The 56,360-nt window shown below is 62.5% G+C and carries 49 protein-coding genes (1 of these 49 running past the window's edge); 19 read left to right on the top strand and 30 right to left on the bottom strand.

Translation table 11 applies throughout. The features are described 5' to 3' along the window. On the bottom strand, window positions 1-358 hold the 5' portion of the coding sequence (locus CLV45_RS08140) for an SET domain-containing protein (RefSeq protein ID WP_100335865.1). It extends 248 nt beyond the left edge of the window; only the first 358 of its 606 coding nucleotides appear in the window; it begins with the start codon at window positions 356-358; its stop codon lies beyond the left edge, outside the window. Between the two features lie 365 nt (window positions 359-723). On the opposite strand from CLV45_RS08140, the gene CLV45_RS08135 reads away from it, so the two are divergent. Both CLV45_RS08135 and CLV45_RS08130 read left to right on the top strand, forming a co-directional pair. Beyond that, entirely contained in the window at window positions 724-1,863 is a 1,140-nt protein-coding gene (locus CLV45_RS08135; RefSeq protein WP_100335864.1) for a zinc-dependent alcohol dehydrogenase, read from the top strand. 27 nt (window positions 1,864-1,890) lie between these two features. Further along, complete coding sequence (locus CLV45_RS08130; protein ID WP_100335863.1) at window positions 1,891-2,427, top strand: hypothetical protein; 537 nt, start codon at window positions 1,891-1,893, stop codon at window positions 2,425-2,427. Between the two features lie 77 nt (window positions 2,428-2,504). Here the strand turns inward: CLV45_RS08130 and cobC are convergent, their stop codons facing one another. From cobC to CLV45_RS08100, 6 genes are all read right to left on the bottom strand, one after another. Next, window positions 2,505-3,092 carry an alpha-ribazole phosphatase family protein gene (gene cobC, locus CLV45_RS08125; protein ID WP_100335862.1) on the bottom strand — a complete coding sequence of 196 codons (588 nt, stop codon included), beginning with the start codon at window positions 3,090-3,092 and terminating at the stop codon, window positions 2,505-2,507. 178 nt (window positions 3,093-3,270) lie between these two features. Then, window positions 3,271-5,187 carry an acetate--CoA ligase gene (gene acs, locus CLV45_RS08120; protein ID WP_100335861.1) on the bottom strand — a complete coding sequence of 639 codons (1,917 nt, stop codon included), beginning with the start codon at window positions 5,185-5,187 and terminating at the stop codon, window positions 3,271-3,273. A gap of 132 nt (window positions 5,188-5,319) precedes the next feature. Continuing rightward, window positions 5,320-6,483, bottom strand: coding sequence for an FAD-dependent oxidoreductase (locus tag CLV45_RS08115; protein WP_100335860.1), 1,164 nt, complete (start codon window positions 6,481-6,483; stop codon window positions 5,320-5,322). A gap of 34 nt (window positions 6,484-6,517) precedes the next feature. Then, entirely contained in the window at window positions 6,518-7,270 is a 753-nt protein-coding gene (locus tag CLV45_RS08110; protein ID WP_100335859.1) for a helix-turn-helix domain-containing protein, read from the bottom strand. A gap of 394 nt (window positions 7,271-7,664) precedes the next feature. Continuing rightward, window positions 7,665-9,152 carry an MFS transporter gene (locus CLV45_RS08105; protein WP_100335858.1) on the bottom strand — a complete coding sequence of 496 codons (1,488 nt, stop codon included), beginning with the start codon at window positions 9,150-9,152 and terminating at the stop codon, window positions 7,665-7,667. 146 nt (window positions 9,153-9,298) lie between these two features. Beyond that, on the bottom strand, window positions 9,299-9,727 hold the full coding sequence (locus CLV45_RS08100; RefSeq protein ID WP_100335857.1) for an IS1/IS1595 family N-terminal zinc-binding domain-containing protein: 429 nt from the start codon (window positions 9,725-9,727) through the stop codon (window positions 9,299-9,301). 97 nt (window positions 9,728-9,824) lie between these two features. Between CLV45_RS08100 and CLV45_RS08095 the strand changes: the two genes are divergently transcribed. Beyond that, complete coding sequence (locus CLV45_RS08095) at window positions 9,825-10,400, top strand: hypothetical protein (RefSeq protein ID WP_100335856.1); 576 nt, start codon at window positions 9,825-9,827, stop codon at window positions 10,398-10,400. 180 nt (window positions 10,401-10,580) lie between these two features. Here the strand turns inward: CLV45_RS08095 and CLV45_RS08090 are convergent, their stop codons facing one another. From CLV45_RS08090 to CLV45_RS08080, 3 genes are all read right to left on the bottom strand, one after another. Continuing rightward, window positions 10,581-11,519: a M28 family peptidase gene (locus tag CLV45_RS08090; protein ID WP_100335855.1), complete on the bottom strand. Its 939-nt coding sequence runs from the start codon at window positions 11,517-11,519 to the stop codon at window positions 10,581-10,583. Window positions 11,520-11,670: 151 nt separating this feature from the next. Next, entirely contained in the window at window positions 11,671-12,600 is a 930-nt protein-coding gene (locus tag CLV45_RS08085) for an NAD(+)/NADH kinase (RefSeq protein WP_100335854.1), read from the bottom strand. Further along, window positions 12,597-13,643, bottom strand: a complete 1,047-nt coding sequence (locus tag CLV45_RS08080) for an SPFH domain-containing protein (protein WP_100335853.1) — start codon at window positions 13,641-13,643, stop codon at window positions 12,597-12,599. Before CLV45_RS08080 ends, CLV45_RS08085 begins: the two co-directional genes overlap by 4 nt. 323 nt (window positions 13,644-13,966) lie before the next feature. Between CLV45_RS08080 and CLV45_RS08075 the strand changes: the two genes are divergently transcribed. Beyond that, window positions 13,967-14,890 carry a flavin reductase family protein gene (locus CLV45_RS08075; protein WP_100335852.1) on the top strand — a complete coding sequence of 308 codons (924 nt, stop codon included), beginning with the start codon at window positions 13,967-13,969 and terminating at the stop codon, window positions 14,888-14,890. A gap of 107 nt (window positions 14,891-14,997) precedes the next feature. On the opposite strand, the gene CLV45_RS08070 is transcribed toward CLV45_RS08075, so the two are convergent. From CLV45_RS08070 to tsaE, 3 genes are all read right to left on the bottom strand, one after another. Further along, window positions 14,998-15,846 (bottom strand): GNAT family N-acetyltransferase, encoded by an 849-nt coding sequence (locus CLV45_RS08070; protein ID WP_100335851.1) that lies wholly within the window; start codon window positions 15,844-15,846, stop codon window positions 14,998-15,000. 142 nt (window positions 15,847-15,988) lie between these two features. After that, a complete protein-coding gene (locus tag CLV45_RS08065) occupies window positions 15,989-17,215 on the bottom strand; it encodes an alanine dehydrogenase (RefSeq protein ID WP_100335850.1) in 1,227 nt (408 codons plus the stop codon). A gap of 23 nt (window positions 17,216-17,238) precedes the next feature. Then, a complete protein-coding gene (tsaE, locus tag CLV45_RS08060) occupies window positions 17,239-17,673 on the bottom strand; it encodes a tRNA (adenosine(37)-N6)-threonylcarbamoyltransferase complex ATPase subunit type 1 TsaE (protein WP_100335849.1) in 435 nt (144 codons plus the stop codon). A 97-nt stretch (window positions 17,674-17,770) separates the two neighbouring features. On the opposite strand from tsaE, the gene CLV45_RS08055 reads away from it, so the two are divergent. From CLV45_RS08055 to CLV45_RS08035, 5 genes are all read left to right on the top strand, one after another. Next, window positions 17,771-18,943 (top strand): serine hydrolase domain-containing protein, encoded by a 1,173-nt coding sequence (locus tag CLV45_RS08055; RefSeq protein ID WP_100335848.1) that lies wholly within the window; start codon window positions 17,771-17,773, stop codon window positions 18,941-18,943. Between the two features lie 122 nt (window positions 18,944-19,065). After that, window positions 19,066-19,497, top strand: a complete 432-nt coding sequence (locus CLV45_RS08050) for a MarR family winged helix-turn-helix transcriptional regulator (RefSeq protein ID WP_100335847.1) — start codon at window positions 19,066-19,068, stop codon at window positions 19,495-19,497. A gap of 251 nt (window positions 19,498-19,748) precedes the next feature. After that, on the top strand, window positions 19,749-22,259 hold the full coding sequence (locus CLV45_RS08045) for a TonB-dependent receptor domain-containing protein (RefSeq protein WP_100335846.1): 2,511 nt from the start codon (window positions 19,749-19,751) through the stop codon (window positions 22,257-22,259). A gap of 317 nt (window positions 22,260-22,576) precedes the next feature. Next, the gene (locus CLV45_RS08040; RefSeq protein WP_157807364.1) at window positions 22,577-23,947 is read left to right on the top strand and encodes a sigma 54-interacting transcriptional regulator; all 1,371 of its coding nucleotides are present in this window, start codon (window positions 22,577-22,579) and stop codon (window positions 23,945-23,947) included. A gap of 112 nt (window positions 23,948-24,059) precedes the next feature. Further along, window positions 24,060-24,392, top strand: coding sequence for a hypothetical protein (locus tag CLV45_RS08035; protein ID WP_100335844.1), 333 nt, complete (start codon window positions 24,060-24,062; stop codon window positions 24,390-24,392). Between the two features lie 47 nt (window positions 24,393-24,439). Here CLV45_RS08035 and CLV45_RS08030 read toward each other — a convergent pair whose 3' ends face one another. From CLV45_RS08030 to CLV45_RS08020, 3 genes are all read right to left on the bottom strand, one after another. Next, on the bottom strand, window positions 24,440-25,147 hold the full coding sequence (locus CLV45_RS08030; protein ID WP_170061829.1) for a LytR/AlgR family response regulator transcription factor: 708 nt from the start codon (window positions 25,145-25,147) through the stop codon (window positions 24,440-24,442). Window positions 25,148-25,263: 116 nt separating this feature from the next. After that, the gene (locus tag CLV45_RS08025; RefSeq protein WP_100335842.1) at window positions 25,264-26,394 is read right to left on the bottom strand and encodes a sensor histidine kinase; all 1,131 of its coding nucleotides are present in this window, start codon (window positions 26,392-26,394) and stop codon (window positions 25,264-25,266) included. Between the two features lie 2 nt (window positions 26,395-26,396). Beyond that, window positions 26,397-27,500, bottom strand: coding sequence for a sensor histidine kinase (locus CLV45_RS08020; protein ID WP_100335841.1), 1,104 nt, complete (start codon window positions 27,498-27,500; stop codon window positions 26,397-26,399). A 131-nt stretch (window positions 27,501-27,631) separates the two neighbouring features. On the opposite strand from CLV45_RS08020, the gene CLV45_RS08015 reads away from it, so the two are divergent. Then, window positions 27,632-28,897 (top strand): hypothetical protein, encoded by a 1,266-nt coding sequence (locus CLV45_RS08015; protein ID WP_100335840.1) that lies wholly within the window; start codon window positions 27,632-27,634, stop codon window positions 28,895-28,897. Between the two features lie 85 nt (window positions 28,898-28,982). Here CLV45_RS08015 and CLV45_RS08010 read toward each other — a convergent pair whose 3' ends face one another. The 10 genes from CLV45_RS08010 to CLV45_RS07965 all read right to left on the bottom strand — a co-directional run bounded on the left by CLV45_RS08010 (window position 28,983) and on the right by CLV45_RS07965 (window position 42,185). Further along, window positions 28,983-29,807: an amidohydrolase family protein gene (locus CLV45_RS08010; protein ID WP_100335839.1), complete on the bottom strand. Its 825-nt coding sequence runs from the start codon at window positions 29,805-29,807 to the stop codon at window positions 28,983-28,985. Continuing rightward, window positions 29,759-31,162: a dipeptidase gene (locus CLV45_RS08005; RefSeq protein ID WP_100335838.1), complete on the bottom strand. Its 1,404-nt coding sequence runs from the start codon at window positions 31,160-31,162 to the stop codon at window positions 29,759-29,761. The genes CLV45_RS08010 and CLV45_RS08005 overlap by 49 nt, the downstream gene beginning before the upstream one ends. Before the next feature lie 34 nt (window positions 31,163-31,196). Next, window positions 31,197-32,162 (bottom strand): polymorphic toxin type 5 domain-containing protein, encoded by a 966-nt coding sequence (locus CLV45_RS08000; protein WP_100335837.1) that lies wholly within the window; start codon window positions 32,160-32,162, stop codon window positions 31,197-31,199. Continuing rightward, window positions 32,159-33,262, bottom strand: a complete 1,104-nt coding sequence (locus CLV45_RS07995; protein WP_100335836.1) for an aminotransferase class I/II-fold pyridoxal phosphate-dependent enzyme — start codon at window positions 33,260-33,262, stop codon at window positions 32,159-32,161. The genes CLV45_RS08000 and CLV45_RS07995 overlap by 4 nt, the downstream gene beginning before the upstream one ends. A gap of 74 nt (window positions 33,263-33,336) precedes the next feature. After that, entirely contained in the window at window positions 33,337-35,313 is a 1,977-nt protein-coding gene (locus CLV45_RS07990) for a hypothetical protein (protein WP_100335835.1), read from the bottom strand. 4 nt (window positions 35,314-35,317) lie between these two features. After that, the gene (locus CLV45_RS07985; protein WP_100335834.1) at window positions 35,318-36,631 is read right to left on the bottom strand and encodes a hypothetical protein; all 1,314 of its coding nucleotides are present in this window, start codon (window positions 36,629-36,631) and stop codon (window positions 35,318-35,320) included. Between the two features lie 3 nt (window positions 36,632-36,634). After that, complete coding sequence (locus CLV45_RS07980; RefSeq protein ID WP_100335833.1) at window positions 36,635-37,600, bottom strand: hypothetical protein; 966 nt, start codon at window positions 37,598-37,600, stop codon at window positions 36,635-36,637. Window positions 37,601-37,739: 139 nt separating this feature from the next. Then, window positions 37,740-38,618, bottom strand: coding sequence for a hypothetical protein (locus CLV45_RS07975; RefSeq protein ID WP_100335832.1), 879 nt, complete (start codon window positions 38,616-38,618; stop codon window positions 37,740-37,742). A gap of 383 nt (window positions 38,619-39,001) precedes the next feature. After that, a complete protein-coding gene (locus CLV45_RS07970) occupies window positions 39,002-39,688 on the bottom strand; it encodes an HAD family hydrolase (RefSeq protein ID WP_100335831.1) in 687 nt (228 codons plus the stop codon). Between the two features lie 94 nt (window positions 39,689-39,782). Beyond that, window positions 39,783-42,185, bottom strand: coding sequence for an outer membrane beta-barrel family protein (locus tag CLV45_RS07965; RefSeq protein WP_100335830.1), 2,403 nt, complete (start codon window positions 42,183-42,185; stop codon window positions 39,783-39,785). Between the two features lie 109 nt (window positions 42,186-42,294). Here CLV45_RS07965 and CLV45_RS07960 point away from each other — a divergent pair, with 109 nt between their 5' ends. From CLV45_RS07960 to CLV45_RS07945, 3 genes are all read left to right on the top strand, one after another. Further along, window positions 42,295-43,974, top strand: coding sequence for a histidine kinase (locus CLV45_RS07960; RefSeq protein ID WP_211289915.1), 1,680 nt, complete (start codon window positions 42,295-42,297; stop codon window positions 43,972-43,974). Continuing rightward, window positions 43,971-44,669: a LytR/AlgR family response regulator transcription factor gene (locus CLV45_RS07955; RefSeq protein WP_100335828.1), complete on the top strand. Its 699-nt coding sequence runs from the start codon at window positions 43,971-43,973 to the stop codon at window positions 44,667-44,669. The genes CLV45_RS07960 and CLV45_RS07955 overlap by 4 nt, the downstream gene beginning before the upstream one ends. Before the next feature lie 645 nt (window positions 44,670-45,314). Then, window positions 45,315-45,551 carry a hypothetical protein gene (locus CLV45_RS07945; RefSeq protein WP_100335826.1) on the top strand — a complete coding sequence of 79 codons (237 nt, stop codon included), beginning with the start codon at window positions 45,315-45,317 and terminating at the stop codon, window positions 45,549-45,551. 110 nt (window positions 45,552-45,661) lie between these two features. Here the strand turns inward: CLV45_RS07945 and CLV45_RS07940 are convergent, their stop codons facing one another. Further along, window positions 45,662-46,150: a hypothetical protein gene (locus tag CLV45_RS07940; protein WP_100335825.1), complete on the bottom strand. Its 489-nt coding sequence runs from the start codon at window positions 46,148-46,150 to the stop codon at window positions 45,662-45,664. 81 nt (window positions 46,151-46,231) lie between these two features. Continuing rightward, on the bottom strand, window positions 46,232-47,797 hold the full coding sequence (gene porX, locus CLV45_RS07935; RefSeq protein ID WP_100335824.1) for a T9SS response regulator signal transducer PorX: 1,566 nt from the start codon (window positions 47,795-47,797) through the stop codon (window positions 46,232-46,234). Between the two features lie 372 nt (window positions 47,798-48,169). Here porX and CLV45_RS07930 point away from each other — a divergent pair, with 372 nt between their 5' ends. The 6 genes from CLV45_RS07930 (at window position 48,170) to CLV45_RS07905 (ending at window position 54,381) form a co-directional block, all read left to right on the top strand. After that, window positions 48,170-49,402, top strand: coding sequence for an HD domain-containing protein (locus CLV45_RS07930; RefSeq protein WP_100335823.1), 1,233 nt, complete (start codon window positions 48,170-48,172; stop codon window positions 49,400-49,402). A gap of 195 nt (window positions 49,403-49,597) precedes the next feature. Beyond that, on the top strand, window positions 49,598-50,638 hold the full coding sequence (gene lpxD / locus CLV45_RS07925; RefSeq protein ID WP_100335822.1) for a UDP-3-O-(3-hydroxymyristoyl)glucosamine N-acyltransferase: 1,041 nt from the start codon (window positions 49,598-49,600) through the stop codon (window positions 50,636-50,638). Between the two features lie 108 nt (window positions 50,639-50,746). Then, window positions 50,747-52,141 (top strand): bifunctional UDP-3-O-[3-hydroxymyristoyl] N-acetylglucosamine deacetylase/3-hydroxyacyl-ACP dehydratase, encoded by a 1,395-nt coding sequence (locus CLV45_RS07920; protein ID WP_100335821.1) that lies wholly within the window; start codon window positions 50,747-50,749, stop codon window positions 52,139-52,141. Between the two features lie 121 nt (window positions 52,142-52,262). Further along, complete coding sequence (gene lpxA / locus CLV45_RS07915) at window positions 52,263-53,060, top strand: acyl-ACP--UDP-N-acetylglucosamine O-acyltransferase (protein ID WP_100335820.1); 798 nt, start codon at window positions 52,263-52,265, stop codon at window positions 53,058-53,060. Next, window positions 53,050-53,682: an ABC transporter ATP-binding protein gene (locus CLV45_RS07910; RefSeq protein ID WP_100335819.1), complete on the top strand. Its 633-nt coding sequence runs from the start codon at window positions 53,050-53,052 to the stop codon at window positions 53,680-53,682. The genes lpxA and CLV45_RS07910 overlap by 11 nt, the downstream gene beginning before the upstream one ends. A gap of 342 nt (window positions 53,683-54,024) precedes the next feature. Beyond that, a complete protein-coding gene (locus CLV45_RS07905; protein WP_100335818.1) occupies window positions 54,025-54,381 on the top strand; it encodes a hypothetical protein in 357 nt (118 codons plus the stop codon). Window positions 54,382-54,530: 149 nt separating this feature from the next. Here the strand turns inward: CLV45_RS07905 and CLV45_RS07900 are convergent, their stop codons facing one another. Together CLV45_RS07900 and CLV45_RS07895 are read right to left on the bottom strand one after the other, a co-directional pair. Next, window positions 54,531-55,298 (bottom strand): DUF4197 domain-containing protein, encoded by a 768-nt coding sequence (locus CLV45_RS07900; RefSeq protein WP_100335817.1) that lies wholly within the window; start codon window positions 55,296-55,298, stop codon window positions 54,531-54,533. A gap of 160 nt (window positions 55,299-55,458) precedes the next feature. Then, the gene (locus CLV45_RS07895) at window positions 55,459-56,277 is read right to left on the bottom strand and encodes a DUF4197 domain-containing protein (protein WP_100335816.1); all 819 of its coding nucleotides are present in this window, start codon (window positions 56,275-56,277) and stop codon (window positions 55,459-55,461) included. Window positions 56,278-56,360: the final 83 nt, after the last annotated feature.

Raw genomic sequence — 56,360 nt, 5'->3', positions numbered from 1 at the left:
ACGGCTCCCAAACGTTGAGGTAGCCGTAGTCATCGGTCAGCTCCTGGCCGGGGTGAATGTCGCGCACGGCCAATTCGAAGTTGTAAGGCGTCGAGACCAAGCTGGAGTTGAAGGAGTGGTTTACGAAGCGGGAATTATCCCAGCACAGCACAAAATTGCCCTGGGCGTCGCGGTAGCTGTACTTGTTGAGAATGTCGCGGTGAATCTGGTCGAGCCCGCGCACCTGGGCCGGGGTGAAGACCTGGTCGAAGGCGTCGAAGATCCAGCAGATAGTGCCCTTGGGAATAAAGCAGGTGGCCACTACGCCGTAGCCGATTTCGGGGCTGATAAAGCGCAGTTCCGTGTGCGGATGAATCATAGAGTTAGAGCATGGTAGCCAAGCTGGCCCGGTGCCAGCGGCGGACTTAGCCTTGTAGCGTAAATGCCGGCAATGCGTTATAGCCGAGCTGTCTAATCCCTTGCCTGCTAACCTCTCCCAGCCCGGCCAAGCCTGAACAGGGAGGATTTGGACGGCTCACTTCTGCGGCGGAGCTTGCCATCCGTATTTTTCCCGAGGGCGCCCCGTAATAAATACGGATTTCCCGGCTGTGGTACTTAAACTTCAAACTCTATAAATTATTAAGGAGTACTAAGTAGCTCTGATTCGTGGAGCTTAAGGCTAGTACCTGCTGCCCAAAGCCCCGCCCGTCAGCTCACTCCTCCACTAACCAAACCAAGATTCCTATGTTAGCAATGGAATATCGGGGCCCCAAAAGGGTCCGTGCCGTGCAAAAGCCCATGCCGGAAATCAAGCATCCCCAGGATGCCATTGTGCGGGTGCTGCGCACCTGCATCTGCGGCTCCGACCTACACCTATACAACGGCAACGTGCCCGACACCCGCGTGGGCTCCACTTTCGGCCACGAGTTTATCGGGGAAGTAGTAGAAATCGGCTCGGAAGTAACCAAGCTTAAGACCGGTGACCGGGTGATTGTGCCCTTCAATATTGCCTGCGGCGAGTGTCACTTCTGCCGGCAGGGTATGTTTGGCAACTGCCACGAATCGAACACCGAAGCTACGGCTGTAGGCGGTATTTTTGGCTATTCCCACACAGCCGGCGGCTACGACGGCGGGCAGGCCGAGTTTGCCCGGGTGCCCTACGCCAACGTGGGCCCCACCATCATTCCCGAGGGCATGGACCTGGACGATGCCGTGCTGCTCACCGACGTGGTGCCCACCGGCTACCAAGCCGCCGAAATGGCTGGCATTCAACCCAATGACACGGTCGTCGTCTTTGGGGCCGGTCCGGTTGGTATTATGGCCGCCCGCTGCGCCTGGCTGTTCGGCGCCGGCCGGGTCATCATTATCGACAAGGAAGACTACCGCCTCGAATTTGCCCGCAACTACTCCTACTGCGAGGCTTACAACTTCGAGGAAATCGGGGACCCGGTGGTATTTATCAAGAAAACCACTGACTGGATTGGGGCCGACGTAGTCATCGACGCCGTGGGCGCCGAGGCTGCCGGCAACGCCATGCAAACCATTACGGGCCGCAAGCTGCTGTTGCAGGCCGGCTCGGCCACGGCCGTGCACTGGGCCATCAACTCGGTCAAGAAAGGCGGCGTGGTGTCGATTGTGGGCGTGTATGGGCCTACCGACAACCTCATTCCGATTGGCAACGTGCTCAACAAGGGCCTGACCATCCGGGCCAACCAGGCTTCGGTGAAGCGCCTGCTCCCGCGCCTGATTGAGCACGTGCAGAACGGCACGCTCAACCCCAAAGGGCTCATTACTCACCGCATTCCGCTGGCCGAAGTGGCCGACGGCTACCGCATGTTCTCGGCCAAGCTCGACAACTGCATCAAGCCGGTGATGATTCCCTAACCTGCCCATTTGAAACGCCGACTGACCATGGAAACTAACGTAATCAATACGCCCATCGACCCCAAGCAGATTCCGGGCTGGGGCGTGGACGCCGACCCCAAGAACGACCCGACCTACCCCATGCGGGCCCGCATGAACGTAACGCAGGACCCCGACAGCAAGCACCGGCCCACGCTGCAGCCGCTGGAAGTGGAGAAGCTGCGCTCCATTGAGCGGCCCAACGTATCGGCCGTGTACGGCACTACCGTGCCGCCCATGGGTCTGAGCGGCGCCATCCGCCGCTTGGCCTTCAAGTACAGCGAAAACCGCTACCGCCACTGGCTGCCCCTGATTGTAGCCGACCGGGTACAGGTGGTAGAAGGTATTCTGGACGACCTGGTGCACGGCACGGTGCCCAACATCTGGGCCGAGAAGGGCTACGACGTGGAGTGGAAACACAACCGCACCGCCTTCATTACCAAGATGGCCACCATTGCTGCCCTCACGGCCGGCACGATTGTCTGGCTCAGCTCGGGCAACAAGGAAAAAGGCTTCCGCCGCCGCGACAACCAGCGGCGCTACTAGCCGCCTCCAGGCAGGTAAGCCAAGCAAAAAGCCCGTTCGGAACTGCTCCGGACGGGCTTTTTCGGGTTTCAACAGCGTTACCGGTTCACGTAGTCGAGCAGGAACTGCCCAGCCTGGTAGCGGATTTTGGTGACCGAGCCGTAGTCTACGTTGAGGCGAAAGGCGTTGGCCAGGGGCAGGTCGAGGCAGTGGCAAAGCAGGGTCCGAATCAGGGCGGCGTGGGCGAAGACCAGCACGTCGGCTTCGGACTCGGGCTCGGCGGGCTCGGTGAGAATATCGGTCAGGAAGGCCACGGCCCGCTGTTGCACTTCGGTGAAGGTTTCGCCCTCAGGGGCGCGTTGGGTCACGAAATCAGCTTTCCAGGGTTCCAGCTCGTGGCTCGGCAGCTCGGCCCAGGCCTGCATTTCCCAGCGGCCGAAGTGATATTCCTTCAGGCGCTCATCCAGGCACACGGGGCCCTCCACCACGTCTTCGGCCAGGCGGCGGCAGCGCGACAAGGGGCTGGCGTAAGCCCGCACGGCACCCGCACCCAGCCCGGCGGCCAGCACCCGGCAGAGCCGGGCTTTTTCCTGCTCGTAGCGCTGGCTCAGGCCCACGTCGGTTTGCCCGTAGCAGATGCCGGCCGCCGTTGCCACGCTCGTATGTCGAATCAGGTAGATATCCATGCTGTCCACTGGTGTCCGAACGAGGTAGAGACGCAACCTTGCGTCTCGTCGTTGAACGACACGTCCTCACGCCGCCTGAGTAAACAACGATTGAGACGCAAATATGCGTCTCTACCCCCAGTCGCACGAAAAAGCCCGGCTGGTAGAACGACCAGCCGGGCTTTTAGTTTACGCGAGCCTACTTCCGGCCGTTGATAATCTCGTCGACTACGGCCGGGTCGAGCAGGGTCGTCACGTCGCCGATGTTGCTGGTTTCGCCCTCGGCTACTTTACGCAGGATGCGGCGCATGATTTTGCCCGAGCGGGTTTTGGGCAGCCCCGACACCAGCTGAATCTTGTCGGGCTTGGCGATTTTACCGATTTCAGCCACCACGGTTTCGATAATGCTGGCCTCGACGTGGGGCTTGTCGGTGGCCGTGTCGCAGGCGCCTTCCCGGCAGATAACGAAGGCGTAAATGCCCTGGCCCTTCACGTCGTGGGGGTAGCCCACCACGGCGCTTTCCACCACGTTGGGGTTCTGGTTGATGGCGTTTTCGATTTCGGCCGTGCCAAAGCGGTGCCCGCTCACGTTGATGACGTCGTCCACGCGCCCGATGATGCGGTAAAGGCCGTTTTCGTCGCGCCGGGCCCCGTCACCGGTGAAGTAGTAGCCCGGATAGGGTCCGAAGTAGGTTTGCTTGGCCCGCTCATGGTCGCCGTAGGTGGTGCGGATGATGCCCGGCCAAGGCGCCTTGATAGCCAGATAGCCTTCCTGGTCGTTGCCCTCAATTTCCTGGCCTTCCTGGCTGAGCAGTACCGGCTGCACGCCCGGCAGCGGCTGGCCCGCGTGGGCCGGCTTGGTGGGCGACACGCCCGCCAGGGCCGAAATCATGATGCCGCCGGTTTCGGTCTGCCACCAGGTGTCGATGACCGGGCAGCGCTCCTTGCCCACGTGGGTGTGGTACCAGTGCCAGGCTTCCTCGTTGATGGGCTCCCCCACCGAGCCCAGGATGCGCAGCGAGTCCAGGGAGTAGCTGAGCACATTGTCCAGGGGCGTGGCCATCAGGCTGCGAATAGCGGTGGGCGCGGTGTAGAACACCGTCACGCCGTGCTTGTCAATCACCTCCCAGAAGCGGCCCGCGTCGGGGTAGGTTGGCACACCTTCGAACATGAGCGTGGTAGCACCGTTGAGCAGCGGGCCGTAGAGCAGGTACGAGTGGCCCGTGACCCAGCCAATGTCGGCGGTGCACCAGTAGATGTCGTTTTCCTCGACCTGGAACACGTTACGGAAGGTGTAGTCGGCCCAGACCATGTAGCCGGCCGTGGTGTGGACCACGCCCTTGGGCTTGCCGGTGCTGCCCGAGGTGTAGAGGATGAAGAGCATGTCTTCGGCGTCCATTTCCTCGGCGGGGCAGGTTTTGGCGGCTTCCAGGGCTTCTTCGTGGTACCAGACGTCGCGGCCTTCCTGCATGTGTACGGGCCAGCCCAGGTGTTCCACCACAATCACGCGGCGCACCGAGGGGCAGCTTTCCAGAGCCTCATCCACCACCCGCTTCACCGGAATCTGCTTGGGCCCGCGGTTCAGGCCGTCGGAAGTCAGCACCACCGAGGCTTGGGCATCGTTGACCCGGTCGGCAATGGCGGTGCTGCTGAAGCCGGCGAAGATGACCGAGTGCACCGCTCCGATTCGGGCGCAGGCCAGCACGGCAATGGCCAGCTGCGGAATCATGGGCATGTAGAGGCACACCCGGTCCCCTTTTTCCACGCCGTTATTGAGCAGCACGTTGGCAAACTGGCACACCTGCTGGTGCAGCTCCCGGTAGGTGTAGCGAATCTGCCGGGTTTTGGGGTCGTTGGGCTCCCAGATCAGGGCCAGCTTGTTGCCGCGCGAGGCCAGGTGGCGGTCCAGGCAGTTCTCGGTGATGTTGAGCTTGGCGCCGCCGTACCATTCGTTGCGACCTACCACGAGGTCGGCTTTGAGGACCGAGCTCCACTTGCGGCGCCAGGTAAAGGGCTCGGCCACGTCGGCCCAGAACTGCTCGGGGTTTTCAACGCTGCGGCGGTAGGCATCCTGGTAGTCTTCGAAAGTGCGGATGCGAGAGTGTTCGAGGGGCATAGTTCGGTGCATGGAAGTCTGGGCGGCAGTTTACGAAAAAGTTAGGCCCCATCCCTCCCGTATTGTCGCAGTTTACTTAGCGCCAATAACACCATCAGCAACTTGCCCCGGCCGAAGGTCCAGCCACACCCCCTACTCCACCGGGCCGCTCATCATCTGTTCCATCCAGGCCAGGGCCCCAGCCGAGTGCAGGCGCTCCATGGATACGATGGACATGTCGGCAGCTTCGGCGGCCCGGGCGCGCATGGCGGTTTCGTAGTGGCCGATGGCCTCCCGGGCACTGCTAAACCCGGTGTTGGTCAGGCACTCACTCAGCTCCAGGGCGTCGAGCATGGCCATGTTCACTCCTTCACCGGCGTAGGGCGGCATCAGGTGGGCCGCGTCGCCGAGCAGGGTAATGCCGGGCTGGGCGGGCCAGTGCTGGTCGAGAGGCATGCAGTACTGCGGGCGGGGCACGAAGTAGGCCGCCGTGGCAAACAGCTCCTGCCACACGGGGCTCCAGGCGGCAAAATCCCGGGCAAACCAGGCCGCTACCTGGGCGGAATCGTGAAAGTCGATGCCGCTGGTGGCTACCCAGTCTTGGGTGCTGGGCTGACAGGTGTAGAAAGCCAGGCTCCCGTCGCCCTTGGCGCTGAGGATGATGGACTGCTCCCCTTCGAAGGCAAATACTTTCCCACCCCGGACCAGCTCCCACAGCGTCGGGGTCTGCCGGGCCGCGTCGTACACGTTGCCTTCCACCAGGGTAAAGCCCGTGAAAAAGGGCGGCAGCGGCGTCACCTGGGCCCGCACTTTGGAATTAGCCCCGTCGGCCCCTACTACCAGGTCCGCGTACACCCGCCGCCCGTCCCGGAACTGCAGCTGCCAGCCCTCGGCCGCCGGTTCCAGACTTTGCAACTGGCAGTTCCAGACAATAGTGCCGGGTTGGAGCGAGTCGATGAGCAGGTCGCGCAGGGGGCCCCGGTCAATTTCGGGGCGGAAATGGGCGTGACCAAAATCGGCGCTGCTGGTTTCCTGGTGCTGGTCGAAATGAATGACGGCCTGGGCATCAGTAAGGCGGAGCTTGTCGGCCCCGGGGCGGTAGTGGGTCCGGAACTCGTCGAGCAGGCCGGCCGCGTCGAGGGCCCGCAGGCCGGATTCTTCGTGCAAATCAAGGGTGGCACCCTGCTGGCGGGCGTGGCGGTCGGCGTCGCGCTCATAGATGGTCACGTCGGCGCCCTGCTGCTGGAGCAGGCGGGCCAGGGTCAGGCCGCCGGGGCCGGCGCCGATGATGGCGGTTTTTTTACCGGTAAGAAGCATGGTCTTCGTAGGTTAGTGAGTTACGAAGGCAAAGCTAGAGCGGGGGCCAGGCGGAAAATTGTATAAATCGGTCGTCTTCGTTGCGGGCCAAGTCCTTGGGCCGGGCCCCGGCAAACTTGCGCACTTCCCGGATGAAATGGGCCTGGTCGGTGAAGTCCTGCTCGGGAAACAGCCGCCCGGCCTTGAGCTGCGGAAACGACGCCCGAAACCGCAGAATGGCGCAGTAGGTCTTCAATGATACCCCGAAGTATTCCTGGAAGTAGCGGTTAATCTGTCGGCTGCTCCAGCCCGCTTCGGCCGCCAGCTCGTGCACGGGCAGGGCGCCGTCGGTGGCGTAAATACGGGCAAACAGCCGCTGCTTGCGCGGGTCCATACTGGGGCTGAGCAACGTGGGCAGCGTGGCGTTGAGCGTGGTGCAGAACTGGTTGAAGTCGGCCAAATCAGCCGCCGTGATGCCCCAGAAGCCGGGCGGCAGGGCCTGGACGCCGTTCACGATATCCGCCACTTTCGTATGCAGCAAGTACTCGGCCGCCGGCAGGCGCAGGCTCACGGCGTACATGACGGTTTCGGCGGCCAGCGTGACTTGCTCGGCCTCGGTGCCCAGGCCCATGAGCGTGGCGTGCAGGGGCTCGGTGCGGGAATACGCAAACAGCACGTCGAGGCGGCCGTCGGGCAGCAGGCGGATGGGCCGGTCGACTGCGGCGCCGGTTTGCAGCCGCCAGAAGCTTTCAACTACTCCTGCCAGCGCCGCGGCCGGCGGCCGGATTTCATAGTCCAGATGGTGCATGGATTCTCGGATAATGCAGGCGTTCCGACCACATTGAGGCGGCAGGTTTCAAGGTTGACGTTGCAGCGCGGCTGATATTTTAAGAACGTCGTGCCGAGCCCGACCTAGGCACGCAAGCGGGCGGACGTTGTTTCGTCTGTCATCCTGAGCCCGGCGAAGGACCTCCCTCACCTAACCCAATGAAGGTAATACCAACGTGCAAAAGCCCTTCGCCAGCAGCTGACAAAGGGCTTTGTGCATTTATGTACCCTAGTCACTCAGGCCAGGAAGGTCCTTCGCTTTGCTCAGGATGACAGACGAAGAAAGTACTACTGCGGTAGAGATGCTTCGACTTCGCTCCGCTGCGCGGACGCCGGATCAAGCATAGCATGACAGAACAAACAACATCTGCCCGCTAATCCATAATCCGCACGTTGCGCACGTCTTTCATATACTTGATGCCCACCACAAAGCAGACCAGGGCAATAACGACCGGGTAAATCAGGCCGGAGAGGCTGCTGTGGTCTTTCCAGAACGTGCCCGCCGGCTGGGTGGCGGCCCACACCGAAATCCAGGTAGCTACCAGCGGCACGAAGCCCCCGAACACGCCGTTGCCGATGTGGTAGGGCACCGACAGGGACGTGTAGCGCACTTTGGTCGGGAACAGCTCCACGAGGTAGGCCGCAATGGGCCCGTAGACCATCGTCACGAACAAGACCAGGCAAAACGTGAGGGCAATGATGGCCGGCAGGTTGGGGTTCAGGGCTTTCATGACGGCGGGCACGGCCTTGCCGGCGGCATCCACGGTGGCGGGCGTGACTTCGGTGAGCGGACCGGCAAAGGCCTGGATGCCGTAGAACAAGGGCACCGTGAACAGCGCCCCGCAGAGCATGCCGGTCATGATGATGCGCTTACGCCCGATGCGGTCCGAAAGGCTGCCGAAGTACACGAACAGCGGCGTGGCCAGCAGCATGGCCGTCACCAGCACGATGCTGGCGTCGACGAGGTCCATTTTCAGGGTGTTCTGCATAAAGGAATAGGCCTGAAACTGGCTGGTGTAGAATATCACGCCCTGTCCCATCGTGACGCCAAACAGGGCTACGAGCACCAGGCGGCGGTTTACCGGGTTCAGAAAGGAGTCACGCAGCGGACTCTTGCTGGTTTTGCCCTCAGCCTTGGCCTTGGCAAACAGCGGCGACTCGTGCAGCTTGAGCCGGATGTAATAGGAAGCTACCACCAGCAAAGCCGAGAGCAGAAACGGCACCCGCCAGCCCCACTCCTTGAAGGCCGCCTCCCCCGTCAGCTTGCGGGTAATGACGATGACCAGGATGCTCAGAATCAGCCCGCCGGTGGCCGTAATCTGAATGAAGCTGGTGAAGTAGCCCCGGCGCTTGTCGGGGGCGTGCTCGGCCACGTAGGTGGCGGCCCCGCCGTACTCCCCACCCAGGGCCAGCCCCTGCAACAAGCGCAGCACCAGCACGATGAGCGGGGCCGCCAGCCCGATTTTGTCGTAGCTCGGAATCAGACCGGTGACGACGGTGGAGCCGCCCATGATGAGCAGGGTGAGCAGGAAGGTGTACTTACGCCCGATCATGTCGCCGACGCGGCCGAAGAACAGCGCCCCGAACGGCCGCACTACGAAGCCGGCGCCAAACACGGCCAGCATGCCCAGCAGGGTTTCCTCGGGCTTACCAGCCGAGCCAAACAGCACCGGCCCGATAATGGCTGCCAACGAGCCGAAGATGTAGAAGTCGTACCACTCGATGACGGTACCCACCGAGGAGGCGGTAATTACCTGCCAGATTTTGCCGGTTTCGACGGCGTTGTTGTCGTGGGCCACCGGCGCGTCGGCGTCAGCGGAGGTAGTGAGGTTGGGGCTGGGCGTATCGAGGCCGAGTGCCATAAGCGGGAATTGGTTGAGATGAGCGGGCCGGCACCTGGCCTTAACCACGGGAAGAACAAGATTTTCAACCTCAGCCTGCTAGGCTAGGCTTCTCCCCCAAGTAAAGGGAAAAATCCGGTTCCGGACTCCCGTGCCCTCCTGCCGGCCTAGCTTTTTTTCCCGCTGGGCCCTTCCCAGCGCATCACCAGAAACTTGTCGCCGGCCTCGGTAACGACCGTGCCCCCGCCCACCAGGTTTTCGGGCTGCTGGAAATAGGCCTGCAACTCACTCAGGCTCAGCACCTGGGACGTGGGCCGGGCTTCGGTTTGGCGCGGGGCCTGCACGGCGTACTTTTTCACCCAGTTCATCACGCTCACGTGGCTCACCCCCAGCAGCCGCTCAATCTCGCGGTAGCTCACGCCTTCCAGATACAGCTGCAGGGCCTTGACCACATAGTAGGTATTGACTTCCCTGCCTATCTTGGCCACCGTGAAATGGTAGCCGCAGTTCTTGCACCGGTAGCGCTGCCGCCCCGCGATAATGCCGCTCTTGGTAGCGTCCTTGTGCTGGCACTTGGGGCAGATGATCTGGTCCATATTCGGTTTAAACGCTGTGAACGGCTGAAAGCTATAGGTAGTTAGCAAGTCTATACTCCGTTTAGCAGCCTTCCGTTACCCCATATTTCTGCTGGTCATGAAGAAAATTCGGGGCTACCGCCGTAAGCTGCGCGGGCTGCAGCAGGATTGCGCCCACCATAGCCCGCTGGACGCGGCCGAGTTGTTCCGCAGCCACTACGACTACGCCAAGCTCGGCCTGGGCGCCTGGCATTGGCACGGCCAGCGCCTGCCCAAAGCCGTGCGGCAGCTGGCCGCGCAAAAGCTGCTGCGCACCTTCGGGCAGTGGCAGGGGCAGCTCACACGGCAGGCGGGGCCGTTTTACCTGGCCGTCTGGCTCACGGAAGCCGACTTTGCCCACACCTCCCAGGTGGTGGCTGGCATTCAGGAGCGGATTCCGTGGTACCAGGACGTGTTTGGCCCGGCCGTGCCCGACGCTCCGCCCCTGCCGCCCGAGTACCAACAGCTGCCCGGCGCCGACCACCTCAGCTGGACGACGCACGCGCACGAGGAGTGGCTCGACACCTTCGACTACCCCAACGGCTGGCCGGCCCACGAACTGCGCCGCCCGCACCGCTTTCATACCGCCGAGGATGGAGAGCAATACTTAATTGTCCAGATTGGCTGGGTGTGGGTGGGCCAGTTTCCCAAGTGAGTTGAGCCGGCTTCTCCCAGGACCCCAGATATAATCCAAGAAATCAACTTCGGGCTTCGAGCCGGCTACCAGCCAAAAAGTTGGGACCTTCTAGCCATCTACCAGCCACCTTGCGCGGCGCTTTTAGTTAGCCCCTGGCTTCAATAAATCCTATTATATAGGCCGTTCTAAGTCATTTCCTCACAGCCCCAGCACTACCGCCAGCAGGGCTTCCACGCTCAACCCCAGACGACGCATATCGAGTCGGTCCAGCGTGTCGGTGGGCTCGTGGTAGTGCTTGTTGCGGTAGAAGGCGGTGTCGGTGAGCAGCACGGCGGGGTAGTCGAACTGCCAGTAGTTGAGGTGGTCGGAAAAGTCGATGCCGGGCAGCCAGGCCGGGGCCTTGAAGCGCTTCACGGGCAGCGCCGCCTGGGCTTTATAGCGGCGGGCAAACTGCCGGCCGAAGCGCCCGTTGCCGAATTTCTGAGCCACCGTCACGTAGTTGCCCCGGCTGCCGTACACCAGCTTCAAGGGGCCCACGGGGTAATCCTGGGTGTGTTTCCGGTCGTCGTAGTAACCCAGCATTTCCAGGGCTACCATGCCTTTCACGGCCACTCCCGCATCGTGCAGGGACTTGGCGTGCACGTAGCTGCCCATGTGCTTGGTGCGGAAAAACGGCGGCTCTTCCAGCGTGTAGGCCACCAGATCCACACGGTAGGGCAAGCTGGGCTGCTGGCCCAGCAGGCGGGCCAGCTCCAGCAAAGCGGCCACGCCGGTGCCGTTGTCGTCGGCCCCGGGCTGCTCCCCGCACACGTCGTAGTGGGCCCCAATGATGAGGCGGGGACCATTTTCGGGGCCAAAGGAGCCGAGTACGTTGCGGTAGGTATTGCCCTGCACCGCGTAGGGCTGCTCGCTGAGCCGGGCCCCGGCGGCCTGCAGCTGCTGTTGGATATAGCCCGCGGCCTGGTTGAGGCTGGGCAGGTGCTGGTAGTTGCGGGGCTGGGGCGTGCCAGTGAGGGCCAGTAGGTGCTGGCGCAGCCGCAGGGTGTCGGCCGGCAAAGCGCCCGGGCCGGCCGTAGCCAAGGAAGCCCCCAGGAGCCCGGGCAGCAGTGCCGCTACGAAGCGTTTCAGATAAAGCATAAGATGACGATGACAGCAGACGAATGAAGAGCCCCGCCCGCAGTAGAGACGCCTATTTGCGTCTCAATCGTTGCACGAGTAGAATCGACCCGCTTCAACGTCAATCCAACAACGTCAGCTACGACTGAGACGCAAGCATGCGTCTCTACCCCTATTTTACCACCAGCCGGGCCTTTTCCGGGGCTACGCTAATGGTGGCAATAGCCCCGGCGTTGAACTGCAGAAAGTCGGTTTCCACGCCGTCGGAGAAGATAACCCCATTGGCGGGCATGAACGACTCGATGAGCAGCGGCTCGTATTCGCCCAGGATGCCGGCCGTAATACCGGCCTGGGTGCGCTTGCTCTGGAAGGCTTCGCGCACCACGAACATCAGCTCATTCTCGGCCAGCGCGGGCTGGGCCGTCGGCACTTCATCCGAGTCCAGAAACCGCCGCATGCCGGCCGTCATGTTGAAGATGGAGCTCAGCCAGCCCGTCGAGCCCGACTTGGTGGAAACGATGACGCCCGACGAGGAGTGGCTTTCCTCCTCATCCTGGTAGCCAATCCGGTAGCGGGCCGATACGTGGGAGGCGGCCCCGATAAAGAGGTCGTTGAAGGCCAGCAGGCGCTGCCCGTCGTTGAGGCGGGCTTCGGCCAGGGCCGCTTCCCGCACCTGGTGCTTGCCGGCCATGACGCGCTCCACGGCCCGCAGAAAATCATCGGGCGTGAAGGGCAGCAGCACCCCGTCGTAGCGCTCCGGGTCGGGATTCACGGCAATAATGGGGATGCCGCCCACGTACTTGGCCGTGTTGGCCACCAGCCCATCCTGCCCCACCACGACCACCAGCTGCTTGGGGTTGAACAGGAACGAGGGCAAAAAGGCCCGCTCCACCAGCTTGTTTTTCACCACGGATGAAAGGCGGCGCTGCACCAGGGAAAACGACTCCTGAAACCGGTCATTTTCCCGCTCGTAGTCGGCAAACTCCCCGCCCAGGCTTTCGATGTAGAACCGGGCCTGGGCCTTGGTATTAAACCGCTCGATGAGCTGCTCCAGCCGGGTTTTGTTGCGCACCAGAATGGCGTAGTCGATGCCGCTGCTCATCGTCTATTCTGCGGGTTCTGGGGCCGGGGCTGGTCGGGGGCGTCGCTGACGAGGGAGTCGAGCAAGTCGGGCGAGATGTTGAGGGTGCCGATTTTGGCGGCGTTTTCGGCCAGCTCCCGGAAGGCCAGGGCAATGTTGAACTTAGGGTCGGGGTTGTTGCTCAGGGCCACCAGCAGCTTCCAGTCCATGTCCTTGTAGGGCCGCAGGGTGGTTTCGAGCACGTAGCCGCGGGTGTCGGCCTCGCGGCGCTGGTTTTCGGCGTTCTGCTCGATGAGCTGCTTGCGCTGCTCCTCCACGGCAATGTCGGCCTGGACCTGCATTTCGCGCAGCTGCCGGGTGCTGGCGGCCCGCTGCATCTCGCCCTCGATTTTCTTCTCGGCAATCTGCTTGTTCTTTTCCTCCACCGCAATTTCGGTGTTCAGCTCGCTCTCCCGGATTTTACGCTCCTGCTCCACGGCAAAGTTGCGGCGCTCAAAGACGGCCTGGTCGGCTTCCTGCTGCAGCTTTTCGCGGGTTTCGGTTTCCAGGGCCCGGCCCATTTCGGGGGTGGCCTTCACGGCCAGAATATTCACGCCCAGCACCTCAATGCCCAGCAGCCCCACGGCCCGGGACGCGGCCAGCCCCTCCACGATGTTGACCTCAATGGCCTTGGCCGCCCGCATGGCGTCCTTCAGGCCCAGGCTCTGCACGAAGGTGGCCGTGGCCGTCTGGGCCTCGTTGACGATGCGCTGGTGGAGCTTTTCCAGGTCGTTTTTCTTGTAGACGCCCCGGCTGTCGACGGTGAAGTCGAGCACCTCGGCCAGCTGCTTGGGGTTGCCGGCCTTGTAGGTTATCTGGCCCTGAATCGAGACGGTCTGGTAGTCGTGGGTGGTTTCGTTGAAGATGAAGGGCAAATCGTTGCTGCCCATTGGAATGGCCACAATCGAGCTGTTGGGCCCAAAATAATAGAACGACAACCCCCGCCCCTCCTTCGCAATGCGGCCATTCTTGAAGTGAATGGCGTAGGTCATCGAGTCGAACTTGATATGGTTTATTCCGAACATAAACAGGTGGTTGACGGGGTTGGCACGACGGTAAAAGTATCCATAGTTGAGAATATTGTGGGGTTGTTTGCTGTAAGCAACTGTCATCCTGAGCCTGCGAAGGACCTTACCACGCTAGCACGAGTCGTTGTTACGATAGTCGTTCAGCTGTTATAAGGTCCTTCCCTTTGCTTCGCACTGCTCAGGATGACAAACAGAAAATGACAGATAGTTTGACACCGACAGCACGCGAGATGTCTCCCGTTGGTCGACATGACGATTAGACGAAACAACTAATTGCCCGCAAACCCTGAACTTCGCCCGCCTAACCCAGCCCCGCCCGCATGCCCACCGCCCCTGCTTCCTTCCGCACCATCGACCCCGCCGTTATCAAGCCCAGTGAGCTGCACCCGTTTCTGGTGGGGGCCGTGGCCCCGCGGCCGGTGGCGTTTGCCAGCACCATTTCGGCCGATGGTAGCGTGAACCTGAGTCCCTACAGCTTCTTCAACTGCTTCGGCTCCAACCCGCCCATCCTGGTGTTTTCGCCCGCCAACCGGGTGCGCGACAACTCGCAGAAGCATACTCTGCAAAACGTGCGCGAGGTGCCCGAAGTCGTCATCCACATCTGCGACTACGCCATGGTCGAGCAAATGTCCTTGGCCAGCACCGAGTATGAAAAGGGCGTTAATGAGTTCGTGAAAGCGGGTTTTACCCAGGTACCGAGCCAGAAGGTGAAGCCCCCGCGGGTGGCCGAAGCCCCAGCCGCCTTCGAGTGCGTGGTCGAGCAAGTCATTGAGCTGGGCCAGAACAACGGGGCCGGCAACCTGGTCGTCTGCCGGGTGGTGCTGGCCCATTTTCGCGAGGATATCGTGCTGCCCAGCGGCACCGGTATCGACCCTTTCAAGCTCGACGCCATTGCCCGCCTCGGCGGCGACTGGTACTGCCGCGCTTCGGGCAGCAGCCTGTTTGAAGTGCCCAAGCCCAACCGCAACATGGGCATCGGCTACGACCAGCTCCCCGAGCACCTGCGCACCTCCGATTTGCTGACCGGCAACAACCTGGGCCGCCTCGGCAACATTGAGCGCGAAGCCCTGCCCACGCCCGCGCAGGTCGCCGAGTTTCGGCAGGAACCCCTGGTGGCCTACACGCTCAACAAGTACCAGTCCCAGCCCCAGGAGCTCAAGCAGCACCTGACGCTGCTGGGCAAGCAGTATTTGGAGGAAGGCAAGCTGCTCGAAGCCTGGAAAGTGCTGCTGCTGGCCGAGTAGAATCTGTAAGCGTGGTGTAGAGACGCATATTTGCGTCTCAATCGTTGCTGACGTTGTTTGCTTTAGGCAGTTCCCATCGTTCAACGACGAGACGCGAATAGGCGTCTCTACGCCAATGGGCACTCCATTTCAAACAACGCCAACTCCAGGGGCTCCCAGCCGGCGGCCCACAGAAAGTCGTAGCCCGGCCCCTGGGTTACCATCGGCATCGTCAGCGGCGGACCGGGAAAGGCGGTTTCCACGGCCTGCAGCAGCCGGCGGCCCCAGCCCTGCCGCCGGTGGGCTTTAGGCACAATAACGGTCTGTACCAAGGTGCGTTCTGCTTCGGGGCGCAGTATTACGAAGGCTTTGTCATCCAATGAAAACGCCCGGGTGGGCGCCGAAGCCGCCATCAGCGACTCGGCCGCAAACATCCAGGGCAGGTTTTCGGCAGCTTCCCGGGCCACCAGATAAGCCACCTGCCGCGGGTCGACTTCAGTGAGTTGAGCGGCAACTTCCACCGGCTGAGGCTCACGGCGGAAGGTGAACAGCTCCCGGGTGTTGCGGAAGCCCAGCCGCTCGTAGAGGCGGCGGGCCCGCTCGTTGGGCACGAATACTTCCAGCAGCATGCTCCGGTCGTGGCGGGCCCGGGCTTCGTCGAGGGCCGCTTGCAGCATCTGTTTGCCGTAGCCTTTGCCCCGGGCATCAATCACCAACCCCATGGCCGCCACCCGGCTCGTGTAGCCGCGCCGGGCAATCAGCACCAGGCCCACTAGCTCTTCCCCCGCAAACCAGAGCTTGCTGGCCTGGGCGTCGAGGTGCTCGGAGCGGAAGCGCCGCTCGAAGGTTTCGGGCGTGAAGACCAGCGGCACGAAGTACTCCTCGAAGGAGCGGTTCATGGCCTCGGTGACCTGGGCGGAGGGGAAGTCCAGAACGGGGCGGGCGGTGAGCAGCACGGGATTGGGGGTAGAATACATAGGAGTAACATTGAGGCCGCTAAAAAAGCAAAAAGCCCGCACCGAAGCGCAGGCTTTGCAGTACTCTACCGGCTACGAAATCCATTTAATCCGGAAAACCCGCCGGAAACGGAGTTCGGCGCAGCCAATCCGTGGTTCAGACTTAATTCCGCACGGCTATCATCAGGCCCAGCTCCTTGTAGCGCATGTTGAATTTCTTGGCTATCGAGGCGTTAGTCAACGAGCCTTTGTAGACGTAGACGCCCGAGCGGAAATGCTCGTTGGTGAACAGGACCTCGTTGATGCCCCCGTGCTGGCTGATTTCCTGCAGAATGGGCGTGAAGATGTTGCTCAGGGCGTTGGTAGCGGTGCGCGGCACGCGGGAAGCAATGTTGGGCACGCAATAGTGTACCACGTCGTACTTGCGGAACACGGGCTTGCTGTGGCTGGTCATTTCCGAGGTTTCGAAGCAGCCGCCCTGGTCGATGCTCACGTCGATAATGACCGAGCCGGGGGCCATGCTGGCCACCACGCTTTCGGGCACCATAAACGGAATCCGGCCTTCCTCGGCGTTCAGGGCCCCAATCACCACGTCGGCCCGCCGAATCTGCTGGTTGAGCACGAACGTGTCGAGCGTGCTGGTGTAGAGCATCGTGCCCAGGTTCTGCTTGAGCCGGCGCAGCTTGTAGAGGTGGTTGTCGAACACCTTCACCTCGGCGCCCAGACCGGTGGCGGCGCGGGCCGCGTACTCGGCCACGGTACCCGCGCCCAGAATCACGACCTGGGACGGGGGCACGCCGGTAATACCGCCCAGAATGACGCCCTTGCCCTCGTTGGAGCGGGCCAGGTACTCGGCCGCCACCAGCATCACGGTGGAGCCCGCAATTTCGCTCATGGCCCGCACCACCGGCCGGGCCCCCGAGGGGTCCTTAATCAGCTCGAAGCTGATGGCATTCACCTTCTTGCGCAGAATGGCCGTGATGTACTCGGCCGTGAGCGAGCCAAACTGCAGGGCCGAAATCAGGGTCTGGTTGGCCTTCAGGTAGTCGATTTCCTCCTGGGTGGGCGGGGCCACTTTCAGGATGATGTCGGCCTCGTACACTTCCTTGGCCGAGTAGGCAATGGTGGCCCCAGCCTCGCTATAGTCGTGGTCGGAGTACTTGCTGGGCTCCCCGGCCCCGCTTTCCATGACCACCTCGTGGCCCTCGTTCACGAGGTGCTTCACGGCTTCGGGCGTCAGGCAGATGCGGTTTTCCTGCAACGAGGTTTCCCGGGGCAGGCCGATAAACAGCTTGCGCTTGCGCGTTTCCACGGCCAGCATGGATTCCTGGGTGAAGTAAGCGCGGCTCGTGGCCAGCGACTCAAATCCGGGGGGTATTGCTTCGGGCATTGGGCAGGTAAGGGTTCAGCGGCTCAGTCGGTCAGGGCTTCGAGGCGCAGCAGGCGCGACTCGGGCCCGGTCACGGTGAGCGTGACGAGCAGCCTCTTCGGGGGCAAAAGCGCCTCCACGCGGCTTGGCCACTCTATCAGGCAAAGATAGCCAGAATCGAAGTACTCTAGCGCGCCAATGTTTTCGGCCTCGGCGGGGTCCTCAATCCGGTAGAAGTCGAAGTGGTAAATCGGCTGGTTCTGCCCGTCGCGGTACTCATTAACGAGGGCAAAGGTGGGGCTGCTCACGTCGTCCTGCACGCCCAGCTCTTGGCACAGGGCCTTGGTGAAGGTCGTTTTGCCCGCCCCCATTTCGCCCTCCAGCACCACAATGGAGTGGCCCGCCAGCAGGGGTACCAGCTGGGCAGCGGCCTGGGGCAACGCCGCTAGCGTCGGAATTGTAATTTCAGTCACGGACATAGCAACAGGGTTTGAGGGCGCAAGTTTAGCATTCTGCGCGGCTCCGCCCAGCTTTAGGTTTCGTAGCTTGCCGGGCCTCGCTTTTCGCTGCCCGTCTATGAAACCGCTCCGCTCCTACCTGCCGCTGCTCCTGCTGCTGCCCGTGCTGGCCTGCTCCCGCCCCACCCAACCGACGGCCCCGGGCGCCCCGGCTGCGGCCTACTACCCCGGCCCGGGCAACCGCTGGCAGCGCCAAAAGCCCGAAAAAGCCGGCTTCGACGCCGCCCGCCTGCAGCAGGCCGTAGCCTGGGCCCAGGAGCAGGAAACGACCCAAATGACCCCGAACTTCGCTACCCAGGCCGAAATCTTCGGCACGCCCCTGGGCCCACTGCCCGCCTCCCGGGCCGCTACCAACGGCCTGATCCTGCGCCACGGCTACATCGTGGCCGAGTGGGGCAACACCGAGCAGGCCGACCCCACCTACAGCGTGGCCAAAAGCGTGCTGTCCACCCTGCTGGGCCTGACCCTGGAAAAGGGCCTGATCAAGGACATTCACGACCCGGTGAGCAAGGACATTCACGACGGCGGCTACGATTCCGACCACAACCGCCGCGTGACCTGGGAACACCACGTGCGCCAGAGCAGTGAGTGGGAAGGCTCGATGTGGGGCAAAAACGCCGATTTCGTGGGCCACGAGGCCTTCGGCAAAGGCGAGCGAAAACCCCGGACCCTGCAGGAGCCCGGCACCTACTACGAATACAACGACGTGCGCATCAACCGCTTCTCGTTGTCGCTGCTGGAGCTCTGGCGCCGGCCCCTGCCCGAGGTGTTCCGCTCCGAAATCATGCAGCCCATCGGCGCTTCCTCATCCTGGCAGTGGGTGCCCTACCGCAACTCCACCGTGCTTATCGACGGCCAGCCCATGGCCTCCGTGAGCGGGGGCACGCGCTGGGGCGGGGGCCTCTGGATCAGCAGCCGCGACGAAGCCCGATTCGGCTACCTGTTTCTGCGCCAGGGCCGCTGGCAAGACCGGCAAGTAGTGCCCGCGGCCTGGGTGCAGCAGGCCACCACGCCCGGCGGCCCCGGCCCCGACTACGGCTACCTCTGGTGGCTCAACTCCCAGCGCAAGGCCTGGCCCGACGCCCCGGCCACGAGCTACGCCGCCTTGGGCGCGGGCTCCAACACGATTTGGGTTGACCCCGAGCACGACCTGGTGATTGTGTGGCGCTGGCACAACGGCAGCCCCAACGAGTTGATCAAGCGGGTGTTGGGCGCTCTTAAAAACGGGTAGCTTGAACGCCGCCTACCCCCCGGCCTGCTGTTCTTTTCTTCGGCTGAAGAAAAATATTTGCGTCATGAGGCAACCTTCATGATATATCATACATCTATTTATCACCGCTGGATTTCTTCCTCATGCTCTCTAATGTTCTCTTCTACTCGCTCGATAAGGCTATCAAGCAATACCGGCGCTTTGCCCAGGCCAACATCGACCGGGCGGGCATCGCCATTACCATCGACCAGTGGCTGGTGCTGCGCGTGATTCTGGAAAACGACGACCTGACCCAAACCGAAATCGGCGACCGGGTCTTTAAGGACCAGGCCTCCGTGGCCCGCATCATCCGCTTGCTCACCCAACGCGAACTGCTGGCGGCCGAAGCCCTGGCCTACGACGGGCGCCGCACCCAGCTGCGCGTGACCGAAGAAGGCCAGCGGATTCTGGACGCGGTGCAGCCCATCGTGCTCAACAATCGCGGCATTGCGCTGCAGGGACTCTCGGACGCCGATACGGCTGTGCTCCAGACCCTACTGGAACGCATTTACCGCAACTGTACGCCAACTTCCTAGCTTCTGGCAACAGCAGGAAGGCGGCAGAAGGAAAAATATTCATCCCGTCATTTGAATATACGAAAGTCTTCGTATGTTTGATACGAAATAATTCGTACTGCTTCTCCTCTCCCGTCGGCCGCGGGTAGCGGGGCGGTGGGCCCGGCCGGCCCACCCAGTAGCCACGAACGTTTTCTGCTTAACGCCGACGGCTCTCTTTCGCGGGCCGGTGGCTGAATTCTCAGCGCGTTAGCCTCAACCCTGCTTTATCCATGAAACTCCACTACCCCGGACGGCTCCCGCAGCCTTCCCTCCTGCTGCTGCTCGGCAGTTTGCTGCTGAGCGCCCCGGCCCTGGCCCAAACCCGCACCACCGTGACTGGTCAGCTGGCCGGGGCCAGCGGCGCGCCCATCGACTACGCCACCGTGACTCTGCACCGGGCCACCGACTCGACGGTGGTCAAGTCGGAGTTCAGCGACGAGAAGGGCACGTTCCGCTTCGAGCAGACGCCCACCGGCGCCTACCTCGTCTCGGCCTCGCAGGTGGGCTTTGTGCGCACCTGGAGCAAGGTTTTCACGGCCGGGGCCGAAACCGTGGCCCTGCCGGTGCTGACCCTGGCCGCCAGCGGCGCTACTACGCTCAAGGAAGTGCAGGTGGTGGGCCAGAAACCCTTGTTTGAGCGGGAAGCCGACCGCACCATCGTGAATGTGGAGGGCTCGACGCTGGCCGCCGGCAACACCAGCCTGGATGTGCTCAGCCGCTCGCCGGGCGTGACGGTGGACGGCAACGACAACATCGGGCTGCGCGGGCGGCAGGGCGTGCTGGTGCTCATCGACGGCAAGCGCCAGCCCATGACGGGCGCCGAGCTGGCCGATTACCTGCGGGCCCTGCCGGCCGAGCAGCTCAAGAGCATTGAGCTCATCACCAACCCGCCGGCCAAGTACGAGGCCCAGGGCAGCGCCGGCATCATTGCCATCAACCTTAAAAAAGACCAGCGCGTGGGCACCAACGGCAGCCTGAGCAGCAGCTACGGGCACGGCCGCTTCGGGCGCTTCACCTCGGGCCTGACGCTAAACCACCGCACCAAGAAAACCAACACCTTCGGCTCCTACACCTTCGCCGACCGCCGCAACTATGGGGCCCTGACCATTCACCGCGACTTTTACCGCCCCACCGACCAGGGCAAGGCCTACGATGGCAGCACCGACCAGGACAACTACGGGGCGGGCCACAACGTCTCCCACACCTGGAAAGCCGGCCTGGACTACACTCTCTCGGAGCAAACCGTGGTGGGCGTAACCGTCAACGGGCTGCAAAACCGCAACACCCAGCGCGGCAGCAACTTGACGACCCGCACCGACGCCGCGGGTAATGCCCTGCGGGGCTACAACTCGACCAACAACCGGGAAGCTACGTTTCCCAACGTGGCCGGCAACCTCAACTTCAAGCACACCTTTAAGGACTCGGTGGGCACCCGGGAGCTGACGGCCGACGCCGACTACGCCCGCTACGACACCCGCCGCCTGCAGTACCTGACTACCTACCAGGACCGGGAGCCGGTGGAGCTGCTGACCCGCCGCAACGGCGACCAGGAAGGCCTGCTCACGATTCAGTCCATCAAGGCCGACTACACCCACCCGCTCACCAAAAAGGCCCGGCTGGACCTGGGCGGCAAAGTCAGCTGGGTGCACTCCGACAACGACGTGGAGTTTACCATTCCCTTCGTGGACCCCGCTTCCGGCGCCGTGAGCCTGGATTATTTGGTGCGCGACGCGAACCTGTCGAACCGCTTCCGCTACGACGAGAACATCAACGCGGGCTACGTGAATTACAACCAGACCCTGCCCGGCTGGACCCTGCAGCTGGGCCTGCGCGGGGAGCAAACCAAGGGCGTGGGCAAGTCGGACAACGCTACGGAGGACGCCAACTTCAACCGCAACTACTTCCAGCTTTTCCCCAGCGCAGCCGTCAAGCACACCTTCACCGAGCAGCACGAAACGTCCGTGTCGCTGAGCCGCCGCATCGACCGGCCGGGCTACGGGCAGCTCAACCCCTTCCGCTCCTACATCGACGCGACGACCTACGGCGCGGGTAACCCCCGGCTCAAGCCCCAGACCAGCTACAACGTGGAGCTGACCCACACTTACAAGCAGAAATACAGCCTGGGCCTGAGTTACAGCCGCACCTCCGACCCCATCGTGGGCACCGTACAGCCCGAAAACGCCAACAGCCGCATCGTGGTATCGACGAGCCAGAACCTGGGCACCCAGTACTACTACGCCCTTACCCTGACGGCCCCGGTGGAGCTGGCCAAGTGGTGGAACGTGTACAACAACGGGGTGCTCTACTACAACCGCTACGTGGGCAGCATTGCCGGCACCACCCTGGACCGCAGCAGCGCCCGGCCGGCTTTTTCGCTCAGCAGCAACAGCACGTTCACCTTCGGCAAAGGCTGGAGCGCCGATTTGAACGCCAACTACCAGTCGCGGGAGCTGTCGGGCTTCTTCGATACCCGCCCTTATGGGCAGGTGGCTTTTGGTATTCAGAAAAGCCTCTGGGAACGAAAAGCCAACCTCAAGCTCAACGTAACCGACGCCTTCTACACCGGCGCCATCCGGGCCACTTCCACCTACGACAACTACGTGGAGCGCTTCTACCAGCGCGGCGACTTCCGGGTGGCCACCCTAGCCTTCTCCTACCGCTTCGGCAATGATAAACTGGCGCCGGCCCGGCGCCGCAGCGGCGGGGCCGAAGACGAAAAGCGCCGCGCCGGGGGCTCCTAAATTAACCGGTTACAGTTCTGCCAGCACGGCCCCGGATTACAGAATCCGGGGCCGTAATTTTTTTAGGGCCCCTATTCAAGCGCAGGAGCTTATACCGCCCTACCACATATACATGTTACTCTATATTACAGCTATAATGCCTATCTTCATTATCCCGATTCCCTAGCACCCACCCTGCCCGCAGTGGCTTGTTTGCCATAGCCGACAAGCCCCGCCCGTGTGCCCGCAGGCTCTCTTCCCGCCTATTGCAAAGAACCCGGTGGCATCTTCCACCGGGCCTGACCCGGGCCGTGCGCGGCCCGCAACTTTCCTTTGCCATGGCTGAATACAGAGTGTGGTTTAAGCCCTTTACCCGCGACAATTCCCGCCTGTTGCGCATCCTGGAAGCCCTGGAGCAGGCCGGCGTGGGGCTGCAGGCCGTGCACCTGGGCGACACGCCCGAGGGGGCGGGCATCATCTTTCTGGATCATCAGGCCCCGCTCGAGGAAATTCAGGAAACCCTGGAGGCATATACGCTTTACGCCGACACCAAAATCATTGCCGTGGCCGTGAGCCTGCTGCCGACCTCCAGCACCTGGGCCCTGCTGCGCAGCGGCGTAGTGGAAGTGTTTTCCTGGTTTGAGGTCGAGAAGCCGGTGCAGATTATCGTGTCGCGGTTGCAGTACTGGCTGCTGCTGGAAGAGAAAGTGACTTACCTGCAGCAGCGCATGGTGGGCCAGAGCCGCTGCTGGGTGAACACCCTGCGGCAGGTGGTCGACATGGCCCTGAGCAACTGCCAGGTGCTGATTATGGGCGAAAGCGGCACCGGCAAGGAACTCGTGGCCCAGGAAATTCACCAGCTCGACCCGCGGCCCAGCAAGCGCGACTGTGTGGTGGTCGACTGTACCAACCTGATTCCGGGCCTCTCGGGCTCGGAGCTGTTTGGCCACGAGAAGGGCGCCTTTACCAACGCCATCAGCACCCGCGACGGGGCCCTGGCCCTGGCCCACGAAGGCACGCTGTTCCTGGATGAGCTGGGCGAGCTGCCGCTACCCCTGCAGGCCGAGCTGCTGCGGGCGTTGCAGGAAGGCACCTACAAGCGCGTGGGCAGCAACACCTGGCGCCGGGCCAAGTTTCGGCTGGTGAGTGCCACCAACCGCGACCTGCTGGCCGAGGTGCACAAGGGCACGTTTCGCCAGGACTTGTACTACCGCATTTCGGGCTGGACCTGCCAGCTGCCGCCCCTGCGCGAGCGGAAAGAAGACATTGTGGGGCTGGCCGAGCACTTCTTCCGGGAGCAGCACCACATCCACCAGCCCGTGGACCGGCAGGTGTTCGACTTTCTGCTGCTGCGCGACTACCCCGGCAACGTGCGCGAGCTGCAGCAGCTCATCAACCGCATTGCCAACAAGCACCTGGGCGAAGGCCCCATCACCATCGGCGACATTCCGCGCTCCGACTGGCCCGACTTCGCCCGCCTGGGCCCCAGCCTGCAGGGCAGCGACTTGGAGGCCGGCGTCAAAGGCTTGTTGTACCAGGGTCTGGGGCTGAAGGAAATCAAGGACCAGGTAACCGAAATAGCCAAAAAGGTGGCCATTACCCACGAAAACGGCAACCTGAAGCTAGCTGCCCACCGCCTGGGCTGCAGCGAAAGAATCCTGCAGATGCACCGCCGCGGCGAGCCGGAAGTGGCGGGGGCGCCGGGGTAACGTTGGTTTATATTCGTAGGTTTATAGCGTACAACGCTACGGTCTGTTCCGGCCCTGGCTTAGCACGTTTCGTAGCTACGTCCGGGCATTAAGCTGGTGTATTTCGCTACCAATGGACCCGATACTACAGAGCAAAATAACCCGTAAACGGATAGAGAAGCTGTACAGAACCGCTATTTATGCCTACAGCGCACCTTTCGCCCTGTTGTTACTACAGCTGCTAGCTCCGAATAAAATCGGGACGGTCTTTTTCGCAGCTTCTTTGTTCAGCCTGCCGCTCTTGGTCGTGGTGGGCCTCAGGTGCACCATCCTTGGCCTGCGCCTGGCCTTCAAGACCAATGACTACCAGAAAAAAGACCTTGGCTATGCCAACCTTATCATGGGACTTATTCTGGCCGGATTGGCGGTAATAGGTCTAGGCTTCGCATTCCTGCGGATCAGCTGATCCGAAAACTCCCGGCCGTCGTATCCGGACACTTCGCCTTTTCTGCCTTAGCTCAGTCCGAACCGCGCCAATAACGCCTCCTTGTGCTGCTTGCCGATGGGGAGCTTTTCGGGCAAATCGTAGAGCTCAGCCTCGTTGCCGCTGATGGCCCGGATGGCGTCCATGCGCACGATGTAGGACTTCTGGATGCGGGTGAAGCGGGCAGCCGGCAGCTGGTCTTCGACCCGGCTCATGCGCAGGTAGGTGATGATGACGCGGTTTTTGAGGATGATTTTGATGTAGTCCTTCATGCCCTCGATGTAATAGATTTCGTCGAAGAGCACCCGCTGCAGGCTGTGGCCTTCCTTGACGAACAAGAACTGCGGGGCGGCCGGCTCCGGGGCCGTAGCTGCGGGGCGGCTGTTGATGAGAGCCTGGGCTTTGTTGACGGCCTTCAGAAACCGCGGAAACGACACGGGCTTGACGATGTAGTCCAGCGCGTCGAGCTCGAAGCCTTCGAGGGCGTAGTTGGGGTGGGCCGTGACGAAGATGACGTAGGGCGGATGCTGCAGGGAGCGGATGAACTCGATGCCGTTGACCTGGGGCATGTTGATGTCGGAGAAAATCAAATCGACTTTCTGCTGCTGCAACACCTCCAGCGCGTCGAAGACGTGGGCGCAGCTGGCCAGCAGGTGAAAGCCCGGAATCCGGGCCACGTAGCCTTCCAGCAGCTCGCGGGCGAAAGGCTCATCGTCGATAATCAGGCAGTTAATCATGGGGCTGGAAAAGGAATCTATAGTAGGAGTCATCCGGAGCTTTGCGAAGGACCTTATCACGCCAAAACAAGTCGTTGGTACGAATCGGTCGGCTGTTATAAGGTCCTTCGCAAAGCTCAGGATGACAGGGAAGGAACCGGGTCGAGGCGGAGCACCAGGACCACGCGGTAAGTTTGGTCGGCGGGCTCGGGGCCGATGGTGAGCTGGTAGTCCGGGGGCGGGTAGTGCAGGGCCAGGCGCTTTTGCACGTTGGCCACCCCTACCCCGCCAAACGCCGTGGGCGGACCGGCGGGCGGCAGGCTGTTGCTCACTTCGAAGTGCAGCTGCCCCTCGTGCACGGCCAGCGTGATACTGACCCAGCTGGCTTCCAGGCTGCTGTCGACGCCGTGCTTGAAGGCGTTTTCGACGAAGGGAAAGAACAGCAGCGGGGTAATGCGGAACTCGTCGAAGGGCCCCGACTTCTGGTAACGGATGCTGACGTGGCGGCCGTAGCGCAGGCGTTCCAGCTCCAGGTAATCCTCCAGAAACCCGATTTCCCGGCTCAGGGGCACCTTTTCGGCGTCCGACTCATACACCGTGTAATGCATCAAGTCGGTGAGGTGCTGGACCATGACGGGCGCCCGGGCATCCTGCTTGACGACCATGGTGTAGATGTTGTTCAGGGTGTTGAACAGAAAGTGCGGGTTGACCTGGGCCTTTAGAAAGCTCAGCTCCAGAGTGAGATTTTCGCGCTCCAGGCGCAGGCTCTGGTTGCTGGTCGTGAGCAAAAACCGCACGAAGCGAATCAGGATGGGCGGCAGCACGGTCACGACAAAGTCGCTGATGCCCATGCTAATGGCCCGCCACGAAAAGACTCCTCCCCAAAGGCCGTAGTCGATGACGCGGTGCATGTAGTCGTGGGCATTGGCCGAAATCAGCCCGGAGTGCTGCAGCAAGGCGTAATAGCCGTAGGAGCACAGGCCCCAAACGTAATAAATGGCCAGCAGCCCGAGGCCCGTCAGCAGCCAGCGGCGGCGCAGCACCAGGCGCGGCAGCACCACGCGGGCAAAAAAGTAGTAGCCCGCCACGGCCGCCAGCAAGTCCTTCAGCACGAAGCCCGCCGTTACGAGCGGGGTTTCCTGCCAGCTTTGAAAAGCCACCCACTCGAAGGCCACGAACAAACTCCACCACAACAAAGGCGCCAGCCGGCGCAGGACCAGCGGCCAGGCCCACCGACGGGCGCGCGGCTCCCGGGTAAGGACCTCCATGGCTAGTCGAGCGGAATAGTGAGGTGCAGGTGAACCCGCAGGTCGGTTTCGGTCAGGGCCAGCGTGTGCCCGGGGTACTGCAGGGCCAGGCGCCGCCGGGCGGCTTGCAGAGTCGCGGCCGAGGCGTAGGGCTCGGGCCAGGACTGGGCCGTGGTGCGGGTCAGGGTCAGCGCCAGAACCTGCGGGCCCACGAGCAGCTGGCAGTGCAGGGTTACGGGGCCGGGCGCGGTGTCGAGGCCGGCGAAAAGGCGTTCCACGAACGGGTGCAGCACCAGGGGCGCAATGGTCTGCGGCCCGGCAGCCATGCCGCTCACTTCGTGGTGAATGGCGACGGAAGCCGGGTTGCGCAGGCGCTCCAGGGCCAGGTAGTCGTCGAGAAACTCCAGCTCCCGGTCCAGGGGGACCCGCTCGGCATCGGTTTCGTAGAGCGTGTAGCGCATCAGGTCGGCCAGGTGCAGCACGACGTCGCCGGCCCGCTCGTCGCCGCTGTGGGTGAAGGTGCGCAGGCTGCCCAGGGTGGTAAACAAAAACTGCGGGTTGATTTGGGCCTTGAGGTAGCTGCGCTCCAGGCGCAGATGGTCACGCTCCAGGGCCAGCCGCCGCCGGTCGACGACCAGGGCGTAGGCCAGAAAGCTGATGATGAGCGGAAACAGCATGGGCGCCAGCATGCCCATAAACGAGGCTAGCATGCCGCTCAGGCTGGTCAGGTCGGCCCAGAGGTGGTCGATGTAGAAGCCGTGCAGAGTGCGGCGCAGCACTGGGTCGAGGGCCACGTAGGCTTCACTGAGCCGGGCGCCCAGGTACATCCAGATCCGGTACCCGTAAATCAGGGCCAGGCCGCCGGCCAGGGCCGGGCCGGTGCGCCCCCGCAGCAGCCAGCGCGGAATGATAAGGTAAACCAGGCTATTGAAGAGCACCACGGCAAAGCTCAGCTGCACCAGCACCAGCGGCCAGACCGGGCCCGCGAAGTAGTAGTTGGGCCGGTTGTTCCAGAGCAGATAAAAGCCCCCGAGCAGCAGCCACAGCACCACTTGCAGCAGCAAAGCCGTGGTGCGGGAGCTTAGTGCGGACCAGCGCCGGGCCAGCCGGACAAGGAACTCAGTCATGAAAAACGGCAGACCACTTCATTCTTTGGTGGTGTGGGGAAGTGCTTTGGTCGAATAAAGTTCGGGCTCCTAAAGCTCCGCAATTTCTTTGGACCAGATCTTCTTCTTCGCCCTAAATAATTCACTTCGTCATGACGCTCCGCCCTTCCTTCCGCTTCCACTTCACTGCTACCCTGACCCGCTCGTTGGCCCGCCGCGCCTGGCCGCTGGCCGCCGCGGCCCTGACGGGCCTGCTGCTGGCCAGCCCGGCCCAGGCCCAGGAAACCGACACGACCTTTGTGCGGCTGCTGCGCAAAAACACCTTTGCCCTCACGGCCAGCGGCACTACTATGGCCGGCCCCGGCTGGGACAAGCTGCGCCAGGACATCCAGCAAAGCCCGCTCGTGCTGCTGGGCGAAGACCACGGCATGGCCCAGATTCCGGGTTTTGCCCAGGCCGTGGCCCAGGTGCTGCAGCCGGCCGTGTACGTGGCCGAAATCGACAAGTACCAGGCCCAGGACCTGAACCGGCTGGCCGCCCAGCCCGGCTTGCCCACGGCCTACAACCGTCAGTATTCGATGGGGTTATCCTTCTACAGCTGGGCCGAGGAGTTTGAGCTGGCCCGGGCTCTGCGGGCCCAAAACGTACCAATTGTGGGTATCGACCAGGTCAGCCTGCTGGCTACGGGCAGTTTGTTTGACCGAATGGCCACCCAGACCAAGAACAAGTCAGCCAAGGCGTACTTACGGAGCCGGGCTGCCGCCTACCAGGCCCAGGACAACGCTACCATTGCCAAGGGCACCAACAATTTCAGCATTTACCAGCGCCCCACGGCCCTGGACAGCCTGCGCCGCCTCACCCAGAAGGAAGGCCCGCTGGTGCAGCAAATGGTGCGCGACTTTGCGTTGAGCAGCGAAATTTACGCCCTGAACAAAACCCAGGGCCTGAAAAGTCACCAGCTGCGCATCAACTCGATGAAGCGCAGTCTGCTCGAAAGCCTGCCCGCTTACAGCCAGCCCGGCCAGCCCCTGCCCAAGATGCTGTTCAAGTTTGGGGCCCTGCACATCGGGCGCGGTGCCAGCCTGCTGGCCGGGGTCTTCGACGTGGGCAACCTGGCCCTGAACCTGGCCGACGTGCACGACCAGAAGTCCCTGCACATCTTCATTATCGGCAAGCAAGGCGCCAAGGCCGGCCCCAACGGCGCCGCGCAGTACTCCAACAACGACGAGAAAATGCTGCAGCCCTTTTTGGCCGCCACGCCCACCACTGGCCCCTGGCAGGTATTTGACCTGCGGCCCTTGCGCCGGGCCCTGCTCAACGAGCGGCTCAAAGTAAGCAACCAGCCCCTGGCCACCGTCCTGCTCGATTACGACTACGTGGTTATCATACCCGAAACCACCGCCAGCCGCAGCTATTAATCGAGCAATGGCACAAGACCACCCTGAGCCAGTCTCGAAAGCTATTCGGCTTGTACCCTATTTACACCATGCCCTCAACTCTCGGTTACTCCCGCACCAGCCACGGGTCGCGCCACTCGGAACTCAGCTCGGCGGCGGGTACCGCAATGCGCTGCAAGGCCGCGGGCCCCGGGTTTACCCGCACGGTATCGAGCAGGCCCAGCAGGTTGCCGGCCACCACTTGTTGGGTTTCTTCCCGGCGCAGGTGCAGGGCCTTGATTTTGGCCAGTTCCACGCCCGGATGCAGCCAGGGGCCGTCGGAGCCGAAGAGGAATTTATGGGCCCCGGCCCGGTCTACGGCCCGGCGCAGAATGTCGAAGCGGCGCACCCCGCTGGTGTCGGTGTAGATGTTGGGAAAGCGCACGAGGTGGTCGATGAGGCCGGCCTGGGCCCGCCAGTCGTCGGAAAACGAGCCCAGGTGGGGAATGATGAAGTTCACGTCGGGGTACTGCTCACCCAGCAGCTCGACCACCGCAATTTCGCCCACCACGTCGTAGAGCACCGGCAAGCGAAAGGCCCGGGCCACGTCGCAGATTTCGCGGCTGATACGGGCGTCGAAGCGGTGGCACTTGATACCGCAGAAGCCGTACTGCTGCACGGCCGTGCCCACCAGCTCCCGGATGCGGCCCCGGTCGCGCTGGGCGTGCACGAAGGCAAAGCCGTAGAACCGCTCGGGCTGCTGCTGCACCAGCTGGGCCACTTGGCGGTTGGCCACGGCGTAGTCGGAGTGGAAGGCGGCAAAGAGCACGGTGCGCTGAATCCCGGCCTCATCGGCCCAGTCCAGGTAGGGCCCCAGGGGCGCGTCGGTGTCCCAGGGGCCAGTCAGGCCGTCGCCTTGGCCGGCGTGGCAGTGGCAGTCGATGATGAGCATAGCGGGGCAGAATAAGGGGTGAGCTGGCCCAGGCGGCGCAGAAAAAACAGGCTGGTGCGGATGCCGCGCCAGAAGTTGGGCAAATACAGAAACTCGTCGGGCCCGTGCTTGCGGTCATCGGGCAGACCAAAACCCATGAGCACCGTCGGGATGCCCAGGTGCTGCTCAAAAAGGCTGACGACGGGAATCGTGCCGCCCGAGCGTTGGAGCACTGGGGCGCGCCCGAAGCCGTGGGCGTAGGCCTGGGCCGCGGCCTGCATCACCGGCAGCTGGGGCGGCACCGTGTAGGGCGGGGCGTGCAACTGGGCGGTGAGCGTGGCCTGCACCTGGGGCGGAGTAATCCGGCGCAGAAACCGGCGCAGCTGCTCTTCCACCTGGTGCGGGTTCTGGCCCTGGGCCAGCCGGAAGCTGAGCTTGGCCGACGCCCGGGCCGGCACAATAGACTGAACACCAGCGCCCTGGTAGCCGCCGGTAAGACCCGTGATGCTCAGCGAAGGCCGCAGCACGGTGCGCTCATATAAAGAGTAGCCGGCCTCGCCCCACCCCTGCTCTACCTGAGCCTCGCGCCGCAGCTGGGCATCCGAGGGACCATACCGTTGCAAATACGCCCGTTCGGCCACCGAAGCGGGTTGCACCGGGTCGTAAAAGCCGGGAATGGCTATTCGTCCGGCCTCGTCGTGCAGGGCCGCCAGCAGCGTACTCAGGGCTTGCAGGGGATTGAGCACCGCCCCGCCGAAAATACCCGAGTGCAGCTCCGCGCGGGGCCCGGTTACGGTCAGCTCGGCGGCCAGGGAGCCGCGCAGGCCGTAGGTCAGGGCGGGCTGGGCGGCCGACAGCAGGTTGGTATCCGAGAGCAGGGCCCAGTCGGCGCGCAGCCGGTGGCGGTGGGCCTGCACGAATTCGGCCAGGTTGGGGCTGCCGATTTCCTCCTCGCCTTCCAGCAGGATTTTCACGTTCAGCGGCAAAGGCTGGCCGGTTTGCAGCAGCAGCTCCAGGGCTTTGAGGTGGACGAAAAACTGGCCTTTGTCATCGGAAGCGCCGCGGCCGTAGAGCTTGTTGCCGCGAATCAGCCCCGCGAAGGGCGGCACCGTCCAGGCGGCGGCCGGCTCGGTGGGCTGCACGTCGTAGTGACCGTAGATGAGCAGCGTGGGCCGCCGCCGACTCACCAGCTTCTCGGCGTAGACGATGGGGTGGCGGGCCGTTTCGAAAAGCCGCACGCCGTCCAGCCCCAGCTGCTGCATATGCCGGGCCAGCCAGGTGGCGCAGGCGCGCAGGCCCGAGGCGTAGCGCGCATCGGTGCTGATGCTGGGAAACCGTACCAGGGCTTGCAAATCAGACAGGAAATCGGCTTTCATGGCGCAGGCCCGATGGAAAGAAATAAACCGGACGCTAGAACCCGGTTTCGGACACCAGGTCCTTGTTCAGGCCCACGGCGTAGAATAGCTCCCCGTCGGCCGTCCAGCCCTTGGCCTTGTGGTCCTGGATGTAGCGCCCCGACACGTAGCTGGCCGGCAGCAACCCCTGCTCCACCCATTTGCGGGCCGTTTCCACGTCCACGGGCACACCTTTGATGTTGATGACCTCGATTTTGGTGCCCTTGCCGGTGGCGCCCATTTTGGCCCCGTCGGAACGGTTGAGGCTGCGGTCCTGAATGGCCAGGTGCTCTTTCGTCCGGTTCTGGGCCGATAAGGTCATGACGGGCGTCACGTGGCCGGCGTCCACGCGCCGGTCCTTGGCCGTGCGCCACACCGGCTTGCCGCCCTTGCCGTCCTTCACCAGAAACTGCAGCGGGTGCTTGGGGTCCTGGTGAATAGTCTGGGCCATGGTGCGCCGAAACTGCCGGTTGAAGCGGCGGTACTCTTCCTCCAGCTCCTGCTGCCACTGCTCCCACTCCAGCTCGGTCATGGTTTCGCCCAGCAGCTCGTCCAGTACGCTGCGGGGCGGCCCGGCCGCGGCGCTTTGGCAGTGCCCGCAGCCGCAGCTGCACCCCACGGAGTGCCCGCCGGGCTTCACCAGCCGCAGCCGGGCCCCGCGGTAAAACCGGCTCAGGAACCGCTCTAATCCCTGCTGGCAGCTAGCGCACCCGCCCGTGGTACCCACCACCAGCAGCACACTGCGCACCCGCACCGGAAAGCCCGGCTCGGCCGCAGCCCGGCGCTGCAGCCAGCGCAGCAGCTGGCTGGCGGGGTGGCCGGCGCACCCGCCGCTGGCACTGGGCACGGGCCGCAGCGGTACCCGCAGCGTGGCCCCGCCCCGGGTGTAGATGGTGGCCTGGTCGGAGTTGGAGCCGGCACTAAGGCGGCTGGCCACCGGGCGGCGGTTGGCACTGGGCGCAAGCGGCATATCGAGGTTCATGGCAATAGCAGCGTAGAACGGTGAGAAACGGAAAACCAATTGGGGCGCCGGGCCTGGGCGGCCAGCAACTCGGTCAGGCGGTGCAGGTCGGCCGGGTGGTGGTCGGCGCGCAGGCAGAAAGCCACCTGGGGCACGGTGGGCCTAGCCGCATCGGCCAGCAGCAGGGTTTGGAAGCCCTCTTCGCGCAGCAACTGGTAGAGGCCCAGGCTGGCCGAGGCCCGGGGCAGCACCAGCTTTTGGACCGGAAACCACCCGCCACGGGGCCGAATCCCAGCGGCCCGCAGCCGCTGCCGAAACTCCCCGATATGCCGCGCCAGCCGCTGCCGGGCCGCATTGCCGCAGGCAGCGTCGTGCTCCAAGGCCTGGGCGGCGGCCCAAGCGTGCCAGTTCGACACCGGACTGGTATGCACCCGCACGGTGCTGCGCTGCTCGTAGCGGCGCAGCCAGGCGCCAGAGCCGGCCAGTGCGGCCACGGGCACGCCCAGCCCTTTAGCCAACGAGGTAATGGTCAGGACTTGCGGGTGCTGCACGCCCAGAAATGGCAGCGTGCCGCCCCCTCCCACGCCCAGCGGCTGCCGGGCCGTGGGCCGGGCGCCCAGTACCCCGAAGGCCTGGGTGTCGTCAATAAGCAGCACGGATTCGGGGTCGGGAGCCAGCAGCTGTAGGTAGCGGGCCAGCGGGGCCGCTCCGGCGCCGCCGAGCCGCCAGCCGTCGGTGAGCAGCCAGGGCGTGCGGCCCTGCTGCCGGTAGAGGTGCAGCTGCCGGGCCAGCGTGGGCAGGTCGACGGCCGAGAAGGGCACCACGGGCAGGCCCCGCAGCAAGGCCCGGGCCGCCCCCCACTGCCCCACCGGGTACATGGCCTTATCCAGAAAGACCACGCCCGAGCGGGGCAGCAAAGCCAGCACGTCCCAGAACAAGTGCAGCGTGGAGGGAGCCAGCAAACCGGTTTCCAGCCCCTGCCGCCGCGCCACTTCCCGGCCCACGTGCCGGTGCCAGTCGGGCTCCTGCAGCGCGGCCGGGCGGCCGGTGGTCAGCGGCAAGTGGGCCGGCAGCGTGAGCCGGGGCCGGCCTAGGTACAGCGCGGAAGTAAAGTCAACCATAAAGTAAAGCTGGCAGCAACAAGCCCTTACCGCTGACCAGCCACGGAGGCGTGGCCGGCCAGCGGCGCGGCGCATTAACCCGGCAAGCCATTGCGGCGGGGCACCGGCACGCCCTGGGGCAGGTTGGGCGCCAGGGCATTGACGCGGGCCGGGGCCAGCTGCCCGCGGCGGCGCAGCTGCTGATGCTGCATGGCCGTTTGCCGCTCGATGAGCTGGGCCGGCTGCAGGTAGCGCTCCTCGTTGTCGGGCGTGTTCAGGCGGGCATCCACGATGTCGGAAGCCAGGTCGACGCCGGTTACGGCCTTGTAGGCGTGGATGTAGCGCTGAATTTCCTCGCGCCAATAGTAGGCCCAGTTGGCGGCGTTGGTGGCGCCCACGCCCGGACTGTTCCAGGAGCCGTAGCGGATGCTCAGCAGCAGCTGCTCGCCAAACGTGCCCAGGTCGTGGAAGTGGCTGATGTTGGCCGGGTTCCAGCCCTGCAGCTGCTTCATGTTGTCGACGCGGTCCATCCAGGGCTCGGTGTAGGGCACCATGATGCGGCCGCCCAGAAACTCGCGCACCTCGGGCCGGGCCAGCAGCCACTGCTGCACCAGCATTTCGGAGCGGGCCGTCCAGGGCAGGTCGCCGTACTGGTTGTGGGCGCCCTCGGCCAGGGTCAGGTGCACTTCCCGCAGGTGGTTCAGAATCGGGAAGCCGTCGGGAATGACGGTGGTGAAGTTGGCCTGCTGATAAAACTCGGTAGCGGCCCGCAGCAAGGAGTGGAAGCCCCGCAGGAAAAAGGCCCGCGACTCGGCCACCGGAATGTCCTGAATGCCGCGCCCAATGAGCCCAAAGCCGTATTCGTAGCGGTACTCCAGGTTGCGGCGGTTCATGCTGAGCCGGAACCGCTCGTCTTCGATGTAGCCCCAGAACAGGTTGTTCAGCGGCCGCAGCGGGTCCAGGTTCAGATTCGCCAGCGGGTCCTGGCCGGGGCCGCCCTGGCGCACGTTCTGGAAGCGCAGGCTGATGGCGTTCATCGTTTGGACCAGGCCGCCCTCCTCGTGCCAGTACGACCAGATCAGCTCCATCAAAGGCGGGGCCTGGAGCTTGGATTTGAGGATGCCGTAGCACACGTCGGTGCCCAGCGGCCCTAAGTCGGGCACTTCCTTCAAAGGCACTTCCGAGAGCTTCTCCCGAATCAGCTTGAAGTAGGGCAGCACCTTGCCTTCCTCGTTTTCGAGCTGCTCCAGGTACTCCTCGCGCAGCTCGCTGGCACTGAAGCTGAAGCCGCCCAGGCGCCGCGACTCGCCCGAGTCGTAGCGGCGGGGCAGGGTGTTAAGGTTGCCGCTGCCGCCGGGGTCGTGCTCCAGGGCCAGGCCAGCTTCCTGCATCAGGTAAAGCTCGGTAGCCGATTTGAGCATGGCGTAGGAAGCCAGGCGGTTGAAGGGCACGAACATGCGCCCCCCGGCGAGCTGCCCGCCGTTGGCCTGGGCGCCATTGTTGACGCAGAGCACGCTGTCGATAAAGCCGCGGTAGCGGTTGAAGTCGATGGTGCGGTGCCGGATCAGGCTCCACAGGGGCTGGTCGTTGGTTTCCTCCCGCTTGGCCTCGCCCAACGTCACGCGCACCGGCTGGTCGGCCTCGCCGTTCATCACCACCAGCTTCACGGGCCCAAAATCCTGCTTTTCCCCGTCCACGTCGCCCTTTACGAGGTAGGTGCCGGCTTCGTCCCACTCCACCAGGCTCCAGATGATGTCGACCGACTGCTTGTTGAGCAGCGAAACCGACTCGCTTTTGAGCTTGATACGGTTGAATAGGGCTTGGCCCTTGGGGCTTTCCCCGTCCTGCTGCCTGACTTTGAGCTTGGTGCCGTCAATGGAGTAGACGAAGTGAAATTTCAGGGGCTCGTGGTCGGTGGTCAGGTTGTCGAAAGACAACAGAATGATGCCACCAGCGGCTTTCAGGGCCGGCTGGAGGAGGCCGCCCGGTCCTTCGGCACTCAGCTCCAGCGTCAGCAAAGAGTTGTCGCCGAGCGAGACATGGGAGGCGTCAATGCTTAGTTCACGGTTCATGGATTCAGGAAGTTAAAGAGTGAGAGGAAGGCGCCCCGAGGCGCGGCGCCCGGGACTGCCCGTAGGTGCGGGCCCGGTTCAGGGCCCAGCGGGTGAGCTGCCGGGTGAGCAGCTGGTATTCCTGGGGCGCAGTGAGCATCCCATCGGCCTTGGCCTGCCCGATGACGGCAAACACCAACGACGGAGCGGCCGCCTCGCGCAGCTCGGGCTGCTGCTGCCACTGCCGGAACAGGGCCTGCAGCTGGGCGGGCTGGCGCTCGGCCGCGGGAAACAAGTCGGCCAGGCGCTGGTCGCGCAGGGCTTTGGAGCGGTGATTGAGCACGAGCTGGGCAAAGCGTGGCAGCAGCGTTACCAGCAGCTCAATCAGGCGCTGCTTGCTGGCCGTGAGGCCCGTGGTGGGGTACAAGTCGCCCCACTGCCGGGTCAGGGCAGCCCACTGCGGGTGCGGGTACAGGGCCTCGCCCAGGGCCAGGCTCAGGCGCACCCGAATCCAGGGAAACGGGTGGGGCCCGTCGGTGCCGATGCGGAACACAAAGTAGCTGGGCAAGCTCACCACGCTCATCAGCCCGTAGGTGGCCCCGATGCCGAGGTGGCCCAGGGCCCAGAAGTCGGACAGGATTTCGTTGAGCCAGCGGTTGAGCAGCAGCCACCCGATTTGCTCGGGCCCGCCCTTAGCGGCCTGCTGGTCCAGCTCAGCCCGGATGGTTTTGGTTAGCTCCAGCAGCTCGGAGCCCTGGTGGCCCACTTCGTGAATCAGGGACGAGGCAATGCCGCTGCCCACCATTCGTTCCCGCGGAATTTGGATGACGCCCACCGGGTTGTCGTCGCCGCCGGGCAGGCGGGTGCGGGCCCGGCGGATGGCCGCCCCGTGCCCCCGCTCCACGAAGCAGATCAGGGGCGGCGGGTCGAAGTAATTGCCCGGTAAGCACAGCGCGTCCTCGGCCAGCACGTCCAAACCCGCCAGCCAAGTGCCCGTGCCGTGCTCCCCGCGCTGGCTGAGCACGTCGGCAAAAATGTCGACTTGATCCAGCAGGTTGTTGAAGCGCAGCTTGAGCAGCACGAACTTGGCCTGGGCCTCGGCCGTGCTCAGGTTCTGACTTTCCTCGGCCCGCATCCAGCGGATAAAGTCTTTAAGGCGGCGGCGCAAGTCGAAGGCAATGTGGGCCAGGTGGCCGTTGATGGCCGTTTGGGCCGGGGCCGATACGGCCGCCGCCAGCACCATGGGCATGTTGAGCGTGAAGGAGCGCACCGTCTGGAGGCGGCTGAACAACGCCAGGGCTTCGTTCACCAGAAACTGCGTATCGGCGGCGCGGCGCATGGCTCAGAGCTGAATAACGAGCGTCCGGCCCCGGCGCATCCAGGTGCCGCGGGTGGCGCGGCCGGTGGGCATGGGGGAATAATCCTGGCCCTGGCCCTGACTGCCGGCGTCCTGCCCGAAGCCCGAGGGGTCAAAGTCGAAGCTGTCGTCGTCGCCACTGCCCTGCTGGCCGTCCGGGCCTTGCTGGCCCTGGCTTTGCGGGGCCATAAAGCTGCCGTTCACGTTCAGGTTGCCGCCGCCGGTGCCGGCGTAGCCTTGCTGAGCGAAGGGCACACCGTAGGGCCGTCCGGGGCCGCGCCGCCCGCCGCCGTTGGGGCTGATAAAGCGGCCGTTGGCCCCGCGCGTGGGCTGGGTACGGTTGCGCAGCAAACCCGGGGCGTGCTGGCGGGCGGCCTGGCTCAGGGCCGTGCGGGCCAAAGCCGGGGCCGGCACGCCGGGCCGCTGCCGCTGCAGGGCGGCGCCGCGGCGTACGGCGGCATTAGCGAAGCGCACGTAGGCCCGGGCCGTTTCAAACTCGCGGTCCTCGGGGCTGAGGCCTTCGAGCTCCAGCTCAAACAGGTTGGAGGCCATCGAGCCTAGCTTGCCCCCGATCATGCCGCCCACCGGGCCGCCGACGAAGGTACCCAGGGCCTTGCCGGCCAGCGGAATGGCCACTTTGGCCACCGACTTGAGCGCCCCGCCAATGCTGCGCCCGATGGAAGAGTTGGCGAAGTTGCCGATGGCCCGGCCGGCGCTTTTGATCAGCTTACCCAGGAACATGTTCAGTTCCTGCTCATTGCTGACTTCGAGCAGCTCGTGAGCCAGCTCCAGCTCCTGGGTTTCGTTTAGCTCGCCGCTCATCTCGTACGACTCGCCGTTGGTTTCGCCCATGAATTCGGGGTTGAACTCAAACGTCTCCTGCGAGCCGCCATACTCCTGCTCCTGGCCGAGGGCTTGCTCAAATTCCTGTGAAAACTCGTTGGTATACATGACGGAAAGGGAAATGGTGAATGAGTGAATGAGTGAAGTAGCGGAGGGGGAATAGAGTGGATGAGTGAATGAGTGAGTTCTTTGTTCTAACCGCGCAAACCAGCGCCGTAGGCTACTTCACTCATCCACTCATTCACCGCTAGGCGTCGTAGAGGACCAGGGTGCGGCCGCGGCGGATCCAGGTGCCGCGGTTGGGCTGGGCCGAGCCGTTGCCATTGCCGTTGCTGCCGTAACTGGGAGTATTGTTGGCGGCGGGGGTTAGGCCTTCGCTCAGGCCGGGGGCCAGCTGGGGCACCGAGGCGCCCAGCACCTGGCGGCCGAGCTGGGCCGGGGTCAGGCGGGGGTTCTGGCGGGCCAGGCGGGCGGCACGCCGGCTCACGTCGGAGGCGAAGCGGATGTAGGCCCGGGCAATTTCCAGCTCCTGGCTTTCGGGGTTCAGGCCCTCAAATTCGAGGTTAAAGACGCGCTGGGCGTTATTGGCCAGCCAGTTGCCGGCCTGGGTCCCGGCCCAGCCGCCCACGGCCCGGCCCGCGGCCTGCCCGGCTTGGTTGCCGAGCCAGCCCCCGGCCCGGGCGCCCAAGGGGCCCAGCCGGCCACCCAGGGCCGTACCGGCCCGGCTGCCCAAGGCGCCCCCGGCCTGCCCGCCGTACTGGGCCCCGAGCTGGGGCAGGGTATTGCGGCCCACGTCCACAAGGTAGTTGCCCACGCTCTGGCCCACCGGCGAGGCTACGAAGCTGGAGGCCGCCCCGCGGACGGCCCCGGCGGCCTTGCTCACCAGGTCGCCCAAAAACTGGTTGAGCTCCTGCTCATTGCTGACTTCGAGCAGCTGGTAGGCCATTTCCAGCTCCTGGTTTTCCTGGCTGGTTTCGCCATTGTACTCCTGGCTGAACTCCTGCTCGAACTCCTGCCCCATTTCCTGGCCGTACTCGCCCTGGGACTCGAATTCGAAGCTATTCTCGTACTCGCCGGTAGTGGCGCTGGCCTCCATCTCCTGGAGGGTCCGATCAATATTGTGCATGACTGACAAGCGGTTAGGGTGAAGGATAGTGCTGCTCTCCTTTTTCCAAACCAGGTGCCAGCTTGCCCAACCCCATTTCCAGCTCCTCAGGGCCTATGCCCCCGAAATCCGTTTCGCCCCACCCCTTGCGCCGCCCATTCGGCGAAATCCATTTCACCACCGCTTCCCGGCCCGGCTCCGCACCGGCGCATCACGGCCTGGAGTCGCGCCCTCCCGACTGCGAGCCACAACCTCGCGATTCGAAATCGCAGTAGCGCGGCCTGAAACCGCGCATGAGTGATGTAGAGACGCATATTTGCGTCTCAATCGTTGTTTAGGCCGCAGTGCAGAACAACGTTGTCATTCAACGACGAGACGCGAATACGCGTCTCTACATCGGTCGGCTAGCCGTGGGCGGCCAGGCGGCGCAGGGCCGGAATTTCGAGCAGGTGGCTCACGGTGTGGGTGGGGTGCAGGGCCCGGCACTGCTCGTCGTCGCCGAAGCCGAAGGTAACCCAGCAGGAGTCAATGCGGCTGTTGAGGGCGAACTGCAAGTCGGCGGGGGTGTCGCCCACCATCAGGATACGCTCGGTGGGCACCTCGGGGAAGCGGGGCTGCACCACCTGGTGAAACACCATGGGGTCGGGCTTTTTGGCCAGTTGCTTTTCCGGCATAGTCCCGTCGCCGATGACCAGGGCTACGAAGGGCAGCAGGTCCAGCTTCGCCAGGGAAGCTTCGAGCACGGCTGCTCCTTTGTTGCTAACCACCCCGATGGTGACGCCCTGGGCCGTGAGCTGGGCAAATAAGTCGTGGGCCCCGGGAAAAGGCGTCACCAGCGGCTCAGCCTCCCGGGCGTAGATGTGGCGGTAGGTAACGACCCATTCCTGCACCTGCTCCGCCGACAGCTCCGGCCGCAGCTCGCGCAGCATGTCGCCCAGCACCAGGCCCCTTCCGATCATCGAATACACCACTTCGGGCACGGGCTGGGGCACCTGGTAGTGGGCAAAGGTGCGCTCGAAGCCGTAGAGAATGGCCTGGCGGGTGTCGCACAGCGTGCCGTCGTAATCGAAGAGGAATAAGGAGTAAGGCATAAGGCAGGCAGCGGGTAAAAGCTTCGTAAGCTACGACGGGTTGGGGAGTTGGGCACTATTCCCCACCCTAAGCCTGCGGCATTACCCCCGCCGGCTAGTTGCGGTTGCTGCTTTTAGCCTGCCGGATAGCCTGCCCGTCCTGCAGGTTGAAGCGGTAGGTAAAGCTGAGCCGGTAGCGGGCCGCGTTGGGGCTGCTGACCTGGCTGAATACGTACTCCGGGCCCGTCGTGCGGGTGCGGGTCTGGTTGGAGTCGAAGAGGTTACTGCCATCCAGCACCAGGGTTGCCTTGTCCCGCAGCAGGTTTTTGCTGACGGCCACGCTGGCCACGTGCAGGGCGCGGGTGAAGGTTTGGGCGGTGCGCTGGGCCCCGGTGAAATTGTAGCGGGCCTGCACCCCGAGCTTGAGCGGCAACTTCAGCTGGGTACTCAGGCGGCCGGTCAGGGTGTGGCCACTCAGGGCAAAATCCTGCTCCCGGTAGCGGCCCTGCTGGGTAAAGGCGTACAGGTTCAGCTCGGAATTGACGCTGAGCCATTTCAGTGGGCTGTAGAGCACCGACAGCTCCAGGCCCCGCCGGGTTTCGCGGCTCAGGTTCACCGGCGTGCTGATGAAGGTGCCCGCCGCGTCGCGGTAGGTGTAGGTCTGGATAAAGCCGCTGGTGCGCTGGAAGTATACCGCGGGGTTGAAGGTGAGGCTGCGCCAGGTGCGCAGCAGGCCCAGCTCCAGCCCGTCGGCGTAGGATGGGCTCAGGTCGGGGTTGCCCACGTTTTGCGCGTTCAGGTCGGTCAGCTCGTTGAAGGGGTAGAGCAGCCAGAGCGTGGGCCGGTTAATACGCCGGCTGTAGGTAAGCTGGGTGGTGAGGCCCTCCCGGAGCTGGTAGCCCAGGTTCAGGGTCGGAAACAGGCGGTTGTAGCGCTTCTCGTTGCTGTACTGGCCTTCCCGGTCCTGAATTCTGACGCGGGTCAGCTCGGCCCGCAGGCCCAGCAGGTAGGACAGCTTCTGCCCCTTGCGCCCGTACTGCGCGTATCCGCTGCTGATCAGCTCGTTGTAGTGCAGCTGGTTGTCGATGCCCCGGAACGTGGCCCATTCCGCACCCCGCGCCTGCTCGGCCCCGAAGTCACTGCTCACCTGCCGGCCCTCGGCCTTGAGCCCCATTTCCAGCGTGGTTTGCGCCCCGAGCGGCTGCACCAGGTCGGTTTGCACCAGCAAGTCCTTGCTGGCCCCGACAGAGCTGGTCCGGATGCCGGGTAAGTCCTGGGTTTGCGGCAACAGGCGGGCCGTGGCCAGCTGCCACTCTTTGTCGCTGTTCCAGAAGTCGTACTGCACGTCCACCGTGTATTTGCGGCCGGCCTGGGCGAAGAGCCGGGTGTAATTCAGCTCCAGCTGGTTGTAGCTCCGGCTTTCCCACGATTCGCCCCGGCGCTGCAGCGTGCTGTCGGTTGCCCCCGCGCCCGTGGCATACTGATAGTTTAACTCCGTTTTGTCATGGTCCTTGGTGTCGTTTTTCAGGAAAGCGGCGGTGAGGGTGTTGTGGTCATTGATGAAATAGTCGGCCCCCACGTAGAGCACCTTCCCGTCGTCGTGCCGGTTTTCGCGCTGCCGCTGCTGCAGGCGGGCCGGGCGCCCGTCGGCGAGGTCCGTCACCTGGTCGGTGCGGTAGCGGCCCCGGTAGTCGGACCAGCGCAGGCCGGCCGTGGCAAACAGGTTGACTTTGGACGACTTAAAGGTCAGGCTCGGGGTAAGGCGGGTGTCGTTGGGCAGGCCGCCCACCAGGCGCACCTGCCCGCCCAGGCCGGACTGCTTGTTTTTCTTCAGAATCACGTTGATGATGCCCGCGCTGCCGCCGGCGTCGTAGCGGGCCGAGGGGTTGGTAATGACTTCGACCCGCTCAATCTGGGCGGCCGGAATCTGGTCCAGGCCGCTGTTCTGGGTCAGGCCCGAGCGGCGGCCGTTGATGAGCACCGTCACGTTGGTGTTGCCGCGCAGACTGATGCCGCCCCCGGGGCTCACCGCCACCGAGGGCACCCCGTTGAGCACGTCGTGGCCCGAGCCGCCCTGGGAGAGAATATCCTTGCCCACTTCGAACACCTTTTTGTCGAGCTGCAAACTAACCGCGGGCTTTTCACCCGTCACCGTCACCTCGCCCAGCTGGGTGGTTATGGGTTGCAGCTTAATCGGGCCCAGCTCGAGCCGCCCGCTCCCAGCCGGCAAGGGCTGGCTCAGCGTCTGGTAGCCCAGAAAGCGAAACTCCACTGTAAAAGGGCCCGGCGGAATGCCTTCCAGCCGAAAGCCGCCGGCCTCGTCGCTGATGCCGCCGGTAACGAGCTGGGCTGCCGCGTCCAGCACGTTGATGGTGGCGTAGGGCACCGGGGCGCCGGATCCGGCGTCCAGCAGCTTGCCGGTCAGGACGCGGCCGGGGCTGGCTGGCGCGGAGGGTTGCTGGGCGCCGGCATGGCGGGTCAGCAGCAGGAGCAAACAGAGGTAGAGCCAGGTTTTCATGGCCCAAGGTTAGCCGGTGCCGGGCGGGCTTCCACGGGAATACATGTCAACAGCTCTATATGCTAATGAACGACACGGGCCGCGGGGCAACGGGCCTTACCTTTGGGCTATGTACCGACTCAGTCTCTACTTGTGCTTCCTGCTGGCGTTGGCGTCCTGTCAACCGGATGTGGAGTTCGAATCGGCTGGCCCCCTTTTCCGCACCGGCGACGACCCGCGGTGGGCCGCCCCGCGCTACGACGATTCCGGCTGGCAGAACGAGCGGAGCGCCACCGGCAACCAGGTGTTCTGGGTGCGCCACCACGTCGGGCTGCCGCAGTGGGATTCTACTGCCCTGCTGGGGGTCGTGGTCCGGTCCTTCGGCGGGTTCGAGGTGTACTGGGACGGCAGCCGGATTGGCCGCAACGGCCGGCCAGCCTCCGCCACGCGGCCGGAAGTGCCCGGCACCGAAACCAGCTACTACCTGGTGCCGGCCGCGCTGGCCAAACCCGGTCCGCACGTGGTGGCCCTGCGCGCCACCCAGGCCCACCTCACTGATGAACAGCGCTTCAGCGACGTAAAGCTGCACAGCTACCCGCGCCTGCTGCGCGACCCGCTGCTGATTATGGCCTTCGTGAACCTGATGGCCGGCGCCTTGCTGCTGGCGGCCATTTACTACCTGTTTTTGTTCAGCAGTAGCAGCCAGAAGGACTACGGCACGCTGATTTTCAGCAGTATTTGCCTGCTCTGTTTCGCGCTGCTGATGATGGAATACGTCAAGTTTTACGTGGACATCCCCTACCCCCACTTTTACACCCGCCTGACCATCATCGGGCTGCTCACCTTTGCCATTGCCCTGCTGGTGCCCCTGTATTTTGCCCTGCAGTTTGGCCTGCCGCGCAAGGGCTTTATTGCGGGCGGGCTGCTGGCCGGGCTCAGCAGTATCTACCTCTTCAACTACCCGCACTACGACCAAACGGCCATCTACCTGAGCCTGGCCATGTGGGCTGCTTCGCTGGTCATTGTGCTGCTGGCCATCCGGCGGCGGGCCAAGGGCAGCATTCTGGTGCTGACGGGCCTGCTGGCCAGCGCGGTGACCCACTACTTTCTCTACTTCGATTACAGCCTCTACATTACCTTCACCGTGATTCTGCTGTGCATGCTCTACCTACACGCGTTGCGGGTGCGGGTGATGGAAAACGAGCGGCAGGCCGCCCAGCAGCTTTCCTCGCGCCTGAAACTGGAGCTGCTCAAAAAGCACATTCAGCCCCATTTCATCAAGAATACGCTGACGTCCATGCTCGACTGGGTGGAGGAGTCGCCCCGGCAGGGCGCCGTTTTCATTCAGGCCCTGGCCCGGGAGTTTGACCTGCTCAACGACATGGCCGAGGCCACTTTGATTCCCCTCGGCAAAGAGCTGGAGCTGTGTGAGCACCACTTGCAGGTGATGCAGTTTCGCAAGGAAGTGCGCTACGAGCTGGAGCAGGCGGGCCTGGACCCGGAGGAGCTGATTCCGCCGGCCATTTTCCACACCATCCTCGAAAACGGCATCACCCACAGCATCCCGGCCGCCGACGGCTCCATTCGATTCCGGCTCAGCGCCGAGGCCTGCGCCAGCGGCCGGAAGTATGAGCTGCTCACCCGCGCCCAAAACCGGCCCGCCGAGCCGGGCACCAAAGTGGGCACCGGCACCGGCTTGCAGTACATCAAGGCCCGCCTGACGGAAAGCTACGGCACCGGCTGGCAACTGCACTCGGGCGCCGTGCCCGAAGGCTGGCTCACGTCCATCACCATCCATTCGGCCCGATGAGAATCGTTGTAGTAGAAGACGAGGCCCGCATTGCCCGCCGCCTGGAGCGCATGACGCGGGCCTACTTTGGCCCCCAACTCCAGCACCTGGTTACCTGCGACTCGGTAACCCAGGCCCGGCAGGTGCTGGAAACCACCGCCCCCGACCTGGTGCTGCTCGACCTGAACCTGAACGGGCAGGATGGCTTCAGCCTGCTGGAAAGCGCGGCGGCCGGGGCGTTTCACACCATCATTATTTCGGCCTACACCGATAAGGCCATTACCGCCTTTGCCTACGGCGTGCTGGATTTCGTGCCCAAGCCGTTTGGGGAAGAGCGGCTGTTTCAGGCCTTTGCCCGACTCTCCACCGCCGAGAAAAAGCCGGATGGCGGCCTGCAGTTTCTGGCCGTTAAAAAGCACGGCGACATCGTCCTGCTCGACATCCGGGAGCTGCGCTATATCAAGGGGGCCGGCATCTACTCGGAGCTGCACCTGCAGAATGGCAAAAAGGAGCTGCACGACAAGTCCCTGGAAAAGCTGGCCCAGCTCCTGCCCGCCTCGTTTGAGCGAATCCACAAGTCCTACATCGTTCCCATTGCCCAGGCCGAGCGAATCCTGGTGCAGGAAGGCAGCCGGTATCAGTTGCAGCTCAAGGATGGGGAGCTGCTGCCCATTGGCCGCTCCCGCTACAAGGAACTCAAGGCCAAGCTCATCTGACCGGACGCGGCGCTGGCAGTAGGGAGTTGGCCGGGTGTTCCTGCAAGTCATACAGTAGGAACAGCGGGTACGTTGATCAGCGCCAAGTGTGGAAATCAGGCCCAGCAAGCATCAGTAGGTCAAACCTGCTTTCGCCATCTACTCCCCTTAGCTGATGCTCTCTTTTTGCCACCGATTCCTTCTGCTGGCGGGCTTGCTACTTACGCCCGGTGTTGCCTATGCCCAGCGTTGCCCTCAGTTGCAGACCCGCCCCAGCAGTTTGGCTTTACCGCCCGATGTGCAGCAAGCTTTATCTTCCCGCCTCGACGATAGAACGGCGACGCTTCCTCAGCAGCTGCCCCCTCTGGTAATGCCTCAGAAAGAGCCACTGTACATACTCAACGGCCGGCTGATGCCAGCCTCGTTCAGCACGAAAGAACTAGCTCTCAGATCAATCAGCAAGCTTCGTTTTACGAAAAGTAGCAGGGTTATGCGGCGCTACGGGGCCAACGGGCAGAACGGAATCATTTTCATTAAAACCAAACCTGGGGCCAGGCAGCGCTAAGGCCGTATCTTACGCTCCTTACGTCTCAGCTATATCTTACCCTAGTATGAAACGCCACCACACCATGTGTCACGAGCTGTAGGTACCAACCTACAACTCCAATGAAACAACCCAAAAAGCGCTGGGCCTGGACGGCCCGGCAGCGCGGCCGGATTCGGCTCTACAGCAGCTGGCACTACCAGCGTTACCAACCCGACCGGTTCCTTCGCCAGCTACTTTGGAACCGCCACCGGATGCAAACCCGTATGGCGCTGCACCAGATTCGGCAGGGCGCCGAGGAGACGGAAGTCCAGTTTCCGTATCAGCATAAGCATAATGGTCATTGGCTGTGTGACTAACCAAGAAGGGCTGCCTGGGTAGGCAGCCCTTCTTGGTTGAAAGAGATTTTTATAGGCAAGAGAGCAGTTGCTTGATGAAAGCAACAGAACTTCAAAAAGCTCCGCTTCTGCTACGCTTCACTATTTATCTGAAAGTATTCCCATCTATTCCAATCCAAATTTATTGAGGTTTGAAAGCAACATTCGCCTCCATCTTCAATAGCAATGGTATTGATTTGCCAATCTTTGTAATCGCCAGTAAAGGCACTTATATGGACTATTTTCTCGCCATGTACATTATTGGTAATAACCAACTGCTTTTTATATCTACTTAAGTCAATCATGTGTGGCTTATAAAAGACATCAGAAGGATCGTATGATGGGTTCTGCTTATATCTTTCCAGTTTGTTCAAATTATACACCTCTACCGCCGCGTTCAGCAGAATAGCCAACCTCCTCAAATCACTCGTAGACAAGTAGAATGGAGAGCTCTCAGACATGACTGCAAATGGCTCTAAATCAACCTCAGTATAGTTAGTGACAACTAGTTGCGGTTGCTTTACTTGTTGTTGCTGACAGCCGAAGAGCAAGAGCAATCCTAGGGATACATACTTTTTCATGCACAACTGATTACAAAACACAAATAGCGGCGGGCCTCCGAAGAAACCCGCCGCTACCAAAGTATTCAAATTCCGAATCCGCTACGCCTTCGACGTGAGCGTGATGAACGGGATAATCACCTCCTCCAGGGAGATGCCGCCGTGCTGGAACGTGTCCTTGTAGTAGTTCACGTAGTAGTTGTAGTTGTTGGGGTAGGCGAAGAAATAGTCGCCCAGGGTGAAGACGTAGGCGGTGCTCACGTTTTCGCGGGGCAGGAAAATCCGCTCCGGCTTGCGCACCACGTACACGTCCTTGTCGGTGAAGCCCAGGTTTTTGCCGTGCTTGTAGCGCAGGTTGGTGTTCGTGTTCCGGTCGCCCACAATCTTGAAGGGGCGCTTCACGCGTATCGTGCCGTGGTCGGTGGTGATGATGAGCTTGCCCTTTTTCTCGGCAATCACCTGCAGCATCTCATACAAAGGCGAGTGCAGAAACCACGAGCGGGTGATGCTGCGGTACGCCGACTCATCGGCGGCCAGCTCCCGAATCATGGCCATGTCGGTGCGGGCGTGGCTGAGCATGTCCACGAAGTTGTAGACGATGACGTTGCACTTATAATTGTTGTGCAGGTTGCTCATCTTGCCCAGCAAATCCTTGCCGGCCTGCAGGTTGGTGACCTTGTTGTAGCTGAACTTGTGCTTCTGGTTGGCCTTCTGGAACATGATTTCCATGAATTCGGCCTCGTTCAGGTTCTTGCCCTCGTCGTCGTCGTCATTCACCCACAGGTTGGGGTACTTCTTCTGGATTTCGCCGGGCATCATGCCCGAGAAAATAGCGTTGCGGGCGTAGGCCGTCGTGGTGGGCAGAATCGAGTAGTACATTTCCTCGGTGTCCACCGTGAACAGATCGGCAATGATGGGCTCGAGAATCTTCCACTGGTCGTAGCGCAGGTTATCGATGAGCACGAAGTAGACGGGCGTATCGCCGGTTTCCTTGAGCAGCGGGAATACGCGCTTCTGGAACAGCTCGTGCGACATCATGGGCGCATCGTCGGCCTCGTTGTTGACCCACTCCTCGTAATTGTCCATGATGAACTTGGAGAAGTAGTTGTTGGCCTCGTCCTTCTGCATGTTGAAAACCTCGGCCATGCTCTTGCCCTCGGTTTCATCAATTTCGAGCTCCCAGTACACCAGCTTCTTGTACACGTCGGCCCATTCGCTCGGGCTGAGCCGGTCGCCGAGCTGCATGCCCAGCTGGCGAAAGTCGCGCTGGTAGCTGCTGTTGGTTTTCTCCGAAATCAGGCGCTTGTTGTCGAGCACCTTTTTCACCGAGAGCAGAATCTGGTTCGGATTGACGGGCTTGATGAGGTAGTCGGCAATCTTGGAGCCGATGGCGTCTTCCATGATATGCTCTTCCTCGCTCTTAGTAATCATGATGACGGGCAGCGTGGGCTTCACGGCCTTGATTTCGGTCAGGGTTTCGAGGCCGGTGAGGCCGGGCATGTTCTCGTCGAGGAACACAATGTCGAAATTCTGCTCCTGGACCTGCTCAATGGCGTCGGCGCCGGAGTTGACGCCGGTCACGTCGTAGCCTTTCTCGGTCAGGAAGAGAATGTGGGGTTTCAACAGGTCGATTTCGTCGTCGGCCCAGAGGATGGAGTACCGTTGCATATAAGGATGTTGGGAATCTTGAAAAAGTCGCGCCCGGCTCGCTAGCCCGGCACTTCAGAAAGGAGTCATTCGGCAAGGCTGCCGTCGGCAATTCAGTTGTCCTCAAAGAGGGTGAATGCCGCAAACAGGTTGCAAATGACGTTTCGTAAGTAGCTTTACTCCCAATACCCGGTTTTTGGTTCTGAAAAATTACGGCAAACCGATATTCGGCCGCCTGACTCCGCCGTAAAGAAGTTAAAAAATGTTGAGTTGTGTTTCGTTTGACAGTAGCGCGCAGCTCCAGCTGCGCGTTTTGTTACGACAAATGCGGGCTAACCACCACCACGTTCAACGACGCGCGCAGCCGGAGCTTCGCGCTACAGCCTTCCTCCCTTGAATAAGAAAAAAATCTTCAACGACCCGGTCTACGGCTTCGTCACGGTGCCCACCGAGCTGCTGTTCGACCTGATTGAGCACCCCTACTTTCAGCGCCTGCGCCGAATTCAGCAACTGGGCCTCACCGGCTTCGTGTACCCGGGCGCCCTGCACACACGCTTCCACCACGCCCTGGGCGCCATGCACCTGATGTCGTTGGCCCTGCGCACGCTCAAGGACAAGGGCGTCAAGATTTCGGCCGCCGAGGGCGAGGCTGCCCAGGCTGCTATTTTGCTCCACGACATCGGCCACGGGCCCCTTTCCCACGCCCTGGAGCACGCCATTTTTCACGAAGTGCCCCACGAGCAGCTTAGCTTGTACCTGATGCAGAAGCTCAACGCCGAGCACCACGGGGCCCTGGATTTGGCCATCCGCATCTTCCAGGGCACCTACGAGCGGCCATTTTTCCACCAGCTCGTCAGCAGCCAGCTCGACATGGACCGCCTCGACTACCTCAACCGGGACTCGTTCTACACCGGCGTGCAGGAGGGCCGCCCCGGCGCCGACCGGCTGATAAAAATGCTCACCGTGGTGGATGAAAAGCTGGTGCTGGAGGAAAAGGCCGTCTATAGCATCGAGAACTTCCTGGTCAGCCGCCGCCTGATGTACTGGCAGGTGTATTTGCACAAAACCGTCACCTCGGCCGAGCAGATGATTATCCGCATCATCCAGCGGGCCCGGGACTTGGTGCGCTCCGGCCACGAGGTGCCCGCCTCCCCCGACCTGCACTACTTCCTCTCCAAGCCCGTGAGCCTGCTCCACTTCGCCAAGGACGACACCATTCTGCAGCGCTTCGTGCAGCTCGACGACACCGACGTGTGGAGCTCGGTGAAAATGTGGGCCCAGCACCCTGACAAGGTGCTCAGCTACATGTCGCGCAGCATGCTGGACCGCAGGCTGTTCAAAATCATCCTGCAGAGTGAGCCGTTTGATGATGACTTGGGCTTGGGCGTCATTGAGCTCATTGCCGAAAAGTTTGGCCTCTCACCCCAGGATGCCAGCCAGCTCATGCTGGCCGGGCGCATCAGCAACAACGCCTACGACGCGGCCGGCAAAGACACCATCGACGTGCTGACCAAGGGCGGGCGGGTCATCAACGTAGCCGAGGCGTCCGATTTGCCCAACATCCGGGCCCTGGGCCAGCGCGTGGAGAAGCACTACATCTGCTACCCCAAGGAAATAGCGCACTAACCTAGAACGTCATTCCGAACCCAGTGAGGAATCTCGCGCGCTGATGTTGCAATGCTATCTGATTACCATTGCACGCGAGATGTCTCCCGTTGGTCGACAGGACGTTCTGTTTCCTAATTGCTTCGCTGCTTTGCCGTTAGAACTCCCCACTCCCCTGCCCAAAACCAAGCACCAACTTTTCTCTACTTTTGCGCAATGGAATTTACGGTAGGCCAGATTGCGGAAGTGCTCCACGGCGTCGTTGAAGGCGACGCGACGCAGCGCATTGACCGCTTGGCAAAAATCGAAGAAGCGCAGGCCGGGGCCCTCTCCTTCCTGTCAAACCTCAAGTACGAGCCCCACCTCTATACCACTGGCGCCTCGGCCGTCATCGTCAGCAAAACCCTGACCCTGAAGCAGCCCACCGGCGCCGCCCTGATCCGCGTCGACGACCCGTACACCAGCTTCACTACCCTGCTCGAGTTCTACCAGCAGGCCACCCGCACCGGCCGGCGCGGCGTGGAAGAGCCCGCCTTTATCGGGGCCGGCTCGGTTATCGGCGAAAACCACTACCGCGGGGCCTTTTCCTACATCGGCCAGGACTGCCGCATCGGCCGCGACGTGGTGATTTTCCCCCAGGCCTACATCGGCGACCGGTGCGTCATCGGTGACGGCACCATTATCTACGCCGGGGCCAAGCTCTACGCCGAAACCGTCATTGGGGCCCGCTGCACGGTGCACGCCGGCGCCGTTATCGGCTCCGACGGCTTTGGCTTCGCGCCCCAGCCCGACGGCTCCTACAAGACCATTCCGCAGATCGGCAACGTGGTGCTGGAAGACAACGTGAGCATCGGGGCCAACGCCACCATCGACTGCGCCACGATGGGCTCGACCATCATCCGGGAGGGCTCCAAGATTGATAATCTGGTGCAGATTGCCCACAACGTCGAAATCGGCCGCCACACGGTGGTAGCGGCCCAAACCGGCATTTCGGGTTCCACCAAAATCGGGGACTTCTGCGTGCTGGCCGGCCAAACCGGCATTGCCGGCCACCTTTCCCTAGCCAACCGCACGACCGTCACGGCCCAGTCGGGCGTGGGCAAGTCCATCAAGACCGAAGGCGTGCTGCTGCAGGGCTCCCCGGCGTTTAACCTGCGCGACAGTCTGCGGGCCAACGCCATTTTCCGCCACCTGCCGGAGATAGAGCGCCGCCTCAGCGACTTGGAGCGCACCTCATCCATGCCGGAAAAGTCCTAGCTTTGCAGCCTATTTAGTTGTCAGTTGCTCGTTATCAGTTGTCAGGTCCGTTCTGTGTAGGATGTCCGGTAACTGACAACAAACAACTAACAACCGACAACTCTACGAATGAACGACAAGCAACATACCATTAAGGCGCCGGTTACCGTGAGCGGCATTGGCCTGCACACCGGCGTTTCGGCCAACATGACTTTCTGCCCCGCGCCGGTCAACCATGGCTATAAGTTTCAGCGCATCGATTTGCCCGGGCAGCCCGTCGTGGATGCCGACGTGGACAACGTAGTAGATCTGAGCCGGGGCACGACCATCGAGCAAAATGGGGCCCGCGTCAACACCGTGGAGCACACCTTGGCCGCCCTGGTAGGCTTGCAGATCGATAACGTGATGATTCAGCTCGACGGTCCCGAGCCGCCCATTATGGACGGCTCCAGCTACGAGTTCATCAAGGCTATTCAGGAAGCCGGCCTCGAAGAGCAGAACGCGCTGCGCAACTACTACGAGATTCCCGAGGAAATCCGGTACGTGGAAAACGGCCGGGCCGTGGAAATTGCCGCCCTGCCCCTGAACGACTACCGCCTGACGGTAATGGTGGATTACAACTCCCCGGTGCTGGGCTCCCAGCACGCCTCGCTGACGGATATCACCCAGTTTACAGCCGAAATTTCGAGTTCCCGCACGTTCTGCTTCCTGCACGAGCTCGAAGCTCTCTACAAGTCCAACCTGATTAAGGGCGGCGACCTGAGCAACGCCATTGTGGTCGTGGACCGGGTGGTGAGCGACGAGGAGCTGACCGAGCTGGCCACCATGCTGGGCAAGCCCAAAGTGGCCGTCAAGAAGGAAGGCATCCTCAACAACGTGGACCTGCGCTACAAAAACGAGCCGGCCCGCCACAAGCTGCTCGACCTGGTGGGCGACCTGGCCCTGGTAGGACGGCCCCTGAAAGGCCAGATCCTGGCCGCCCGGCCCGGGCACGCGGCTAACGTGGCCTTTGCCAAAAAGATCAAGAAGAAGATGATGGAGGCCAACACCTCCCCCGTGCCCAGCTACGACCCCAACCGGGAGCCGGTCATGGACATCAACCAGATCATGCAGGTGCTGCCTCACCGCTACCCCTTCCTGCTCATCGATAAGGTGATTCACCTGGATGCTACCACCGTGACCAGCATCAAGAACGTGACCATCAATGAGCCCTTCTTCACCGGGCACTACCCCGGCAACCCCGTGTTTCCGGGCGTGCTGCAGGTGGAGGCCATGGCCCAGACCGGCGGCATTCTGGTCTTGAACACCGTACCCGACCCCGAAAACTACACGCCCTACTTCCTCGGCATCGAAAACTGCCGCTTCCGCAAAATGGTGAAGCCCGGCGACACCATCATTTTCCGCTGTCAGCTGTTATCCCCCATCAAGCGCGGCATCGCCAAGATGAAAGGCCAGGCCTTCGTCAACGGCAAAGTGGTGATGGAAGCGGAGATGAGCGCGGCCATTGTTCGCAAAGAAGCCTAGTTTTTCAATTAACAGTTATCAATTAACATTTAACAGGACGGTACATTTCCACAAGAGAAAGGCTCCGAAACCCGTTAGATGCACTTGGTAATTGTTAAATGTTAATTGTTAATTGATCAGAATGAACCAGCCGCTCGCCTATATTCACCCCGAAGCCAAAATCGCTCAGAACGTGGTAGTGGAGCCTTTCACGACCATTGATAAGGATGTGGAAATCGGGGAAGGCACCTGGATTGGGCCCAACGTGACGATTATGTCGGGGGCCCGCATTGGCAAGAACTGCAAGATTTTCCCCGGCGCCGTGATTGCCGCCATGCCCCAGGACCTCAAGTTTGCCGGCGAGAAAACGACCGTGCACATCGGCGACAATACCGTCATCCGGGAGTGCGTGACGGTAAACCGCGGCACCGTGGACCGGCTCAAGACCATTGTGGGCAGCAACTGCCTGCTGATGGCCTACGTGCACGTGGCCCACGACTGCATCATCGGCAACCACTGCGTACTGGCCAACGGCGTGCAGCTGGCGGGCCACGTCGAAATCGGGGACCACGCCATTATCGGCGGCACCTCGGCCGTGCACCAGTTCGTGAAAGTTGGCCCCCACGCCATGATTTCGGGTGGCTCGTTGGTCCGTAAAGACGTGCCACCCTTCGTAAAGGCCGGCCGCGAGCCGCTCACCTACAGCGGCATCAACTCCATCGGCCTGCGCCGCCGGGGCTTTTCGGATCAGAAAATCAGCGAGATTCAGCAGCTCTACCGCCTGCTCTTCCTCAGCGGGCTGAACAACAACGACGCCCTGGACAAGATTGAGCTGGAGCTGCTGCCCTCGCCCGAGCGCGACGAGGTGGTCAACTTCGTGCGCAACTCGGGCCGCGGCGTGATTAAGGGCTATTCCCGCAACGGCAACGGTGCAGATTGAGGCCAGCGGGCTGGGCAAGCGCTTCGCAAGGGAGTGGATTTTCCGGGGCCTGAACCACGTATTCCGGTCCGGCACGGCTACGGCGGTGCTGGGGCCCAACGGCTCGGGCAAGAGCACGTTGCTCAACACCCTTTCCGGCCAGATTCTACCCACGGAGGGCACCCTGCTGTACTCCATCCAGGGCCAACCCCTGCCCGTGGAAGACGTGCCCCGCCACCTGGCCTACTGCGCGCCCTACCTGGAGCTCATTGAGGAGCTGACCCTGACCGAGCTGCTGGCGTTTCACACCCGCTTCAAGCCCCTGCGCCCCGGCCTCACGCCCACCGGCCTGATTGAGCTGATGTACTTGGAAAAGTCGCGCCACAAGATGGTGCGGGACTTTTCCAGCGGCATGAAGCAGCGCCTCAAGCTGGCCCTGGCCCTCTACGCCGACTCGCCCCTGCTCCTGCTCGACGAGCCCACGACCAACCTCGACCGGACCGGCGTGGAATGGTACCTAGAGCACGTGGCGGCCACCATAGCCGGCCGCCTGGTTATCGTCAGCTCCAACGTGCCCGAGGAGTACAGCTTCTGCCAGCAGCAGCTCAGCGTGACGGATTTTGGGGCTAAAGCCGCCCGCTAACGGCCGCCGCTTTTCCCAATCCCGGCTTACAACATTATGTGCTGCCGCCCAGGCCGCGGCCGCCCGGCCCGTAGTATTGGGGTGGAACCGGCTGGAGCGGGCTATTCGGGGAATACCAGGGGCTTACGGCCGTTTTGCCGGCTCCAGCCCGCGTGGTGGCGTTGCCGCTGGCCAAATGTGGCGCCGGGTGCCACGGCTGAGCTGAGGATTTTTTTGGGCGTTTTGGCAACTAATTTTCCGCTTCCGCAATTAACCCAAACCCGTGGCACCCGTATCTTCGCAGCCGGAGCCTGCTTCGTTTGTTTACTTATCTTTCCCCACTTTACCGCCCCTGACAAGGCCATGAAACAATACGACGACCTCGACGACGACTTCCTCGACGATGACGATGAACTGGATACTTTCGCCAAAACCGGCGGCAGTAAAACCCGCGGCAACGACGAAGACCGCCTTAGCGCCAAGTACGCCGACTATCTGATGTGGCGCGACACGGGCTCCTCCCACGATGAAGCCCTGGACCTGGCCAGCATGACGGAGGAAGAGTACACCACGGCCGAAGCCGCCGAAGATCCGGACGGCAGCGGGGGCTTCTCCAGCCTGGATGATGACGACGATTTTGACGACGATGACGACGAAGACTCGTTCGGCGGCAGCAGCCGCGGCCGGAGCTCCCGCTTCGCCGATGATGACGACTTTTAGAATCTAGTTGTTGGTTGCTAGTTGTCCGTTGTTCGTTCCGGACAACCCCAGCCAAGACCTAAAACAGCAAGGCCCGCCTGAAGCATTTCAGGCGGGCCTTTCGTTTTATAAAAACGAACAACCAACAACTAGCAACCGACAACTAAGCCTTACCCCTGCTTGCCGCCAAATACGCGGCGCAGCAGCTCGGTAGTGCGGGCCACGGGGTTTTCCCGGATGTTGGCCTCTTCCTGGGCAATGAGGGTGAACAGGCCGCCAATGGCCTTGTCGGTGGCGTACTGGTTCAAATCAGTTTGCACGGGCTTCACCAGCGGAATCATGTTGTAGCGCGTGGTCAGGTCGGTGTAGTAGCGCGTGGCGTTGACCTTATCCAACGACTGCTGAATGATGGGCTTAAAGGCCGTGGTCAGCTGGGCCGTGGTGGTGCGCTTGAGGTAGCTGGTAGCCGCGTCCTTTTCCCCGGTCAGGATGCCCCACACGTCCTTAAACGTGAGGCTCTTGATAGCCGACAGGAAGATCGGCTTGGCGCTTTTGGCCGCATCTTCCGCCCCGCGGTTCAACGACAGCTCAAACTTATCGACCTGGGAGCCCAGGCCAATGGCCCGCAGCGAGGTGGCCACGCGCTGGGCATCGGGCGGGAAAGGAATCCGGATGAGCCGGTTCAGGTAAAAGCCGTCCTGCCGGGAAGCCTGGTCGGCGCCCTTGGTAATACCCTGGGTCAGGGCTTCCTTCAGGCCCATCGCGGCCTCGTTCTGGCTTACGCTGCCCGAGCCGGTCGTGGTACCGGTTTTAGCGGCCGTGCCGACTTTGTTGGTCAGGATCTGGCCAATCTTAGATAAGTCGAAGCCCTGGGCGGAGGCGGATAAATTAACGGCCAGGCTGGCCAAAACGAACAGAAGAGCAGCTTTCTTTTTCATGGTGCGCGGAAGCGAAATGCCCGGCCAACCGGCCGGCGTTGGCAGTAAAACACAAACCAGACCAATTTCCTCCAATTCGGGAGCCGGCGCTTGGAATGAAAAAAGCCCAGCTGGTTTAATCGACCAGCTGGGCTTTTCCCTCGACGCTTAGCGCCGGTATCTATTTGCCGAAAGCGCGCTTGAGCACGTCGGAGCCCCGGGCGGCGGCGTTCAGGCGGATGCGGCCTTCTTCCTCGGCCATCAGGGTAAAGATACCGTCGGAGGTTTTCTGGGCGGCGTAGGCCGTCAGGTCGGCGTTGATGGGCGTCACCAGCGGAATCTTATTGTAACGGGCTACCATTTCCTTGTAGAGCTTGGTGGCGCCGGTTTGCTCCAGCGACTGCTGCACGATGGGCGTCAGGGCGGCTACCAGCTGGGGTTCGGTGTTTTTGTGCAGGTAGAGCGTGGCCGCGTCGGGCTCCCGGGTCGTGACCAGGGCCATGGCGTCGGCAAAGCTCAGGTTTTGCACGGCCCCGAGGAAAATGGGCTTGGCCTGAGCGGCGGCGGCCTCGGCCCCGCGGTTCAGGGCCAGCTCAAAATTATCGACCAACGCGCCCATGCGCAGGCCGCGTAGGGTGGTCGAAACCAGCTCGGCCTCGGGCGGAAACGGGATGCGGATATCGGTGTTGGCGTTGAAGCCGTCGGTGGAGCCGGCAATGTCGGTGGCCCGGGTGATGCTCTGGGTCAGGGCCTCGCGCAGGCCGGTGGTGGCTTCGGGCAGCGTGAGCGGGGCCGGCGGCGTCACCACTGGGGTGGTAACCTTCGTGGTGGTCTTAGTCGTGGTTTTGACCGGCGTTTTCGCCGTGGTTTTGGCGGGCGTTTTGGCCGTGGTTTTAGTGGTGGTAGTTTTTTTGGCCGTAGTCTTGGTTTGAGCCTGAGCTACGGAAGTGCCGGCCAAAGACAAAGCCAGGGCGGCAACGAGAATGCGAAAACGCAACATAGAAGGAGAAAAAGCGAAAAACCTGAGGCCCTTAGTGAGCGTCTTATCCGCGTTGGCCCCAAATTGCACCAAATTCCCTCTCC

Source organism: Hymenobacter chitinivorans DSM 11115 (assembly GCF_002797555.1).
GTDB classification, from domain to species: Bacteria; Bacteroidota; Bacteroidia; order Cytophagales; family Hymenobacteraceae; genus Hymenobacter; species Hymenobacter chitinivorans.
The sequence above is the reverse complement of the archived record's forward strand: the minus strand, read 5'-3'. Positions and strand labels throughout refer to the sequence as shown.

Excerpts from the sequence above, each read along its gene's own strand:
- CLV45_RS08135 (WP_100335864.1), top strand. The coding sequence starts at position 724 with ATGTTAGCAATGGAATATCGGGGCCCCAAAAGGGTCCGTGCCGTGCAA.
- CLV45_RS08130 (WP_100335863.1), top strand. The coding sequence starts at position 1,891 with ATGGAAACTAACGTAATCAATACGCCCATCGACCCCAAGCAGATTCCG.
- cobC (WP_100335862.1), bottom strand. The coding sequence starts at position 3,092 with ATGGATATCTACCTGATTCGACATACGAGCGTGGCAACGGCGGCCGGC.
- acs (WP_100335861.1), bottom strand. The coding sequence starts at position 5,187 with ATGCCCCTCGAACACTCTCGCATCCGCACTTTCGAAGACTACCAGGAT.
- CLV45_RS08115 (WP_100335860.1), bottom strand. The coding sequence starts at position 6,483 with ATGCTTCTTACCGGTAAAAAAACCGCCATCATCGGCGCCGGCCCCGGC.
- CLV45_RS08110 (WP_100335859.1), bottom strand. The coding sequence starts at position 7,270 with ATGCACCATCTGGACTATGAAATCCGGCCGCCGGCCGCGGCGCTGGCA.
- CLV45_RS08105 (WP_100335858.1), bottom strand. The coding sequence starts at position 9,152 with ATGGCACTCGGCCTCGATACGCCCAGCCCCAACCTCACTACCTCCGCT.
- CLV45_RS08100 (WP_100335857.1), bottom strand. The coding sequence starts at position 9,727 with ATGGACCAGATCATCTGCCCCAAGTGCCAGCACAAGGACGCTACCAAG.
- CLV45_RS08095 (WP_100335856.1), top strand. The coding sequence starts at position 9,825 with ATGAAGAAAATTCGGGGCTACCGCCGTAAGCTGCGCGGGCTGCAGCAG.
- CLV45_RS08090 (WP_100335855.1), bottom strand. The coding sequence starts at position 11,519 with ATGCTTTATCTGAAACGCTTCGTAGCGGCACTGCTGCCCGGGCTCCTG.
- CLV45_RS08085 (WP_100335854.1), bottom strand. The coding sequence starts at position 12,600 with ATGAGCAGCGGCATCGACTACGCCATTCTGGTGCGCAACAAAACCCGG.
- CLV45_RS08080 (WP_100335853.1), bottom strand. The coding sequence starts at position 13,643 with ATGTTCGGAATAAACCATATCAAGTTCGACTCGATGACCTACGCCATT.
- CLV45_RS08075 (WP_100335852.1), top strand. The coding sequence starts at position 13,967 with ATGCCCACCGCCCCTGCTTCCTTCCGCACCATCGACCCCGCCGTTATC.
- CLV45_RS08070 (WP_100335851.1), bottom strand. The coding sequence starts at position 15,846 with ATGTATTCTACCCCCAATCCCGTGCTGCTCACCGCCCGCCCCGTTCTG.
- CLV45_RS08065 (WP_100335850.1), bottom strand. The coding sequence starts at position 17,215 with ATGCCCGAAGCAATACCCCCCGGATTTGAGTCGCTGGCCACGAGCCGC.
- tsaE (WP_100335849.1), bottom strand. The coding sequence starts at position 17,673 with ATGTCCGTGACTGAAATTACAATTCCGACGCTAGCGGCGTTGCCCCAG.
- CLV45_RS08055 (WP_100335848.1), top strand. The coding sequence starts at position 17,771 with ATGAAACCGCTCCGCTCCTACCTGCCGCTGCTCCTGCTGCTGCCCGTG.
- CLV45_RS08050 (WP_100335847.1), top strand. The coding sequence starts at position 19,066 with ATGCTCTCTAATGTTCTCTTCTACTCGCTCGATAAGGCTATCAAGCAA.
- CLV45_RS08045 (WP_100335846.1), top strand. The coding sequence starts at position 19,749 with ATGAAACTCCACTACCCCGGACGGCTCCCGCAGCCTTCCCTCCTGCTG.
- CLV45_RS08040 (WP_157807364.1), top strand. The coding sequence starts at position 22,577 with ATGGCTGAATACAGAGTGTGGTTTAAGCCCTTTACCCGCGACAATTCC.
- CLV45_RS08035 (WP_100335844.1), top strand. The coding sequence starts at position 24,060 with ATGGACCCGATACTACAGAGCAAAATAACCCGTAAACGGATAGAGAAG.
- CLV45_RS08030 (WP_170061829.1), bottom strand. The coding sequence starts at position 25,147 with ATGATTAACTGCCTGATTATCGACGATGAGCCTTTCGCCCGCGAGCTG.
- CLV45_RS08025 (WP_100335842.1), bottom strand. The coding sequence starts at position 26,394 with ATGGAGGTCCTTACCCGGGAGCCGCGCGCCCGTCGGTGGGCCTGGCCG.
- CLV45_RS08020 (WP_100335841.1), bottom strand. The coding sequence starts at position 27,500 with ATGACTGAGTTCCTTGTCCGGCTGGCCCGGCGCTGGTCCGCACTAAGC.
- CLV45_RS08015 (WP_100335840.1), top strand. The coding sequence starts at position 27,632 with ATGACGCTCCGCCCTTCCTTCCGCTTCCACTTCACTGCTACCCTGACC.
- CLV45_RS08010 (WP_100335839.1), bottom strand. The coding sequence starts at position 29,807 with ATGCTCATCATCGACTGCCACTGCCACGCCGGCCAAGGCGACGGCCTG.
- CLV45_RS08005 (WP_100335838.1), bottom strand. The coding sequence starts at position 31,162 with ATGAAAGCCGATTTCCTGTCTGATTTGCAAGCCCTGGTACGGTTTCCC.
- CLV45_RS08000 (WP_100335837.1), bottom strand. The coding sequence starts at position 32,162 with ATGAACCTCGATATGCCGCTTGCGCCCAGTGCCAACCGCCGCCCGGTG.
- CLV45_RS07995 (WP_100335836.1), bottom strand. The coding sequence starts at position 33,262 with ATGGTTGACTTTACTTCCGCGCTGTACCTAGGCCGGCCCCGGCTCACG.
- CLV45_RS07990 (WP_100335835.1), bottom strand. The coding sequence starts at position 35,313 with ATGAACCGTGAACTAAGCATTGACGCCTCCCATGTCTCGCTCGGCGAC.
- CLV45_RS07985 (WP_100335834.1), bottom strand. The coding sequence starts at position 36,631 with ATGCGCCGCGCCGCCGATACGCAGTTTCTGGTGAACGAAGCCCTGGCG.
- CLV45_RS07980 (WP_100335833.1), bottom strand. The coding sequence starts at position 37,600 with ATGTATACCAACGAGTTTTCACAGGAATTTGAGCAAGCCCTCGGCCAG.
- CLV45_RS07975 (WP_100335832.1), bottom strand. The coding sequence starts at position 38,618 with ATGCACAATATTGATCGGACCCTCCAGGAGATGGAGGCCAGCGCCACT.
- CLV45_RS07970 (WP_100335831.1), bottom strand. The coding sequence starts at position 39,688 with ATGCCTTACTCCTTATTCCTCTTCGATTACGACGGCACGCTGTGCGAC.
- CLV45_RS07965 (WP_100335830.1), bottom strand. The coding sequence starts at position 42,185 with ATGAAAACCTGGCTCTACCTCTGTTTGCTCCTGCTGCTGACCCGCCAT.
- CLV45_RS07960 (WP_211289915.1), top strand. The coding sequence starts at position 42,295 with ATGTACCGACTCAGTCTCTACTTGTGCTTCCTGCTGGCGTTGGCGTCC.
- CLV45_RS07955 (WP_100335828.1), top strand. The coding sequence starts at position 43,971 with ATGAGAATCGTTGTAGTAGAAGACGAGGCCCGCATTGCCCGCCGCCTG.
- CLV45_RS07945 (WP_100335826.1), top strand. The coding sequence starts at position 45,315 with ATGAAACAACCCAAAAAGCGCTGGGCCTGGACGGCCCGGCAGCGCGGC.
- CLV45_RS07940 (WP_100335825.1), bottom strand. The coding sequence starts at position 46,150 with ATGAAAAAGTATGTATCCCTAGGATTGCTCTTGCTCTTCGGCTGTCAG.
- porX (WP_100335824.1), bottom strand. The coding sequence starts at position 47,797 with ATGCAACGGTACTCCATCCTCTGGGCCGACGACGAAATCGACCTGTTG.
- lpxD (WP_100335822.1), top strand. The coding sequence starts at position 49,598 with ATGGAATTTACGGTAGGCCAGATTGCGGAAGTGCTCCACGGCGTCGTT.
- CLV45_RS07920 (WP_100335821.1), top strand. The coding sequence starts at position 50,747 with ATGAACGACAAGCAACATACCATTAAGGCGCCGGTTACCGTGAGCGGC.
- lpxA (WP_100335820.1), top strand. The coding sequence starts at position 52,263 with ATGAACCAGCCGCTCGCCTATATTCACCCCGAAGCCAAAATCGCTCAG.
- CLV45_RS07905 (WP_100335818.1), top strand. The coding sequence starts at position 54,025 with ATGAAACAATACGACGACCTCGACGACGACTTCCTCGACGATGACGAT.
- CLV45_RS07900 (WP_100335817.1), bottom strand. The coding sequence starts at position 55,298 with ATGAAAAAGAAAGCTGCTCTTCTGTTCGTTTTGGCCAGCCTGGCCGTT.
- CLV45_RS07895 (WP_100335816.1), bottom strand. The coding sequence starts at position 56,277 with ATGTTGCGTTTTCGCATTCTCGTTGCCGCCCTGGCTTTGTCTTTGGCC.